Genomic DNA, 57,671 nt, shown 5'->3' on the forward strand with positions numbered 1-57,671 from the left:
AGCGATTTCTCCTTACAAAAATTAACTAAGCCTAGTTTGCGTAAAAATAGCTATGTTATGCATAAGTATATTTCTTAGTTGGGTTATCTATATAGTTCTTCAAAATTTAAATGTTTATTTTTATGAAATTCTATGTTATTATTTGGGTATCCATAGTGTTTATCATCCGTGTATGTTTTTCTTTAGCGATTAAATCATAACACAGAGCAGTTCACTGTGGATTTTTTGCTAGTTAAATTTGATTTTGCAACAAGTCTAAAAATATAAATTTATAATGAGAAATTTATCTTAAGGAGTAACTTTTATGAAAATGATGCTTTTTACACTAGAAATAATAGATGAACAAAATAATAACTATAAAATTAAAGTCAGTAATGGCACAGACAGCTCCTTTGTAGAATTTAATCCTTTGAAGAAAGAACTGAATTTTATAGATAATAACAATTTAAGTGATTTTTTTAAAGGTCAGGAATATCAGTTTAGAAAAATGTTACATAATAAACGTATAGATACTTACTATGTAGGGTTTAAAGTAAAAGTAGTCATAAGAGAAGATAAGGATGTAGCTGCTTTTAATGATAGAAGTAAAATTTTGGTTTTAGATAAACGGAATAATAGTTATGATAGTTATGCAATAGAAGAAAATAGTGCAGAAGAAAGAATTTATAAGATTTATACAGATGCCAGTTATTTTGAAAAGAAAAATCATGGTGGATTTGCATTTATAATAGAAGACTTAACAGGAAATTATAATTTATATACAGAAAAAGTGAAAGACATAGGAAGCAGCCAAGCTGAACTTGAAGCAGCTATAAAAGCTCTTGAATTATTAAAAGACGTTGAAAAAATAAGAATAATAACTGATAGCCAATATGTTAGAAAAGGACTTACGGAATGGTTACCTATCTGGAAATTGAATGATTTTAAAACTATTAATGGAGAACCAGCTAAGAATATAGATAAATGGCTTAGTTTTGAGAAGGCTTGCAGTGAAAAATATATTGAATTTCAATGGGTAAAGGCACATTCTAATCATTTTGAAAATTCTCTCTGTGATATGTATGCTAAAGATATAGCTACTAAAAATTCGAACAATTGTTAATAATTATAAAGAACTAAAAACGCTTTGGAGTTGGGGATTTCTTATGCATATTCTTTTTTAAGCGTATGTGAGAAAATATGGCGAGGAAATATATTTTCATTTTTATTCTCTTTTAAAACGTGTTCTTCTGAATCAGCCTTTTCCATAATTTATAATCCCAAGGGGCACAATGCCCACAGATTTCATTCCAATATAATTTCCTAAAGAATAAAAAATTTGCAGACAAACATAATCTTAGTATATAATTGTGCATGTTAGAATTTTATATAGTGATTATATTATTTAAGAGGAGATTTAGTCGTGCAAGGTAGATGTTATTATTGTAATAAAGAATTAACTGAAAGAACAATTAAAAGACATACGAAGAGTTGTTCAGAAATGAAAAAAATTATTGAAGAAAAAATGAAATATACCAAAGGGGTAAGAGATCAATTTATAATATCCATGAAAGATAAATATAATCCCGGTTTATATTGTATTTATGTTTCAATAGATGCAAATTTGCAACTGCAGCATTTAGATAAATTTATAAGGGATATATGGGTGGAGTGTTGTGGACATTTAAGTGCATTTTATATTGATAAAGAAGTATATCATGATAATAGTGATGAGCAATACGAGATGAATTTTCATTTAAAAGATGTATTAAATATTAATAAAAAGTTCGAATATGAATATGATTTTGGTTCGACTACTTATTTGACTTTAGAAGTTGTAGATGTGATAAAAGTTCCAAGTGAATTTAGTCAAGTAGAAATTATTGCTAGAAATAATCCAGAAGAAGATAAGTCTAATAATAACTCTCCTAGAGATGGTGTTTGTGGATATGTAGGAACTAAAGATGCAGAAGCTGAATATTTGCCTGGTAATAACAAGAAATACAAGCTTAATAATAAAAAACCAATACATAACAATGATGCTTTTGCGGCTTTTGACTATTCTGAACAATCAATAGAGAATGGCTTATTAAAAAATTATAATAAATTTACAAATAGTTTTATACATACGTTTTTTAAGGAAACATATTCATTTGATTTAGAAGAATTGATTACGCCATATCCTAAAAAAGAAATTTGTAGTTTAGCAGAGAATATCGGTTTGAAATTATCATCTAATTTGAATAAAAATGAGGTAATTGAAAGATATATTAGCGAATACGAGAATTCTATTAGAAATAAAATAAATGTATTTAATGATGATATGTATAAAATCTTATTAAAATACATTAAAAATAGTGGAATAATTTCTGTTTCTGATAATGAAGCAGAGAATTATGCAGATAAACATGCTTTCTTTATGAATGAAGGGATGATTTTTCCATGCTTAAAAGATAGAAAGCCAATTTTATTGATGCCTGAAATAATGCAAAACATTGTTAAACAAAGTGATACGTTGGAGTTTAGAAAGTTAATGAAGAAAAATAGCGAAATCACGAATATCTTTAGAGGTATGATTAAGCTATATGGTGTTCTTTATTTTGAGGATGTTAAAATTCTAATGAAAAGATATGAGAATATAGAGGATTCGATGTTGTTATCTATATTAGAAGAAGGATCTTTTTATTATAATAATGAATATTATGGTGTAATTGACGATGATGGAAAAATTATATTTGTAAATGTAGAAATAGAAGATTATGAAGAAGTATTAAATGATATAGATAATGATTTGGATTATTCTATGAATAGCAAAGAGAATCTAATATCTATGTCTAATGAAGATTATTTGGAAAAAAGCAATATTGGCAGGAAATTTTCAAAAGAATTTTCGGAAATGTTTTTAGTTGATAAAGATGATACTGCTGGAACCATGAATATGTTGGCCTTGGACATACAATACAGAAGTTCTGAAGAAATATTTGAAGACATAATAAATGGAATAGATGTAAAAATTGACAAGGAAGATGAAGCCAGAGTATTTAATATTGTTAATAAATTTATTAAGAATATACCATTATGGAAATATAGAGGCGCAACTATAAATGAAAAAGAAGGAAATAACAAAACAATTGAAAGCAAAAAAGAGATTGGAAGAAATGATCCATGCCCATGTCAAAGTGGAAAGAAATATAAGAAGTGTTGTGGAAAGAATGGAAATGTAATTCAACTATTTTAGCAAATTTTAGGTATACCAATAAATGATGGATGCAATTTTGTATACTTTTGCTTTTAGATAAATATATTAATACTATTTTAAATAGAGTATTAGTAATAAGGGTTTATTAAAGATAGACCCTTATTTTTTATTTTACGGAGAGTAAATAGTAAATTAAAAAAATCTAAAAATTCAACATTAAAGTGTTATTTGACTATGATATAATATTGTTGTGGATATATAAGGTATTAATAATGAGTTTTTGTAAAATGAATAAAATCATGGAAAGAGAGGTGTTGTATATTATGGATGATATTAAAAAGGGATTAAATAAATTCTATATTGGAGAAACGGAAGAAAATGCTTTAGCAGAAGTAATATTGAGTGATATTAGTGAGGATGTAATAAAAATTGAGCATACTTTTGTGGGGGAAAAGTTGAAGGGCAAAGGGGCAGGCAAACTTTTAATAAGGAAAGTTGTAGATTTTGCGATAGAAGAAAATAAGAAGGTAATACCAGTATGCGTTTTTGCAAAAAAGGAATTTGATAAAAATAAAGAGTATGAGAGTGTATTATATAGAAATGTTTAATTGGAGCTAAAGATGTAGTATATGCAGAATGTTCTTAAGAAAAAAATAAAATGATAAAGGATATTCTTTTGGATCGAGTCCAATTCTTTATAGCGGAAAGAGATAAAAAGTATATGTACATTATGCATAAAAAATGTAGAAATAAAGGTTATGAAAGTTAGAAAGAATAGAAGGAAAAAAGGATATAGATGTTGAAATATATATAATAAGGTAATAAACCTAATAAAAATTTATTAAAATATTAGTGAGGAGAGAATTTATGAAAAAATTTGTTTGTACAGTGTGTGGTTATATTCATGAAGGAGAAGTAGCGCCAGAAAAATGTCCAGTGTGTGGTGTAGGATCAGACAAGTTCATAGAACAAAGTGGAGATTTAGCTTTTGCTGATGAACATATAATCGGAGTTGCTAAAGGCGTTGATAAAGAAGTAATCGATGGATTACAAGCAAACTTTATTGGAGAATGTACAGAAGTTGGAATGTACTTAGCTATGTCAAGACAAGCTGATAGAGAAGGATATCCAGAAGTTGCAGAAGCTTATAAGAGAATAGCATTCGAAGAAGCAGAACATGCTTCTAAATTCGCTGAATTACTTGGTGAAGTAGTAGTAGCAGATACAAAAGCTAACCTACAAGCTAGAGTTGATGCAGAACATGGTGCATGTCAAGGTAAAAAAGATTTAGCAACACTTGCTAAGAAATTAAACTTAGATGCAATACATGATACAGTTCATGAAATGTGCAAAGATGAAGCTAGACATGGAAAAGCGTTTAAAGGATTATTAGATAGATATTTTGGATAAGCCGACCATATATACTTTGGTGGATAACAAAGCTCCTACAAACCTTTGCAAATAAAGGGTTGTGGGAGCTTTTTATGTACCAACTCTATGTACGCAGCACACGGATTGAGGAACGAAGGTATATGCAATATAGGTTAATATTTTTGTAGGTTTTGATAAATCTCAATGGAAACTTGTTGGAAACTTTCTTAAAATAAGGGGAAAAAGGTTACTAAAGGGAAAATTCCTATGGAAAGGACTTAAAAACCAGCAATAGCAATGGGTACAGCGATATATATACAATATAAGGACACCACTTCAGGTGTCCTTATTTGCTAAAGCGGTTATGCATAATATTATGCATGGAGGTTTAAATTGTTTACTTCGAACCTCCATACGCAATATTTATGCACAGTTCTTGAACCTTATCATTCAGTATAAAGCATTGCCATCTTTGCCGATGTTTCAGCAATATACTGCCGTATATGTAAGGGACTGATACATTCACATTTGTCACCCAAAGACAATATGGACTTGTAACCATTTAGATTGTCCATAATCATAAATTTTCCAGTATAATAGCCATCTTTAAAGGCTTCGATTATGCCATCTCCCCACAAGCTTACAATTTCTCTTTTAGAGGTTTCAGGAAAACGAACAGTCACTTCAACTAACTGCACTGTTTTCATTATGTCTTTATCAAAGGAGGAAAAGTCGATATATCGCGGCTCAAACTTCTTGCCTGTGATTGTTAAGTTTTCCATGCGGTAGAACCGAAAGGTACGCAATTCATTTCTCAACAGGCAAAAACCCTGCAAATACCAACTACTCTCCTTGTACAACAGTCGATAGGGTTCTACCTCTCTTGTAGTCAAATTGCCGTCCATGTTTGCATAATCTAATCGAATAAGCTGTCTGGTTTCGATTGCTTCCTTCAACATGACGTAATAGCGATATTGATGGGTATCCTGTTTCCGTGAGGACAAATCAATCGTTATCTGTTTCGTCTGCGCTTCTATCTCCGAAAGCTGTTCTTTTGGAATTAACCCTTTTATTTTTGTCAACGTATTTTTCATTGACGAACAGAAAAAGGCTGAATTTGCACCTCCCAGTGCAATAATCAAAGCTGATAAATCAGAGGCTGTAAATAACCGCTTATCTAGCCTATAATTTTCCATAATACTTATACCACCAGTTGGTCCCGGCGTAGTGAAAACAGGAATACCTGCTTCACAGAGTGAGTCAACATCTCGATGAATCGTTCTAGTAGACACCTCAAAAATATCAGCCAGTTTAGATGCGGTCATTGTTTTATGCTCTAACAGCAGCATTGTTATTGAGAGCAAACGGTTTGTCTTCATTTTCTTCATCTCCATTAAAATAGTTTGTGATTATTATAAATTGTTGACATATAGATGTCAACGTTTTATGTTATACTACAAATATAACATAATGAAAAGGAGATTTAGAAAATGAATGAGGCATTAGATTTTATTAAATGCAATCCCATAGGGGAATTTGCAACTATTGGGCGTGATGGGAAACCAAAGGTTAGGCCATTTGGCTTTTACCTCGAAAAAGATGGAAACTTATGGTTTGTTACATCAGCTGATAAAGAAGTTTATCAAGAATTACTTGCTAATCAATATATCGAGTTTTGCACAAGAAGCCCACAAATGGCGTGGCTGCGTCTTAGAGGTGCAGTTGTTTTTACAGATGACATGGATATTAAAACCGAGATATTTAACATCGCTAAAACTTCTAAACAGCAATATGGCACTCCAGACAATCCTAACTTTAAGCCATTTTGCCTAAAACAAGCATCAGCAACCCTCTACAAGTTTGGAGCAAAGCCACAGGAATTTACTTTTAATATGTAACCTAAAACTAGTATTAACAACGTGCGGTAGATTATAAGCATTTAACAGTGCGTACAACATTTGATTTAGATAGATAGAAAATTAAATTACTTACACATAACTTGGTCGTTCACATTTTACCTCTGAACGGCCAAGCTTTGTATTCGCATATGTTTAATACGATAACACTCTGTGACTTGATATATTCGACAGTATAAAATGTACCGCCCTGTGCTTTGTATAGGTACAAGAGCCACATGAGGAAATAGAGTAATATAGATGTGTAAAACACAGTGTATTACTAAAATGCAGCCGTAAACCATTTTAAATAGCCATAGGTTCGTGATGAAGCTAGACATGGTAAAGCATTTAAAGGATTATTAGATAGATATTTTGCATAGAGAAAATATCTAAAGCTGCTAACCAAACACTCATAAAGGTAGATTAGGTAGAAATACTTAATCTACCTTTTTTATTTTTTCGTCAAAACCGTGCATGTATAGAAAGAATGCATTAATATATATGTTGCAATTAACAATGCACATATCACAATTAACAATTACGGCTAAAATTCTTGCAATATTTTTGGAATTATGATGAAGAATTATTTTTGCAGCATATATATGTTAAATTAATTTTAAGCTAAGAATATTATAGAATGTAGTTCAGAGTATTTAAAAGCTTGTAGATTATTAAATATATTAAAATATTTAAAATCAGTCAATTAAAAGCTTATATTAAAAAAATATGATATAATTACTTTATATCTTTAGTTGTTATTATTTTACAGTTAAATACAATTTTTGTTACGATAAAAACGTGCTTAAAGGTATGTAGTAGGAATTTATTAAGAATAAAAACCAATCATAATAGTTTGTTTATGAAACAAATGTTTTAAAGCGTAAAAAATCTTCAGCTTCAAAATCGCCTGCGATTTTGTTCCATTTTATACTGGAGGTGGTATTATTAAGACTGCGTTATTTATATTATTATTTTTATGTTGTATTTTTTATTTATTTTTAGGAATATACGGTTATAGAATGGATAAAAAATCAAAAACAAACCAGATATTTTTATATATATGTATCTGCTTCGGCCTTTGGTCAGGTGGATATGCAATGATGTTAACATCTGATAATATCAATACAGCATTTTTTTGGAGAAATTCTTCGGTTCTAGGGTATTGTTTTTTTAATGGACTTTGGCTATACTTTGCATATTTACTAAATAATACGGATGATTTTGAATATATTTCAATAATAAAATTTCTAGCATATGTTCCAACTACTATATTATTTATTGGAAATATTATAGTAGAACCATATTCAGCAATGACTAAGGAGTATTATGGCTGGATTGATGTGGCTCCAGAGTTGTTCCCCCAAATTCTATATATAATATGGGCGATAGTAGTAGATATTGCAGGTGTTATAGTATTGTATTTAAGAGGAAAATATTCTAAAAAGAATAGAGTGAAAAAACAAACTAAAGTTATTTTAATAACTTGTACATTAAGTATCATTATAGGCATAATTACAGATTTTGTTTTTCCTTTACTAGGGGTAACTATTTTTCCGTCAGCAGTATTAACAGGAACTATAGCTTTGGGTGGTATTTACTATGCAATAAACAGACACAGAATGATGGCAACGCCCCCGAGGTATATATCAGAATATATCTTTAACACTGTAAATGAACCGATTTTTATTTTAAATGAGGAATTCGTTATTCAAAATTGTAACATGGCAGCGTTAAATGTAACTAATTATAAAATTGAAGAATTAGAAGGAAAACTATTTAGTGAATTACTAGATAATGTTGATTTTGACTTAAATAGCATAATCAAAAATGCTTATAAAAAAAATATAGAGGTTAACCTGGACCATAAATATGGAGATAATATTACATGCGAATTGTCAGGTACAACTATATATGATGAATATAATGATATATTGGGTATATTAATATTGTTGCATGATATTTCAGAAAGAAAGAAAATATCTGAAATAGAAAAAAGCTATACTTTAAAATTAGAAGAAGCCAATATGGTTCTTAAAAATGAAATTCACGACAGAATAAGAGCCGAGAAGAAAATTAGACATTTTGTCTATTATGATCCTCTTACAGAACTTCCTAATAGAAAAATGATGCTGGAAAATCTTAATATGCTTTTAGAAATTAAAAATAATAGTTTCGCAATACTTTTCATAGATTTAGATGGATTTAAAAGTATAAATGATAATTACGGACATCAAGTTGGTGATAAAGTTCTCAAAAATGTCGCACATACATTACAAGGTATAATAAGTAATAATGATATAATAAGTAGAATTGGTGGAGATGAATTTGTAATTATACCAACTAATATAAAATCTATCACTTATGTCCAAGAAATTTCTGATAGGATTCAAAAAGCATTAAAAACCCCTTTTATTTATAATGAGGAAGCTTTAAGTGTTGGAGCCAGTATTGGCATAAGTATATTTCCTGAACATGGTAAGGATGCAGATACTTTGATTAGAAAAGCAGATGTAGCCATGTATGAAGTTAAGAAAAAAGGTGGTTATGATTATGCCTTATATTCATCAAAAATAAATGATGAATTTCTTGATAAAATCGATATCAAAGAGAAATTAAATAAAGCCATGAAAAATAATGAATTTATAATTTACTATCAACCAATTATAAGTTTGAGGTCAATGAAAGTTTTATATTCAGAAGCTCTTATCAGATGGAAGCAAGGTGATAAAATTATTCCTCCTGCAGAGTTTATTCCAATTGCAAAAAGTGTAGGTGAAATAATACCAATTGATAATTGGGTGCTAGAAAATGCCTGCAAGCAATGTGAAATGTGGCATGAGCTGGGAGGCAGTGATTTTAGTATTTCAGTTAATGTTTCTTATTCACAATTAAAGCAATCTGAGTTCGTATCAATGGTTCAAAATATATTGAATCATTACTCGCTTCCAGCAAGGTGCTTAAATATGGAGATAACTGAAGATGAGGCTATGGAGGATTCCGGTACAATTATAGAGATACTAGAAAAATTAAGAAAAATAGGCGTTAGAGTATCTTTAGATGATTTTGGTACAGGCTATTCATCTCTTAGCTATGTCAATAGACTACCTATTGATATGATAAAAATTGATAAGTCACTTATAGCTAATTTAGAAAAAGACTATAAAAGTGTAATGATTGTTAGATCAATAATAAATTTAGGACACAGCCTGAGTCTCAAGATTATTGCAGAAGGAATTGAAACACAGGAACAATTTAGAATTTTAAATGAACTTAACTGTGATTATATTCAAGGTTACCTAATAGGAAAACCAATGGAAGCATTAGAATTTGAGCATAGATTTATTAAAAAGGAAAATGAAATTATGAAATCATAAAAATTAGATGTGTTTTACTGAAATATGATATAGAAATAAGAGCTATCCGCATACTAAAAACGGATAGCTTCTTATTTGTATATGATGTATATTTGAGTTGTAAATTTCAAGTTATGGAATATTTATTAAGGAGATTTTTAAATGGAGACAACTATTTATTATTTTACTGGTACAGGAAATTCGCTGAAGATAGCTAAAGATTTAGGTGAAAATATCACCAATTGTCGATTGATACGTATATGCAAACGTAATATGAATATAAATGAAGTGACTTCTGAAAGAATAGGATTTGTTTTTCCTGTTTACTATAGAGGGCTTCCTAAAATGGTTGCAAACTTTATAAAAAACTTAGATGTTAATTCAGGTAAATACTTTTTTGCAGTAGCTAATTTTGGGAGCTATGCAGCACTAACCTTTGAGCAAATTGATATTATGTTAAGAAGTAAAGGAAAATCGCTTTCTGCAAATTTTAGTGTTGAAATGCCCGGAAATATGTGGTTTATGTATTATCCTCATCCGAAAGAAGATTTCATTAATCGAATGAATAATCAATCAAAGATAACAAGTCATATTGCAAGAATGATTAATAATAACTATGAAAATAATATTCCTATCATAAAAAACAGAGATAAAGAAGAAAAGATGTATGAAGATTTTAGCCCAAATAATATTGACAAAAGTTTCTGGGTTAGCGAGAAATGTATAGGCTGTGGCATTTGTTCTAAGGTATGTCCTGCTGAAAATATAGAAATTATAGAAACAAAACCTTCATGGAAACACCGATGTGAGCAATGTTTAGCGTGTATTCACTTATGTCCACAGACAGCAATTGAATTTAAGAAAGATTCAATAAATAAAGAAAGATATAAAAATATATTTATTGAAACGAAGGATCTCTTTTAAAATCTAGTTTCTTAAGCCTAAATTACAAAGGATACACTAGTTGTTTCGCTTGAACTTAGATAATTGGTACTAAAAATAATATTAATGCATACCATATAAGTAAATCTAAATGAAGAAACTCATATATATAATTGGAATTAATGATCTTCTAGACTATGCTTAATCATAAATTGAATATAGCATTACTAGTTGTTTTATTTTTTGTTTTCAGGAGGAATAATATGGATATTGATAAAATATTTTATAAAACATTATTTAAGAATTTGTTTAGTGATCCTGTAGAAATAAAATTTTGGGATGGAACTACTGAAAAATATTCAGAAGGAGAACCAGTTTTTAAAATCATTTTTAATGAACCAATTTCTAAAGCCGATATTATTAAAAATCCATCATTAGCCTTTGGAGAGGGGTACATGACTAAGAAAATAGAAATAGAAGGAAGTATTCAAAAAGCTATAGAATCTATATATAATAATCAGGATAGCTTTTTAAATAATAGTAACATGTATGCGAAATTGTTAAGAAAAGCTTCAAACAATATCAAACATAGTAAAGAGAACATTGAATTTCACTATGATATAGGTAATGATTTTTATAAATTATGGTTAGACGATACAATGACATATTCCTGCGCATATTTCAAGACCCCTAATGATTCATTAACACAGGCGCAAAAAAATAAGGTGGCACATATCCTTAATAAACTGGATTTAAAAGAAGGCGAGACTTTACTTGATATAGGATGTGGATGGGGTGAATTAATTATTTCTGCAGCTAAAGAATATAATGTGAAAGCTACTGGAATAACTTTAAGTTCTGAGCAATTTGCAAAAGTTAAAGAAAAAATAGATAATGAGAATTTGAAGAATCTTGTTGATGTCCAGCTTGTTGATTATAGAGGGTTAAAAGATAAAAAGTTCGATAAGATAGTTAGTGTAGGTATGCTGGAACATGTAGGAAAAGATCATATTACTGAATATTTTACGACTATAGATGGCTTATTAAATGATAAGGGATTATCTTTACTTCATTGCATAACATCAGTAACTGAAGGTGGAAATAATACTTGGATAGATAAATATATTTTCCCAGGTGGATATGTTCCATCTGTTTCAGAATTGATCTGCTCCATGTCAGATAAACATTTCAATGTAATTGATGTAGAAAATCTTAGATTGCATTATGAAAAAACGCTAGAACATTGGGCAAGTAATTTTGAAAATGCTTTGCCTGAAATAAGAAAAACGAAGGATGAAACATTTATAAGAATGTGGAGATTATATTTAAATGCCTGTGCAGCATCCTTTAACAGTGGAAATATTCATATACACCAATTTTTATTTGGAAAAGGAGTAAATAATAATTTACATTGGACTAGGGATTATATGTATAAATAATATTATCTAAAAGTTTTTGGCTATATTTTGTAATGAATTTTTTATTAGTATGATTCATTATAAGATATGGCTATATATATGTTTAAATTTACAATGCACATTTCACAGTTCACAATTACGGCTAAATTCTTACAATATTTTTAGAATTATGATGAAGAATTATTTCTGTGTAGAATTCTTTTATTTCTAAATGATTAATTTGGAATAAATTTTATATTTATATGCAACCTAATCAAGAGTAGATATATAATTTTGAGTATTTATATCTAATGGGAGGCATTATAATGAAAATATTAAATAAAAGAATTGCGACGATATTGTTTACTTTAACTATTTTTTCATTGATATCTATAACTCAAGTTAAAACAATAGCAAGTTTGGACTCTAGTACTAGTAGAGTGTCTAATATAGCAGTAATATTTTTCGTAACTGATGATCCATTTACAACAAAAGTTATTGAAAACTTAAAAAATATAGAAAATGAGAATCAAGATAAAGTAAAATTTACTTTTTTAAATCCGAAAAATAATATAGCAATACAAGATGAAATATTGGATGCTGCTTTACAAATAAAATATGATTTGTTTATACTATATTTACCAGACAAAAGAGAAAGCGTTGTAGAAGATGCTATTAACAAGATTAAGCAAAAAAATAAGCCTTTAATCCTAATGAATATTATACCTGAAGTGGCATCAAGAGCTTCTAAATTATATGAGAAAGTTGTTTTTGTGACTCCTGATTCAAAGAAAGCTGGCATTGCTCAAGGTAAAATTCTTGCTGATCTTTGGAATAGGAATAAAAGCAGTTTAGATAAAAATGGTGATAATATATTGCAGTATGTTTTGTTGCAAGGTCCATCTGATGATCCGCAGACCATTGATAGAAGTAAATATGTAATATCAACACTAAATGATTCTGGAATAAAGACACAAGAACTTGCTAGAGTAAGTGCCAATTGGTTTAAAGATTTAGCTAAAAGTTCCATTGATAATTTGTTCCTTAAATATAATGGAAGAATTGAAGCAATAATTTCAAACAATGATGCTATGGCAATAGGAGCTATTGAGGCATTACAAAAATATGGATATAATAAAGATAATAAGTCAAAAAATGTAGCAATTGTGGGAATTGATGGCTTACAAGAAGCAAAAGATTTAATTGATAAAGGAATCATGACTGGAACTGTTATTCAAGATCCAAGGATTGAAGCTGAAGTTTTATATAATGTTGGAATGAATTTAATTAAAAATTTAAGCCCGACAGAAAATACAGATTATAAAGTTGTTGAGGGAGAAATCATAATACCATTTCCGTATGATACATATATAGGTAACATTAACAAATCATAAATAGTAAAACTTTTTAAAATGATATTTACATTAAAGTAATATTTTAAAAGCTGGTACTTTTGCTCAAAAAATACCAGCTTTTTAATATTGTTATAAGTTATTGATTATTATTTGACAACCACACCTACACCATTTGGAATAACTACAACATCAGCATCTTTACCTTTTATGTCATATGCAATGTTTAATGCTTCGTCAAAAGTATAAGCATGTTTCATATGCATGCTCTTAATCATATTTGGATCACACATATCTGTAACAACGATTACAGTGTAATTACATAGAATTCGTGTTAAAATTTGAATCTCCCATTGATCAGGAATTGTTTCATTTCTAGGAACTTTTAATATTTTTTCAAGAAGTTCTTCAGGAGATTTTGAATTTGCTATAGTTTCGTAAAAAGATTCACCACCATGTCCATCGTTACAAGCGGCTATCATAATAATTACTCCATCTTTTCTACATGTAGCTTCTGCAGCTGTCATACCCTTTACAGCTTGGTATATATTTTGATCTAGTGGATATCCACCATTGCTTGAAATTGCAATATCAGCTTGTATGCTTTTTACGCTCGAAAGATCCATAACAAATTTGCAACCTTCTTCGTGAGCAAGTTTACTGTCACCAGCAAAAGCATTTATAATGTTTTTATCTTCATCTATAACTACATTTAATATGAATGCAAGATTTGCTTTTTCAGCAGCATAAATCATATCTTTGTGTATTGGATTATCTTTTATAATTCCAGTCCTTGCATGATTGCTGTTAATAAATTCGGAACAGTGATTTGCCATTATGGTTTTTGCTGAAGCTATTCCAGGTAATACACTTTTTCTTCCTCCCGAAAATCCAGCAAAAAAATGTGGTTCTATAAAACCTTCTGCTATTAGTAATTCAGTTTCCATAGCTAATTTGTTTAGGAATAACTCACCACCAGAAGGTAGTGTTCCTACATTTATTAAACTACTTTCATCTGTTGAAACATGGTTTATAATCTCCTCATTATCAACTATGGTTTGTCCAAATTTGTTTATCATTTCTTCTTTAGTTGTTGGTCTATGAAAACCTGTAGCTATAAGAATCTTTATGTTTATGTTAGGATTAACTTTTCTTATTCTTTGCAGTAAAATTGGCATAGTAATTTTACTTGGAACAGGACGAGTATGGTCACTAGTTATAATAACCATGTTATTTTTACCAATTACTAATTCCTCTAAAGATTTACTACCAATGCAATTATCAAGAGCTTTATTTACTATATCATTTTGTGAAATATTAGCTCTATAAGTATTTGCCTTGGAAACTAAAATACCCTTTAGATTTTTATCATTAATGTTTATTTTTAAAGATTTTGTTGAGTATGGAATCTCAATTGAAGCCATAATATAACCTCCCTAAATAAAAATAATTATATTTATACTAAAATTATAGCACACATAACAAGAATTGGTAAGGCCAATTTAAATGTTTTCATAAATTGTATCAAAGTTCATTATAAAAATTTTTTAAAAGGAATTTATATATAAATGTATCTGATTCGCTGACAAATGTTAAAATATATACAAGATAATCAGCTTATTAATTATACGTTGTATAGAGAAATTCAATTTATAAGTTTATAAGAAACTAGAAGCAGAAAATAGGAGGTAAGTTATGATAATATTTGAATCATGTGTAGGGAATTATAATGAGGCAATTTTAGCTGTTAAAAAAGGAGCAAATAGAATAGAACTTTGTGATAATTTAATGGAGGGTGGAACCACTCCAAGTTACGGAACAATAAGAAAAATTGTTGAGGATCTAGATATACCAGTCATGGTTATTATAAGACCGCGTGGTGGAGATTTTACTTACACAAAAGAAGAACTAGAAATAATGAAATATGATGTGAAGATGTGCAAAGAACTTGGAGTTCACGGTGTGGTAATTGGTGCTGTAAAAGATTCTAAGGTAGATAAAGAAATAATAGAGGAGTTAGTTAATTTGGCAAAGCCTATGACAATAACTTTTCATATGGCATTTGACGAAGTTGAGGATAAAAAGATAGCTGTAGATGAAATAATTAAATTAGGAATAGATAGAATACTTACTAAGGGCGGATGCGAAAATGCTATGGCAGGAAAAGAATGTTTAAAAGAATTGGTTAAATATGCTGACGGTAGAATTTCCATAATGCCAGGAAAAGGTGTTAATAAGGAGAATAGAGATTTTCTTTTAGAATATACAGGTGCAGTTGAAATACATGGTACTAACGTAGTTTAAAATTATAAGTAACTATGCAAAAAGCCGAGTTTTTTAAACAATACTATATTTAAGTCAGAGCATTTTGGTAAATTCAATGCATTATGGCAAAATAAATAAATCTAAACATATGGCAAAAATAGTAAAATGATTTATAATATAATTGTTACTAACGATTATTCATGGATTTTTAAATAATATATATGTTGCAATTTACAATGTACAATTCACAATTACGGCTAAAATTCTTCCAATATTTTTGAATTATGATGAAGAATTATTTTTGTAACATATATATAATTAAACCAATACTGGGGGGAGAATTTTGCTGGAAAATAAAATACTGGAGTTAATTGAAAATGAGGACAAAAGAAAACCATTAACCGACAGTGATATTGCTAAATTAGTAAATACAACTAGAGAATATATAACTCAATTTAGGACAGAAAAAAATATAAGTAATTCTCGCCAAAGAAAAGAAGCAATCCTATATAGCGATATAAAAAAATTAATTATTGAGGATAAAGATATTTCAGATAGGCAGTTATGCAAAAGGCTATCTATTCTTGGATATGATATTTCCAGATATTCAGTAGCACAGATCAAGAAAAATATAATTTCAGAAGTTTTTCCACAGAATGTAGCGGAGGAAGCAAATTTAAATAAGAATCAACAGAAACATTCAGTGGAAATTAAATCAGCAGCTGATCAGGATGTGATCGAAATTAATAATAGCTCAAATATGGACAACACCAATAAAGGTGATAAAGCAAATAATTATTATTTAAGAAATATTATAGGATATCATGGCTCGCTAAAAAATTCAATTAGTCAAGCAGAAGCAGCAGTATTATATCCACCTCATGGTCTCCATACTCTTTTACTTGGAGCATCTGGTGTTGGAAAAAGCTTTTTTGCAGAAGCTATGTATAATTTTGCAATTAATTCCTCACATTTTGATAAGAATGCACCTTTTGTACTATTTAACTGTGCTGATTATGTAGATAATCCACAATTACTTCTTTCTCAATTGTTTGGTTACAGTAAAGGTGCCTTCACAGGTGCCAATACAGATAAAGTTGGTTTAGTGGAGAAAGCAAATAATGGGATACTATTCTTAGATGAAGTGCATAGATTGCCAAGCGAAGGGCAAGAAATATTGTTTTATCTGTTAGATAAGGGAAAGTACAGAAGGCTTGGTGAAACTGAAAATAGCAGGACAGCAAATGTAATGATAATTGCAGCAACAACAGAAGATCCAAAATCATCTTTGTTATTAACATTTAGAAGAAGAATTCCAATGATAATTGAACTACCGTCTATTAACAACAGGCCCATTAATGAAAAATATGTGTTGATTAAAAGCTTTTTTTCACAGGAATCAGCGAGAGTCGGAAAAGAAATTACAGTACGTTATGAGGTCATCAGATCTTTATTATTATACAATTGTCCAGGAAACATAGGCCAGCTACGAAGTGATATACAAGTTGCATGTGCAAGAGGCTTTTGTAATTCATTAAGTAATAATTCAAATGAAGTTGTTATTGACATAAAAGATTTACCTAAGCATGTACCTCTAGAAATATTAAGCGTTGAGGATAGAGAACTAGTTTCAGAAGATATTTTTAATGAAGATTTGGTTGTTAATCCTAATGATGTTGTAACTCAGAAATCTAAAGATGATAGATATATGTTACCGGATGGAATATATAGCAATATAGAGGAAAAGTATTATAAACTTGAAAAGCAGGGTCTAAGTAAAGATGAAATTAATAAAATATTGTGGAGTAAGGTGGAATTCAATTTAAGTAAATTTGCTAAAAATATAGAATCAAATATGTTTTTTCCAAAGGAAGAACTTAAAAATATAATAGATGAAAAAATATTAAATGTGGTTGAAAAGGTAACCAATATTGCAAAAGAATATATAGAAAATATCCAAGAAAATTTTTATTATTGTGTAGCAATGCATTTGAATTCAACTTACGAACGACTAAAACAAGGCAGGATAATAAGGAATCCTGAATCCGATTATATAAAAAAGGAATATTATAATGAATACAGAATTGCAAAAATATTAACTAAAGAGATAAATAAAGGATTAGATATTCAACTTCCAGAAGATGAAATAGGCTTTATTGCCATGTATTTAAAAACGTTTTCTGAGGTAGATAAAAATGTAAGCAGAGTGGCTGTTATTGTATTAAGCCATGGTCATGTTGCTTGTGGAATGGTTGATGTAGCCAACAAACTATTAGGTACAAACCTTGCAGTTGGAATTGAAATGTCACTAGATGAAAATCCTCAAGTTTTGCTCGAAAGAGCTATAGGAGTGGTTAAAAAAGTTAATGAAGGTAAGGGGTGCTTGATACTGGTTGATATGGGATCCTTGGTTACATTTGGGGAAATAATAACAAAAGAAACAGGGATTCCAACTCGAGTTATAGGCAGGGTAGATACTGTAATGGTACTGGAAGCAGTTAGAAGATCATTAATGGAAAATAGTAATTTATACGAGATTTCTAAAGCTCTTGATGGAGATAAAACCTACGTTGGAAAAGTTAAAGGAGCAAATAAATATACTAAAACTATAATTACAATATGTATAACAGGTGAAGGAACTGCATTAAAAATAAAGAAATATCTTGAAGATGTAGTACTAGGGAATACAAATGAGAATTTAAGAATTATATCAGTTGGAATTATAAATAAAAATAATGCTCAAGATGAAATAATTAAAATTAGTAGAGATCATGATATAGCTGCAATAGTCGGAACTATCGATCCAGAAATAGAAAGCATTCCATTTATATCTTTCCAGGATATTTTAAAAGAATCAGGTAAGTTAAGATTGAAAGAATTTCTCGGAATAAATAAGAAACAGTTTAATCCTTTAATAAATGTTATTGATGAGGAATTAATTAAAGTTAATACTAATATTTTTACAAAAAGTGATTTAATAGATGAGATGTGTAATCTTCTTATATCAAAAGGAAAAGTTAATGAGAATTTTACAATGAGTGTATATAAGAGAGAAATGCTTGGAGGAACTTTGTTTGAAGGGGTATTTGGAATACCTCATGGCCTATCAGAATTCGTTGAAAAATCATCTATAGCTATTTTCAAACTTAATAATCCTATTTCGTGGGACTATAATTGTATGGTAGAAGTTGTAATTATGTTAGCACTTAAAGAAAATGATGGGAAAATAGTTAGACAATTGTTTGATTCATTATCGAAGACAGAAGTAGCTAATAAATTAAGAAAATCAAATTCTCCGAAAGAGATTTCAGAAATATTATTAAAAATCTAACAACTACTTGGAGTTACAAGGTAAAAAGTAAAAATTTTATCTTGTAACTTTATTTTTTAAAATATATATTACCTTTTCAGCATAGTTTTGGCACGGCGATTGCTTTGTAAATATTGTGAAGATGTAATAAAAGATAAAAAAGTATAAAAATTACATTAAGCAAAGAAGAAGTATAACTACTAGAAATATTAAAGAAATTTTATGCAAAAAAAAGGAGGAAGTTAAATGACTTGAAGTATTGAGAAGCTTTTAAGAGGAGATTTGCAGTAAATAACCGTGAAGCTAAATTAAAAGTGGTTTTAAAATATATATTATTACCTTTTCAACATAGTTTTGGCATGATAATTGCTTTGTAAATATTATGAAGATGTAATCATGGATGAAAACGTATAGAATACTTACAAAAAAGGAGGAAGTTAAATGACTAGAAGTATTAAAGAATTTTTAAGAAGAGATTTAGTAGTAAATAATCTTGAAGCTAAATCAGCAGAGGATGTCTTTAAGAAGATGTCTCCAATATTATTAGAAGCAGGATTTGTAGAAGATTCCTTTTTTAATGGGTTAGTAAATAGAGAAAGTAAATTTCCTACAGGTTTATTACTTGGAAAATATAATGTTGCAATACCTCATACAGATGTTATACATGTTAAAAAGCCAGCAATAGCAATAGCAACACTAAAAAATCCCGTGAAATTTAATAGTATGGATGGAAATGGAAGTGTGGATGTTAATATAGTATTTACTATGGCTTTAAATGAACCTCACAGTCAGATAGTAATGTTACAGCAATTAATGTTTTTAATCCAAAATGAAAGCATTCTCGAAAATATGCTCCAAGCAAAAGATAGCGACGAGGTGTATGATATCGTTTCAAGTTTTAATTGTAATTGCGAATAAGTAATGAGCAATTATTTAAATTATAGAATTATATTTTAGGGAGGTAAAAAAATGGACAAACAAAAATTAATATTAGTAGCTTGTGGTACAGGAATAGCAACTTCAACAGTTGTATGTAAAAAGGTGGAAGACTTGATTAAAACAAATGGCATTAATGCGAGAATTATACAATGTAAGATTTCAGAGGTGGCTGGTTATGAAGATCAAGCAGATCTTTTAGTAACAACTACAATTTCATCACGAAATTATAAATTTCCAGTAATTAATGCTATGAACTATCTAACTAACATTAATCCAGGAAAAGTTGACCAAGGAATTATAGATGCTTTGAAATAAAAAAAGATAGGCCACTTTAAAGGTGGACCTATATAAAAAAAGTTAATTAGACTACTACTTATTATAACACATAAAATTATGTATTTGAAGCTCAGAACAACACATGTTAATTAATAGTATTTTTTATTCTCTAGTAAATTATATCCATGGACAATCTGTGGACGAGGTACTCCTTGAGGGTATAACTTATAAGAAAGGCTAATTCAGAAGGTTGACTTTTAAAAGAGAATAAAAAAGAAAATATATTTGCCTGCATAAAATGTTCTTATATGCAGATGCGTAAAAAAATCTCCGGCTCCACAGTCGCCTGCGATTTTGTTCTTCAAGAACTAAATCGTATATGTAAATTTATAATATGAAAAGCTTAATTGGGAATTTATAAAAGTGAATAAAATTTGATAATATAGGGGGAAAGAAAATGTTATTAAATGTAGTGCAATACATTTTGAACTTAGGACCAACTGTTATGCTGCCATTAACTATTACTATTATTGGAATTATATTTGGACAAGGATTTAAAAAAGCATTTAGATCAGGTATTACAATTGGTATCGGCTTTGTTGGTATAAATTTGGTTGTTGGATTGCTTACAACAAACCTTGGTGGCGCAGCACAGCAAATGGTTACTAGATATGGATTACAGTTAAGTATAATAGATGTAGGCTGGCCAGCAGCTGCTGCAATAAGCTGGGCATCTCCTATAGCCGCAATAATGATTCCAATAGCTATGCTAGTAAATTTAATAATGCTAGCTACAAAGACAACAAATGTAGTTGATATTGATATATGGAATTATTGGCACTTCACCGCAGCTGGTGCTAGTGTATACGTATTAACTAATGGTAACTGGTTACTTGCTATTTTAGCTGGTATTTTATATGAAGTTGCTGTTATCAAGATTGCAGATAGGACAGCTCCAATGGTTCAAGAATTCTTTGGACTTGAGGGCGTATCATTACCAACCGGTTCAACTGCGGCTTGTGGTCTTATAGGAATTCCTATTGTTAGTATAGTGAAAAGAATTCCAGGTATAAAAAATTTAAAAGCAGACCCAGAAACAATTCAAAAAAGATTTGGCGTTTTTGGAGAACCTATGATGATGGGACTTGTTCTTGGTATCGTACTTGGAATTCTTGCAGGCTATGGTGTAGATAAAATTTTACAAATAGGTATTTCAATGGCAGGTGTTATGTTCTTAATGCCTAGAATGGTTAGAATACTTATGGAAGGTTTAATTCCTGTTTCAGAATCAGTAAGAGAATTCTTGCAAAAGAAAGATTTTGGGAAAGATAGAAATCTTACAATTGGTTTAGATGCAGCAGTAGCGGTTGGACATCCAGCAGTTATTGCAACAGCACTTGTATTAGTTCCTATTACATTATTCTTAGCAGTAATACTACCAGGAAATCAAGTTTTACCTTTTGGAGATTTAGCTACAATATGTTTTTATGTTGCATTTATAGTTGGTGCAGCAAAAGGCAATATAGTTCATTCAGTTATATCAGGTACAATTGTTATGGCATTAGGATTACTAATGGCAACAAATATTGCTGGATTCCATACTCAAATGGCTCAAATGGCTCAATTTACAATGCCAGCAGGAACATCAACTATTTCAAGCTTAGATATTGGTGGTAATTTCTTAAACTGGATAGTAATTAAGATATTCCAATTATTCACAGGAAGTCTATAAGATTAAATAACCTAATTTGTTAAAGAGTGCTTATCTGTACTCTTTAACACCATTGGCTATTTACAAGGAAAGGATGATGGTTATAGTGGAAGTAATAAATTTAAAAGTAGAAGAACTTATTGGAATGGATTTTAAGTGTGAATGTGGAAAAAGGCATAGTGTAGAAATTAATTCTGTAAAAATAGGAAGCCAGATAATAGAACAACTTCCAGAGTTTCTTAAAGCATTTAAAAATAAGAAAATATTAATTGTACAGGATGTCAACACATATGCTGTAGCTGGAAAAAGAGTTGAAGAAACATTAAATAGTGATTTTTTATTAAAGAAATATGTGTTTCCACAGGAACACTTATTGCCTGATGTATATGCTCTTGGAAGAGTTTTAATAGAAATAGAAGATGATACAGAACTTATACTTGGCGTAGGTTCAGGCGTTATAAATGACATATGTAGGTATGTAGCTTACAGAGCAAATGTGCCTTATGCTATAGTATGTACTGCCCCATCCATGGATGGTTATGCATCTGTGGTATCGCCATTAATCACAGATGGATTCAAAGAATCTCATAAAGCAGCCTATGCTTATGGAATATACGCAGATATTGACATTATGAAGAATGCTCCAATGTATTTACTTTGTTCAGGGCTTGGGGACGTATTAGGTAAATATACTGCTCTTGCAGACTGGTCAATTGCAAACCTCTTAACAGGAGAATATTATTGTAAGACTATTGCAGGTATGGTTCAATCTACAGTAGATAAGTGCGTTGCTGCTGCACCAAGGATTCCAGAAAGGAATCATGAAGTAGTAAAAAATATAACAGATGCACTAGTATTATCTGGAATAACTATAGGAATGTCAGGTTCTTCAAGACCTGCATCAGGTTCTGAGCATCATATTGCTCATGGCTGGGAAATAATGTTTCATACAAGAAATAGTGAAGAAAAATGGGTACATGGAAACTTTGTTGGAGTAGGTACGGTTGTAATGTCTATATTATTTGAAGAATTAAAGGATATAGACATAGAAAGTGTCATGGCTAAGAAAAGCTTCAGATACTACGATATGAATAAATGGAGACAAAATATTGAAAGCGTATTTGGTAAAGTGGCAGGTAATGTAATTAACTATAAAAAGGATGCAATTGAATTGGATCCTGATAAGAGACAAGAAAATGCTGAAAAGATATCAGCAAACTGGAAGGAAATTCTTGATATTGGACATACTATAGTGCCAAGTTCTGAGAACGTAAAGAAAATACTACAGGACGCTGGATGTGTATGGCATCCTGAAGAGCTTGGAATAGATAAGAATTTATTTATTAAGACTTTTATTGCAGCAAAGGATATAAGAACAAGATATGGTGTTGTGCATTTAATTGATGATCTTGGACTAACAGATGAAATTGCTAATTTAATTGCTGATAAATTATATAAATCCAATAACATATAGGACAATTATGTGTTTTAATGTGGAGGTAAAAATGAATGAGTTAAAAGATATTAAATGTTTTTTATTAGATATGGACGGGACTTTCTATCTTGGAAATACAATTATTGATGGAGCTCTAGACTTTCTAGACATTTTAAAAAGTCAACAAAAGAAATTTATATTCTTAACAAATAACTCTTCGAAAAACAAGTCAACGTATAAGCAGAAGCTTTCAGCACTTGGCTGTTATGTTGATGAAGAACAAGTTTACACATCTGGTGAAGCAACCATATGGTATATGAAGAAAAACTGTTTAGGTAACAAAATATATCTCATGGGTACAGAGCCGCTCATGAAAGAATTTGAAAAGGCAGGCTTTATATTAGTTAAAGATAAAAATGACAAGCCGGATTATGTAGTTCTCGGGTTTGATACTACACTAACTTATGAAAAAATATGGACAGCTTGTGATTATCTAAGAGATGGAGTGCCATTTATAGCCACTCACCCAGATTTCAATTGTCCAATTGAAAATAGCAACTATATGCCGGATACTGGTTCTATGATAAGAATGTTTGAGGCATCTACAGGTATTTCTCCTGTGGTAATAGGTAAGCCATATGGATATATAGTTGAGGCTGTTATTGAAAAGTATGGCCTTAAAAAAGAGCAAGTGGCAATTGTAGGAGACAGACTTTACACTGACATTAAGACTGGAGTTAATGCAGGAATAACTAGTATTCTTGTATTTAGTGGCGAGACATCAGAAGCCATGTATAAAGAATCTGACATAAATGCAGATTATGTATTCTCATCAATTAAATATATTGGTGAAGAGTTGAAGCAGTTTTATGAAAGCTTTGTTTAAGACCTAGATTATTATAAGAATTTTAACTGATCATTATATGTTTAGAAGAATTTATTTATTAGCTGTATGTTAAAAAAAGGTATTAAGAATTCATGGAAAATAATTAAATTTTATGAGTTTTGAGAAATTAAAAGAAGTTAATATTCAAAATTAGGAGGCAATGTTATGAGCATTATAACAATTATTGGAGCAGGTCAAATGGCATCTGCACTAACTTTCCCAGCAACAGAAAATAATAATAAGATAAGACTTGTGGGTACACCTTTAGATAGAGAAATCATAAATAAGGCAAAGGCTACAGGTTTTCATTCGACATTAAAACGTCAATTACCTGAAACAGGAATTGAATACTATCAAATTGAAGATGTAAATGAAGCAATAGATGGAGCTGAGCTCATTATTTGCGGTGTCAGCAGCTTTGGTGTTGACTGGTTTGCAGACAATATATTACCTATTATACCTCAAGAGATTCCTATTCTTTCAATAACAAAGGGAATGATTACTGAAGAGGATGGCAAAATGATAAATTATCCTCACTACTTTTTAAGTAAACTTCCTTCTAATAAAAAGCTCTCTATTAGCGCTGTTGGCGGCCCATGTACTAGTTATGAACTTGCCGATAAAGATAATTCAGAAGTTGTATTTTGCGGAGATGACATAAATTTACTTAGAAAGTTTAAGAGTTTATTTGAAACATCATACTACCATATTAGCTTATCTACAGATATTGTAGGTGTTGAATGTGCAGTAGCTCTAAAGAACGCTTATGCTTTGGGAGTATCACTAGCTATTGGATTAGCCATTGGAGCTGATGGGTCTGGAAAAGAGCATTATAATTCTCAGGCTGCACTTTTTGGACAAAGCATAAAGGAAGCCAAACGTATTCTCGAAATAGTCGGAGGAGGAGAAGAAAACATTATATATTTTGGCGGTGACTTATATGTAACTGTCTTCGGTGGACGTACTCGTAGAATAGGAACATTATTAGGCCAAGGATTTTCATTTGAGGAAGCTATGGAACAATTAAAAGGAGTTACATTAGAATCAGTAGTTATTGCTACCCGTGCTGCAAAATACGTGCGTTGTCTAGCAGAAAGAGGAGTAGTTAAACTTAGTGATTTTCCAATGATAACTCATATTGATGAGATTATAAATTTAGGCGGCAAGGTTAATATTCCATGGAAAGCCTTTGAATCTGAAAAAATATTATGATTTATTATTAGATGCGAATTTAAAAGTGTAAAGTTTAATAGCTTTATTAAACTTTTAAGATTAAATTATTATAATTAGAAAACGAATATGTATATTGCAAAAATGATTCTTCATCATAATTCTAAAAATATTGCAAGAATTTTAGCCGTAATTGTGACTTGTGAAATGTGCATTGTGAATTGCAACATATGTAGTATAGATTATTGATATTATAGTTTGAGTACAGCACTAGATTTAAATTTAATGCTGTACTTTTTATAATTTTGATAGATAAAAGACAGTCTGAAATATTCCGAAATAAAAATATTAAATGAAAATAAAATTACTATACTTTCTATTTTGGTAAAATTATTATTCCGATTAGAAGAAGTTAGTGTTATAATTGTATAAGAAAATTGTGTAAAAAAGTGAATTAATATACATGTATGTATATTAATTTCTTTTATTTATTATATATTTGTTGTAATTCGTAGAATTTTATTTCTTTATAATCAAAATACTATTTAATTAAAGATAAGTTTCTATTTTAATAATACTAATACATATTTAATATTACTAGTATATAAAGTTTTTTAAAATTAATAAATAGGTAAAAAACTTGTTTTAGTTATTATATCTTGTCTAGTTATTTTTTTATGAAAAGACATTTATTTATATATTTCATAAAAAATATTCTTAATGGAACTTAAATACTTATTTCTAAAAATATCATATCTAGTTATGATATTTTTACGAAGATATGAATTATTAGAACTTATGAATATCTTTAAATTTGTAGATAGTGAGATGGTATTTGAAATAATTAGGATTACTGATTTTCTTTTTAGGGAGGTATCAATCTATGTTTCAACGCGAATGCGAACAAGAAGCAAGTTATATTATAGAGTCAAAAAAGAAATGTATCGAATTAGGGTTAGATTCTAATAAGCCTAAAATGCCTGAAAACGTTCTGTCTGAATTAGAATTAGGTCAGAAAAAAGATATGTATGATGAAATTCTAGAAGTCGTTAAATTTTTTAGTAATAAAATGATAAAATTACTAGAAGGAACACCTGTGTTGATAACAATTACGGATGAAGATGGGTATTTGCTAGATGTTCTTGGGGATAAATCTCTTAGGGAAACAATGTCTCAATTTGGAGTAAAAACAGGTATACAATTTCGAGAAGATGAAATGGGTACAAATGTAGTTAATTTAACGCTTAAGCAAAATCACCCAATACAATTAATAGGTAGCAATCACTATCATAAATGTTTTCAAGACAGTGCATGTTATGGAGTTCCATTCCATTATTCAGATGACGGTAATTTACTGGGAAGTATATGTATCATGACTGCTGTTATACTTCATAATCCATTTTTTTTAATGACATTAACAACTGTAGTGGATGCAATAGAGCGTGAACTATTACTAAGAAGACAAAATCGAAAGATAAGTGAGCAAAAAGAATTGTTGTATGAATCAGAAAAAAGGCAAAGAGAGCTTCTTGAAAAAGATTTGGCCATGAAGGATGATTTTATAACTTTAATTACACATGAATTTAAAACGCCAATAAATGTTATTTATTCAGCAATACAATTGATCGAGCATGCTTACATTAATGAAATTCCTGAATCTGTGAATAAACTTATCAAAAGTATAAAACGTAATACATTTAGACAATTAAGACTTGTAAATAATTTGCTAGATATTACAAAATTAAAATCAGATCAGTTCAAATTAAACTTTAAATATGTAGATATTGTATTTCTAACAAAATTAATTACAGAATCAATAAAAATTTATGCGGATCAAAAGAGAATTAGCCTTTGTTTTAAAACTAATGTTGAAAATAAAAATATTTCAATAGATGATGAAAAATATGAACGTGTTATTTTAAATTTATTATCAAACGCTATAAAATTCACACCTGAAGGCGGTTCAATAACTGTTGATCTGAAAGAAAATAAGAAAAAGAAAACAGTAGATATATCTGTGATAGATACGGGCGTTGGAATACCAAAGGAAAAACATAAGGTGATATTCCATAGATTTGGACAAGTCGAAAATAATCTTTCAAGGTTAGCAGAAGGCAGCGGTATTGGACTAGCTATTGTAAAAATGTTAGTTATCATATTAGAAGGGAAAATAGAAGTAGATAGTGCGGTTGGGGTTGGAAGTAAATTTACTATAACATTACCTATTAAAGAAGAGATAATTAACGAAGAGAGTAAGATATTCCAGGGATATGACAATAGGCTAACAAATGCTATTAATGTTGAATTTTCTGATATATATTTCTAATAATATTATTTAGACAGCATTTCATTTTTGATCATGAATATAAAAATTAGAAAAGGTATAAACTAAAAAATGAGGTGAGAAAAAATGACAAACTATAAATTTATTACAAATAATAATGAAAATGATTCATCAAATACGACAAATACATCTATGCCAGCAAAAAATAGGAAAAGACATAAACCTGTAAGAGGAATTCCTAGAACTGAAGTATAATAAACGGCGATTATAAGTTTCTAGAATTTAAAAAGTGTAGCACTAAAAAATATATTTTGGTGTTACACTTTTTAATTTTGTGTAATTATAATCTAATCACTTTAAAATGAGAATATTTTTTATATTAAAACACATGATAAAATTGACTATTATACTTTGAGAAAAAATATGGAGGATCGTAATGAGTGTTTTAAAAAAAATAATAATATTTATAATTTTAGCTTTATTAATAATTACATCACTAGATACTTCAACAAAGAATGTATATGCTATCCCCAATTTAAGCAAAAACACGCCAGTTAAAATAGCTGTATTTTTTGATAATTCCAGTGCCATGTATATTTCTCTTCTTAAGCAAAATTTGGAACGTATTGAAAAAGAAAATGAAGGCAAAGTCAAGTTTACGTTTTTCGATGCTAATGACAATCAGAGTAAACAAAATGAAAGCATTGAAAAAGCTCTTTCACAAGATTTTAATCTTTTTATTATAAGTATAATATCCTCTAATTTAAATGATGTAGAAAGTACTTTGCGCAAAGTAATGGAAAAAAACATTCCTATAATTTTAAATCCTGATCCAGTACAAGATATAATAAATTTTGTTAGGCCATATAAACGTTTTGTTGTTGTCGGTGCAGATTTTGAACAATCAGGTACAATGGAAGGAAATATTCTTGTTAATGAATGGAAATCTAATAAGATAGCAATAGATAAAAATCATGATGATGTGTTGCAATATATAATGCTAAAAGGTAGAATTGGAAGTCCGTTAACATCATTGAGAACAAAATATTCCATTTTAGCAATTAATGATGCCGGAATAAAAACAGAAGAACTTGCATCTCCATCTTGTGAATGGGTGGAAGATTGTGCTAGAGGTGCTGTAGAATCGTTATTTCTTAAATATGGTGATAAAATTGAAGCAATAGTTTCAACTAACGATGCTATGGCAATAGGGGCAGTTGAAGCTTTGCAAAAATATGGATATAACAAAGGAGGTAAGTCGAAGACAATCCCAGTTGTAGGTATTGACGGGATGCCTGCCGCTAAAGATTTTATAAAAAAGGGTTTTATGTCAGGAACTGTTGTAGTAGAACCAAGCGATCTCGCTGAAGCTCTTTATTCTATTGGCATGAATTTAGCTTATGGAAGGCAACCTCTTGAAAATACAAAATATAAATTTGAAGAAAATGGACCAATAGTTCATTTAAAGTATAAAGAATTTGTAGAATAATTATAATATAATATAACTTGAATCTCTATAGTAAAAGCAATATAAAATTTGTCTATGTTTCTAACTTTATCTTCTAAACTATATATATTCAGTGATATTAAAAAAAGCCATTAGGTTTTTTTGAACTTATAGCACATATAAGATTCTTTATTTAATCTAACGAATATTACCTATTAAAAAATCTACCAGTTGATTTAAAATATTCAAAGGAGTATATAATTAACAACTTTTCTGTTCATGGCATCTAAAATTGTATGAAAGAATATGAATTTTTAAATTTATAAAATATTTTTGCATGAAAAATATACTTATATAATTAGCTGCAATACTGCATTGTAAATTTGATTTAAAAATTAAATTTAAATTTATATTATTATATAGAAGAATTTAATGAATAATTATCATATTCTAATATATAATAAACAATCTAGATAAGAAAAAGGGGTGCAGCTAAATTGACAAAAATATATGATGTTGTGTTAAATGCTCCATTTGGTAGTCAGCAAGGTAGAATTACTTTTATAATAAATGGTGAATCTTTGACAGGTGTAATTGATGGAACGGGATTTAAAAGCAAATTCAATAACGGAAGAATTCATGGAAACAATTTTGAATTTTCTGGAGAAATAAAAATTCTATTGGCTAAGTTAAAATATTCTGCTAAAGGTATTTTAAATGGTAATCTATTGTCAGCATCTGTTGATACAAAATATGGAACATTCTCTGTAACAGGAAGTCTTATATCGCAATCTTAACATCAATTTAAACAAGATAAATATAAGAAATAATAAAAATATTTGAAATACGAAATGATAAAAAATAAGTTTTGATAATATAAATATCTATTAGACAGTAAATTTATTGAGTTAGATTTACTGTCTTTATTAATTATTAGGATAATTAGTATAAGTTAAATTTATATTGCAAAAGTAGTATTCGGAAATTATTTGTAAAGTGAAAAGTATTATTGGTTCAATTATTTAAAAGAGTATAATAATTGGACATAAGCAGATAATAAAAAGGGTTATAATTATGTAAATATGATAGAAATTAAGAAAAATACTTTTGGTTATGTATCGTTTTTACTTATATATAGATAAACAACTTAAGAATTAGGCTTATTATATGAACATTTTTACAAAATTGCTAAGACTTCAAGTTTGTATCTTCACTAGAAATCATGAATATATTTGTAACCACAAGGGTCATAATATGGAGAAAACATTTGAAAATGAGCTGTTAAAGGTTCTTAAGCAGAGAACCCAAATCTTTGATTTGGTGAGAATCGCTTACTCAGCAAAAGAATGTGAGTCGAGTTTCTGCTAATGGTTGTTCCATTTTAGCTTGTGAAGTGAGAGTCCAAAATTTTATTTTGGGTTCTCGAACTTCCTCAGCGAATGTAATGAGTCGAGCTTCCCTAGGAAAGTGGGAGCATGCTAAAGTGGATACAACCTGCTGCTTAGAAGCTTCAGCAATATTTTCATAGCTTTTTGGAACAAAATATTTATGATTTCGGTAAGTTACCACATAAATTTAGTTTTAGAGTTGGATATCTATAAAAAAACAAAAGAAGAAAGGAGAGATATAATGCAAGATATGAAAATAAAATCAGAAGCAGGATGGAAATTAGATAATACTTATGCTGATTTGCCTAAAACACTTTTTAGCAAGCAAAAGCCAACACCAGTAACGGCTCCTGAATTAGTTATTCTTAATCAGCCGCTTGCAGAATCATTAGGCCTGAAGACAGAATTTCTTCAAGATAATGATAATGTCGCAATATTTGCTGGAAATAAAATAGAAGAAGGTAGTTTGCCTATTGCCCAAGCTTATGCAGGACATCAATTTGGCTATTTTAATATGTTGGGTGATGGAAGAGCTATATTACTTGGTGAACAAATTACGCCTAGTGGTGAAAGATTTGATATTCAGCTAAAAGGTTCTGGTAGAACACCTTACTCTAGAGGCGGTGATGGGAGAGCAGCACTTGGACCAATGTTGCGCGAATACATTATTAGTGAAGCAATGCACGGCCTTGGAATACCTACAACTCGGAGTCTGGCAGTAGTAACAACTGGGGAATCTGTAATTCGAGAAAACGTGCTATCAGGTGCAATTCTAACTCGGGTAGCTTCAAGCCATATTAGAGTTGCCACCTTTCAATATGCTGCAGAGTGGGGAACTATAGAGGAACTTAAGGCTCTAGCTGATTATACTATTAAACGTCATTTTTCTGATGGAGAAAATTTAGAGAATCCTTATATTTTCTTGCTTCAAGAAGTTATTAAGCTGCAAGCTTCATTAATATCAAAATGGCAGTTAGTCGGTTTTATTCATGGAGTTATGAATACTGACAACATGGCTATTAGTGGAGAAACTATAGATTACGGACCTTGTGCTTTTATGGATACATATGATCCAGAAACAGTATTTAGTTCTATTGATAGGGAGGGAAGATATGCATATAAAAATCAGCCTCCTATAGCTAAATGGAATCTAGTTAGATTCGCTGAAACTTTATTGCCATTACTCCACAATAATCATGAAAAATCAGTAGAAATTGCACAAAATGAGCTTTCAAAGTTTGCAGGTTTATATCACGATAACTGGCTTAGAGGAATGAGATCCAAACTTGGAATATTCAACAAAGAGTCTCAAGATGAAGATCTTATAGAAAATCTCCTAAGTATTATGCATAAATATAAAGCAGATTATACGAGTACATTTAGTGCGTTAACTTTAGATAAAAGTTATGATATGGAGTTATTTAATACTAAAGAATTCAAGCAATGGTATGAATTATGGAATGCAAGGTTAAATAGGCAGCAGGAATCTAAAGAGTCTTCTATTAAGTTAATGAAAAATTCAAATCCTTCTGTGATACCACGTAATTATAGAGTTGAGGAAGCATTAGAAGCCGCTGAAAAAGGTGATTACACAATTATGGAAAAACTATTATATGTGCTATCTAATCCTTATGCTTATGCTGAGAATCAATCTGCATATGAAAAATTGCCCCCAAAATCTTTTAGCTCGTATCGAACTTTTTGTGGAACATAATTTTAAAGAGTATTAATAAATTCTTAATAAAAACATCTAAAAAAGGGCGAGACATAATATAGCCCTTTTTTTATTGTGTAAAATATACATAAATTATTAGATTTAGATACTTTATATAATAAAAAATATTAAAATTATTATGTAAAACAAAAACTAATTTTAATAAAAAAACATATAAAAAATTTAAAAAGTAATAAAAAAGACATAAAATTAATACGTTTACACTTAACAACTAATGAAATTTATGGTATAATAAAAAACGTATTCTGGAAATTGAAAAGGAGAGATTTGATGTCAAAAAGTTATCAATGGATAAAAGTTGCAAAAAAATCAATCGTTTTTTTTGTGGCTTTGAGTATTTATTTAGGTATTGGAACTGCTTTTTCAGCTAATTTAGCTAAGGCGGCTGCGACACAAAATAAAGATATAATCTGCTCAACAACAGCGTACACAGCGGGGACGGGAAGTGTGACAGCAAGTGGAAAAATAGCAAAGAGAAATGCAAGTGGGATAAGTACAGTAGCGGTCGATCCAAGCGTAATTCCTTTTGGAACATATTTATATATAGAAGGTTACGGATATGCAATAGCTGCGGACAGTGGAAGTGCCATAAAAGGAAATTCGATTGATGTTTATTTTGATAGCGATAGTGAATGTGATAATTGGGGTAGAAAAACTGTTAAGGTTACGGTATTTGGAAAATCCGATAATTAAAGAAGAATGAAAATGTTTAACTAATCTAAATAAGTGTTAAAATAATTGATAAGAATAATTTTTAATAATTAAATCCGGAAAGCAATTAATTGAGATGGACTTAGACAAGCTTATTTAGAAATCTAGTGATACTTAATTTTATAAAGTAAATATTCAATCATTATAATGCATAAAAGAAGTGTTTCTATATTAGAAACGCTTCTTTTATTTTAAAAAAGGGAAAATAAATCTAAATCAATTAATAAAATAGTAACAAAATAATTATTTTATTAGTATTTTATTAATAAAATAACTTGTAAAAAGATAAAATGTATAGATAATTTGATATTAATTAACTATTTAATAATATAAACTAATAAGATTGACAAACTAGGAAATAGTTGTTAGTATAAAAGTATTCCTACAAGAATTGTATGAATTAAAAAAGAATTAAAAGGTGATAAATAAATGAATATTGACTGGAATTTCGTAGTGACTAATTTGCCTTTGTATGAGAAAGCTGCATGGCTCACATTAAAGTTAGCTATTGTAGGAATACTTTTATCATTGGTAATAGGATTACTATGCGGAATAATACTATACTTTAAAGTAAGAGTTTTGGATAAAATCGTACAAGCTTATATTGAGCTTTCGAGAAATACTCCACTACTTGTACAGATATTTTTTCTGTATTTTGGTTTGCCTAAATTAGGATTTAAAATGGGTGAAGCTACTTGTGCTATAATTGGGTTAGCATTTCTTGGTGGTAGTTATATGGCTGAAGCTTTTAGAAGCGGAGTTGAAGCTGTAAGCAAAACACAAATTGAATCTGGCATAAGCATTGGTCTTTCAAAGGGCCAACTTATTAGATATGTCATAATTCCACAAGCTTTTTCAGTAAGCATGCCTTCAATAAGTGCAAATTGCATATTTTTATTGAAAGAAACTTCTGTGCTTGGAGCTATATCAATAATGGATCTCACAAATTTAACAAAAGATTTAATAGGAATGTACTATAGAACTTTTGAATCATTATCATTGCTAGTTTTGATTTATCTTATTATGATTCTACCTTTATCATTTCTAATGTCTTGGATAGAAAGGAAGGTTCGATATGCAGAATTCGGCAATTAGTGTTATTTTTCAAGCAAACAATATTAAGCGTTTATTTGAAGGCCTGTTTGTAACGGCAGAAATTGCTTTTATATCTATTATTATAGGATCTATATTAGGGATACTTATAGGATTGAGTAGGACTACAAAATCGAAGGCGATACTTTTTATTAACAGAGTTTACCTAGAAGCTTTTAGAATAATACCAACGTTGGTTTGGCTATTTGTATTCTACTTTGGGGTTACTACAGCATTAAATATAAACCTTAGTGGAGAAGTTGTTTCTGTTATTGTATTCAGTCTTTGGGGAGCAGCAGAAATGGGAGATATAGTAAGAGGATCTCTTCAATCATTACCAAAACATCAGATTGAATCAGGGAAGGCTTTAGGTTTAAATTATTATCAAATATATAGATATGTACTTATGCCTCAAGCTATAAGAAGAATGATACCTGGAACAATCAATTTAGCAACTAGAATGATTAAAACTACTTCGCTTGTAGTTTTAATAGGTGTTATAGATGTAGTTAAGATGGGTCAGCAGATTATTGAAAGTTCAAGATTTCAATTTCCTACTGCTTCTTTCTGGATTTATGGTTTTATATTCTTCTTGTACTTTATAATATGTTATCCACTATCAAAAATATCGAAAAGACTAGAATCAAAGTGGAATAATTAGGAGGAACATACATGGATAAGAATAATAATCCTGTCTTGCTTGAAATACAGGATGTTCACAAAAAATACGATGAAAAAGAAATATTAAAAGGTATTGACTTAAGTCTTCATAAAGGAGAAGTATTAGTTATTTTAGGGCCTTCAGGCTGTGGAAAAAGTACTTTTTTGAGATGTCTCAATGGACTAGAAAAAATTCAAGGTGGAGATATTAAATTTAAGGAACAAAGTTTTACAGATAAAAATGCCGATTGGCAAAAGATTCACGAGAAAATAGGAATGGTTTTTCAAAACTATGAATTATTTCCTCATATGACGGTTATTGAAAACATACTTTTAGGTCCTTTAAAGGTTCAGAAAAGAGAGAAATCTGAGGCACTTGCTCAAGCAGAACAACTCTTAAATAAGGTTGGATTACTTGACAGGAAAGATTCATATCCACGTCAACTTTCAGGGGGACAAAAGCAAAGAATAGCTATAGTTAGAGCATTATGTATGAATCCTGAGATAATACTTTTTGATGAAGTAACAGCATCTCTTGATCCAGAAATGGTAAGGGAAGTACTAGATGTTATATTAGGCTTAGCTAAGCAAGGCATGACTATGGTAATTGTCACACATGAAATGGGATTTGCCCAATCAGTGGCAGATAGGATAATCTTTATGGATGAGGGCAAAATATGTGAAGAATCGGGTCCAAAAGAATTCTTTACAAATCCAAAGACAGAACGTGCTAAGCACTTTCTAAATATATTTCAATTTTAATTATTAATAGGGGGATGACAAAATATGAAAAGCATAAAAAAAATAGTAGCAGCTTTACTTTTAAGTACTGTAGTAGTTGGAAGTTTTGTTGGCTGTGGTAATTCAGCAGAAACTAATAAAGGTGATTCCAATAAAGCAGCGTCTAGCTCTTTAGAAGACATAAAAAAACGTGGAACTATAAAGATTGGTGTATTTAGTGATAAAGCTCCATTTGGATATGTTGACTCAGAAGGAAAAAACCAAGGATTTGATGTATATGTTGCAAAGAGATTTGCTAAAGATTTACTTGGAGATGAGTCAAAAGTTGAATTTGTTTTAGTTGATGCAGCAAGTAGAGTTTCTTATTTAGAATCTAAAAAAGTTGATATAATTATGGCTAACTTTACTGTTACTGATGAGAGAAAAGAAAAAGTTGATTTTGCAAATCCTTATATGAAAGTATCACTTGGTGTAGTTTCACCAGATGGCGCTAAAATTACTTCAGAAGATCAACTTAAAGGTAAAAAGGTTATTGTAGCTAAGGGAACAACTGCTGAAACTTATATGACTAAAAATCATCCAGACGTTGAGCTAGTAAAATATGAACAATATTCAGAAATATTCCAAGCGCTAAAAGATAAACGTGGTGACGCTATATTAAGTGATAACACAGAAGTTATTGCATGGGCTAAAGATAACCCTGGATTCTCTGTGGGTATACCATCACTTGGAAGTACAGATACCATTGCTCCAGCTGTTACTAAAGGTAATACAGAGCTTAAAGATTGGATTAATACTGAACTTGAAAACTTAGGTAAAGAGAACTTTGTGCACAAAGCTTATGATGAAACATTAAAATCAGTATATGGTGCTGAATTTGAAGATAGCCTTGTAGTTGAAGGTGGAAAAATACAATAAAAATTTTTAAAGGATGTGGATGCAATGCAATCTTCATCCTTTATTTTATATACTCAGATTATACGCTGTAATTTAATGTTTGAGAAGTATTATGCTCAGCCAAGTATTTTGAAATACTTAATTAAAGTTTTTTAAGAAAGTTATGGCTTGTAAAGAGAATAGAAAAGAAAATATATTCGCCTGCGATTTTGTTCTCGTTTTGAGGATTGGAATGTACGAAGTTTGTATTCATGGGCATTAAATCGATTAATATCGATATTTTTTATGTAGTCAAATGTGTAAGATTATGCTAATATTTAAATATGAATACCTATTTGGGTAAGTTTTTGATTTATAAGTCTAATTAGTAAAAATCCAAATAGATTTTAATATGTGTTTGCTTTCTATAGAAGTTTTTTATGAGCAAGCAATAGTTAATTATTTCATTCGGAGGTGCATATGAGAGTTGTTAGTGTTTCCAGCCTAAAGGGAGACGAAATACTAGGGAAACAGATTTTTGATGAATCAGGTAGAGTTTTACTTAGCGTTGGAGTAAAGCTGAAGCCTTATTATATCGAAAAAATTAAGGAACTTGGTATTTATTCGGTATATATTGATGATGATATATCAAAAAATCTTAATATTGAAGAAAGTATTTCTGATAAGACACGGCAAATGAGTAAGCTTGCAGTAAAAAAAATGATAGATGGATATTGCCGTGAAGGAAAAACTGATAATAACAGCGTTATGAATTCTGTTAACTCAGTCATTGAGGATATATTATCCAATAAGAATGTTTTAATAAATGTTGCAGAAATAAGTGCTAGCGACACTAATATATATTCTCATTCTGTAAATGTATGCGTATTAGCTACAATAATAGGGACTCACATGGGATACAGTATGTCAAGATTAAAAGACATAGCTGCAGGTGCACTTTTACATGATATTGGTAAAATAAGAATTATGAATGATAAAAAAATTTCGTCTGAATTTAAAGATGAAAATGAATACAATAAATATTTGGAATTAATGCATCCTAAGATTGGATACGATTTTCTAGGAGATCAACATGTTTGGAACGCATATGTTAAAGTGGCTGTTTTAATGCATCATGAGAGAAATGATGGAAGTGGATATCCTTTGCATCTAAAAGGAGATGAAATAAATCAATTAGCAAAAATTGTATCAATTTGTGATACGTTTGATAATATGATATCCGGTAGAGGAGCAAATGAACGAAAAACTGTGTATGAAGCAATCGAATATCTAATAGGTATGAGCAATATTTATTTTGATGAAGAAATAGTGAGGAAATTTACTATGAATATAGCAGCTTTTCCTACAGGAAGTGGGGTTATTCTAAATTCAAATGAAAAAGGATTAGTTGTAAAGCAAAACAACTCAATGCCAATGCGCCCAGTAATAAAGGTGTTATATAACGAAACAGGAAGTTTGCTATCTGAACCTTATGAAGTCGATTTACTTAAAGAGTTAACGCTTTTTATTACAAAGACTTGTGAAATTTAATTTTAGGAGGATAACATGAATAGTCAGAACAATGATGAGGTAAATATTTATTCTAATGATTTCCTAAAATTAATGAATAGTATTCACGTAAGATTTTTAGAGGTAAATTCCATGAATTATAATGACTTATTAAGAAAATCATTAGAGGAAGTTGGAGCGTTTTTTGATTTAGATAGAATTTATATATATCATTTTTCTAAAGATCCTGCTTTTATGGAAATAGAATGTCAATGGAATAAAAAGTTTGTAAAACCCAAAAGGGAAGTTATAGAGGAAGAAGTTGTTTACGCTCGTCCATGGTTAATTCGTCAAATTAAAAATAAAGATTTTGTTGCAATAAATAATATAACTGAATTTCCGGTTGATGCAGCATTTGAATTAGAAGCTTTTAATATAGAAGGAATAAAATCGTCTCTTATATTTCCACTGAAAGACAAAAGTAAAGTAATAGGTTTTATAGGATTTGAAACCTTATTGAAACCTATAATATGGCAACCGGATCAGATAAAAATATTAAATAATATTTCAAAGTTTTTAGAGTTTATAAAAGCTAGGATTACAAAATTAAAAGAATACGAATCGCTTCTTAATGGTCAGACTATTTTACTCGATAATGCTGCCTCTCAGATCTGGGCACTAACCAATGTTACTTCCTATGCTACTGTTAATGAGGCTCATGCAGAATTCTTTGGAAAGAAAAAAGATGATTTAGAATATAAAGATCTATATGATATATTTGATATTGATACTGCCAATAAGTTATCTGAAAATAATTGGGAACTATTTAGGAATGATGAGCCATCAGAGAAAGAGCTTAATATCAAGAATTGGAAAGGCGAGGACAGGCTTCTTCAAGTTAAAAGCAAACCTATTAAAGATGAATCAGGTAATATTAAATATCTTATTTGTACAGCACAGGATATTACGGAACAGAGGATCGCAGAAGCTGAATTATATAAAGCTAAAGTTGAAGCTGAATCGGCCAATATAGCAAAGAGTCAGTTTCTTGCAAATATGTCACATGAAATAAGAACCCCGATGAATGGAATATTTGGATTTTTAGAATTATTAGAATCTGGAAATCTCTCTTTAGAACATAAAGAATTTGTACGTGAAGCAAAATCTGCTTCAGATATTTTGCTGAATATTATTAATGATATATTGGATTTTTCAAAGATCGAGGCTAAAAAGTTAATATTAGAGAACATAAATTTTAATTTAAGAACTGTTATAGAAGATGCTGTTTCACTTTTTGTTCCCAAATCTTTAGAAAAAGGAATTCAGCTTTATACCATAATTGATCCAACTATTCCAGATGAGGTTGTAGGTGATCCATCAAGACTTAAGCAAATATTAAATAACCTTTTAAGCAATGGTATTAAATTTACTGATACAGGCGAAATTTCAGTTAAGGTTGATTATTTTGAGGAAGAAAATGATGTAGCTCTTCTTGAATTTGAAATAAAGGATACTGGAATTGGAATTAGCAGTAAAGATATTCAAAAGCTTTTTAAAGCTTTTAATCAAGCAGATGCATCTACAACAAGAAAATATGGTGGAACTGGACTGGGGCTTTCTATCTGTCGAGAATTGGTTAAGATGATGGATGGTGAAATAACTGTTAGCAGTGTATTGGATAAAGGATCTACTTTTAAATTTTGTGTAAGATTAAAAATATCTAAAAGGGCTTCTGAACATAATTCTATGTTCGAAAAGGTTAATGACGTGAATATTTTGATTGTTGACAATAATGAAAATAGTAGGAATATTACAAGTTCTTATCTCAAAGGAACTGGCTTACATATAATTGAGGTTAATGGCGCTGGTGAAGCAATTGCGACAATTATTTCCAATGATAATACAAAAAATAAGATAAGCATTGTAATTATTGATTGCGAAATACCAGGAATGAATTGTTATGAACTTGCACGAACATTAAAAAATATACCTATAGCAAAAGATATCAAATTAATACTTTTAATGTCTCGGTATAAGGGAGAGTTTGAGGTAGCAATGGATCATGGTTTTTCATCTTATTTGACCAAGCCACTGAAAAGAGATGATTTACTTAACTGTATTGCTGTAAATTTAGGCTTGAGAAAAGAAGATGAAGAAGCTTTTGAAGACTTAAATAAAAATATAGCTAAAAATATTTATAATTTATCAGAAATTAGAATTTTATTGGCCGAGGATAATGAAGTTAACAGAAAAATTTTTATAAGCATGCTTAAGTCTCGTGGTATTACTTGCGATGTGGCAGTAGATGGTAAAGAAGCATTAAGAAAAGTATCAGAGGAAGAGTATGATATTGTATTTATGGATTGTCAGATGCCGGTAATGGATGGATATGAAGCCACTGCTGAAATAAGAAAGATTGAAAAAAATAGAAAACATACAAAAATTGTTGCAGTAACTGCTAATGCTATGCAAGGTGATTCGGAAAAATGTATTAAATCTGGAATGGATAGTTATATTACTAAACCTATCAATTTTAATATTGTATTTAAAATAATTGAGGAAAGTGTTAAAAATAAAAATCATAATACAATAGATTATTCTAGAATAATAGATAACTATGTTAATGAATTTTCTAAAGATACAGGACTTGATATAGAAGATGCATTAGAAATATTTGAAGACTACATAAAATGTTTGCCTGATTTGTTGGATGGAATTAATGATGCAATTAATACTAACGACTTTAATAAGCTAGCGAAGTTTGCTCATGAATTAAAAGGTTCCTCTGGAACACTAAAAATAAATTCCATCCACGAGTTAGCTACAAAACTCGATAAAGAAGCTTTAGAAGAAAAATTAGATGAATGTAATAAGATTTTTGGACAAATAAAAGATTTGTTTTATAAAATATAATTTAAAAATAGAAGTTAAATTATAAAAATTACGGATATAAAGGAGTTTTTTAGTATGAAAAAGATTTTGATAGTCGATGATTCATCGTATATGCGAATGTTTATACGAAAAATCATTCAAAAAAGGGGAACTTATATGATGTTAGAGGCATCAGGTAAAGATGACGCAGTAGAAACATATAAGATTGAAAGCCCTGATATTGTAATTTTAGATTTAAATATGTCTGAAGTTAGAAATGATGGCATTGATGTTTTGAGTCAAATAATGAGTATTGATCCTGAAGCAGTGGTGATTATTATATCAGCAGTAGGATATGATGACGTCAAAGATGAATGCTTAGCCTTAGGGGCTAAGAGTTACATAAAAAAACCATTTGATACTGAAACTTTAATAAAGACACTAGAAGAATATAAATAGAATTCTAATAAAAAATGAAATATTGTTGTAGATACTGAATAAAATATATATTAGTAGATAAAATGAGATTAAAGAATGCAGTTATTAATGGAAAATGTATTCTTTAATTTTTTGTTAATAAGGAATAAATTTAGGTGTTTATAAACAACCTAACATTATATAATCAAATAATTTTAATAAGTAGAGTAGAAATCTTATTTGTAATAAGTGGAATATGCGTTGCAATAATAAGTTTCCGTATGCTAACATTATAGGATATGTATTCAATTAATATTAGTATATGAAAAATAAATTGCAATATATTATTATAAATAACACTTATTCAAAATAGATATATGCTATAAAATGACAATCAATATATGCTATTTTTTTTAAATTAGAGAAACAATTTATTTGAAATTTATTGGAGGAGGATTTTATGTTAGATATTATAATTTACATAATAGTAGGTGTTGCAGCAGGTATTTTGAGTGGTTTGTTTGGAATTGGTGGTGGAATAATTATAATTCCTGCGTTGATGTATTTAAAAGGATTTTCACAGCTTACAGCTCAGGGAACATCTCTTGTTGCAATGCTTCCACCCGTTGGTTTACTTGCATTTATGGAATATTATAAGAAAGGTAATACAAATATAACTGCGGGTATAGTTATTTGTGTTACTATGCTAATTAGTGCAAAGTTTGGAGGTCAACTTGCAAATATTCTTCCGGCAAGCATAATGAAAAAAGCTTTTGGAATATTTATTATTTTGGTTGGAATAAAAACTTTCATAGGTAAGTGATAAAATTTAATTAGCCAGTAAAAATAAAAAATGTAATCACTAATTTATTATAAGTTAGTGATTATATTTTTTGTTTTAGGAATCTAATTTCTATATATTGATTTACAAAATACTCTAAAAGTAGTATTATATAACCAAACATAAGTTCGGCACATATATTTACGTTTGAAAGGGTTAAAGGATTATGGCAATATTTGATGATATTCAATGTATATATTCATTTAAGGATAAAAATAATAAATCAAGGGATGAAAAGCGCAAGTGTATGGTTATTTTAGATAAAGGTTACATCAAACTTGAAATTATCGGAATACATGACCAATTTTTTATGGAAGAAAAAATTTTAAGACAAGCTTTTGAAAGCAAAAATCGCATTGAAACTAAAGGTATTTATAAAGATGGTGAAAATTCATTGGTGTTAAGAATTGATATTAATATAAATGTTCTGTCTCTAATAACTAGCTTTTATATTGTGAATTTAGATAATGCTATTGGAATTAGCAATTTTAACTTAAGTAAAATATTAACTATTTCTTAAACATCTTTATATGTTAGGATATTGATATTTTTTTGAAATATATAAGAGATGATAAATTTTTTATTCTTTTAAAATACCAAACCGAGTTAATTAATCTGTTCAGAAATTATACCATCTAGGAGTATCTTGTTCACAGATTTTACTGAATTATAATTTCATAAACAATAAAAAAGCCCCAATAGGGGGTACTTTAATTAAACAAAGTGAGTGAAAATACGATGGATGTGCTAAAAATTTTAATATTTAATTCAATATTTTTTTAAATACATACCATTATATATTCACTCAGGGCTATAGATCGAATCAAATCTATTAAATTTATGCTTTTCAACAATTTAATTACCAGCTAACTAAAGAGCTATTCTTCTAGTGTCTTGATTGTCTATTGCAGAAACAAGAGTTATTTTTTCGTGTGCAACCATAATATCAGTACTTTCAACATTAGGGTTTTTTACTGTTACTACAAGATTTTTTGGACCACCTACTGAATCTATAGCTTTATTTATAAGCTTAATAGTATAAGAAAATAATTCTTTTATATTTTCATTTGATGAAAATACGACTGCCTGTCCAGCTTTAAGCATTAAAATGCTATTTTTAATTATTGTTTCGATAGGATTAGATGCTTGAACAATAACTCCATTTACAGTATTAGAATTATCACAGTTAATTGTAGCCAATCTAGCCTCAAGATATTTATCATTTAAACATTTATCTAATGCATTAGTATTATTATAAAGAATATTACTGTATGAGTCATCACCATTCTCTTTACAAGTCATTAAACTAAGTTCTTCTAAGTGGAGTTCTAGTTCCTTAATGACTGAATCTACTATTTCATTCTTTTTTAATTCACTGCATTGCTTATATTCTTCACATGCAACATGAGCTAATTTAATAGCATCTTCCATGGTATCAAAAACTCCAAATTCTCCTTGTCTGTCAATTATAATTGCATATTGAATTGGTTTTTTTACTATCATAGTATTTATCCCCCTCATATTTATAAATTTAATTTTTCACTATGATTTCTGCTAATATAGAAGCAGAAGAAGTTAAATAATTAACGTTAATAATTTAACAATAATATTTAAAAAAATATAGACATTTATATTACTATCTTATTAAATATTATAACAATATGTTACTGATTATTCAAGTGGTTGTTGTGAATTTTCTGAATTTTACTTAAAATTGTTAAAAAACTAGCTAATTACAAATTCTATTTGAAGAATATGTATATAAAATGATGATAAAAAACAATAATTTAACAATCTTTAAAAAATATATAAAGATAATAAAGTTTATTTTTCTTATGATTAATTATTTATATAACATAAGTAATTAATATTTCTACTAATAATATTTGACAAAAACATCAAACAATATACAATTATCTTATTAGAATATAGGGGGAATTATAAATGAAAAAAATAGTTAGTAGATTAATATTTGGTTTTGTATTATTTTCAATAATTGGATATAGCGGCATTCCAGAGAAGGTGAAAAATGAATATATTAATAGTAATAAGTATGCCGGAATACATATGAAAGAAATAAAAGAGAGATCAGTTCTAAATAATTCAGGAGAAGAAATAGGAAAAAGAGGAGAGGTTACATATAATCCTGATAAGATAACAGATGAAGCTTTAATAAATTTTTATAACGATAAGATCAAGAACACTGGGTATAACTATTATACTCTAATAAATGAAAAAGATAAAACGCAAGGTATTGTGTCAATTGCATGCGTAAATGTATTAACATATTCAGAAATAGATGACAATGGATATATAGTAAAAGCAAATAAAAATTTTGAAGTTAAATAGAAGTTTGAAAATTATAACTTTTAATTTCATTTATAAGTTAATTAAAAGAAGGCATTAAAATAATTGTAGAGACTATTTTAGTGCCTTCCTTTAATATTTATTTTAAGCTGAAATTTATAAATTTCAACCTTCTATCTGAAGTTTCTTTTTAGTTTAATTGTTATTTCTTAATAAATCATTTTTTCTTTTAAATATAAAATAGTACGGAACTTCATAAGCTAGCATGAATATCCATCCTATAAGGCTGGCATAGGCCATGCTTATCATTCCTATATGAGAAACTAATATAAAAACAAATATTACTCTAAATGATATTTGTATAAGTGTAGAAATTAATGTGATTTTCATATTTCCCATACCTCTGAAAAAGCCTTGAATACCATTTGTAAAGGCGGGAAATATATAGAAAAATGCCATAAGACTTAAATAACTTACACCCAAGTCAACCATGTTATTATCACTAGAAGAGACAAATAATTTCATTATAGGTGTCTTCAAACTTAATATAACTAAGCAAATTATTATCCAATAGCAAAATTCTATGAACAAGCCAACTCTAAATCCGGCTTTAATACGACCTTTATCATTTGCGCCACGATTTTGGGCAATAAAAGTCATCATTCCATTAGATATACTTTGCTCTGGAGTGAATGCAAAATCATCAACTCTGTTTACGGCATTAAAGGCTGCTATTGTAGCTACCCCTAATGGATTAATAGCACCTTGAATTAATAGCTTACCGATTGGCTGACAAGATTGCTGTAAAGCTGTTATTGATCCGTGCTGGAGTGTTTGTTTTAAAAGAGCTCTATCTAATTTTATATCTTGTTTAGATAATCTTAACAATGGTACTTTTTTATATATGTAAATTATACAAAATAGAGCAGAGCAAGCTTCAGCGATAGTTGTAGCTAGTCCAGCTCCAAGTACTCCCATATTAAACCCTCCTATAAAAATAAAATCAAGACATCCATTTAAAATAGATGCTATAGCTAGGAATCTTATTGGAGTTTTTGAATCTCCAACACTTCTCATTGCTGCAGATACTGCGTTATATAAATATGTAAAAGGCATCGCAGCAAATATTATTCTTAGATAGAGTGTTGCAGGCTCGAGAATTTCATTTGGAACTCCAAGGAGGTTTAATATATCCTTGGAAAAGATTAAACCTAGTATCACAATTACTAGAGAAAAAAAACATCCAAATATTAAAGTTGTCGAGATTTCCTTCTTTAATTCTTCATATTTCCCAGCCCCAAAAAATTCGCTCATAAGAACTGAGGCTCCGATACATATACCTGTTATTCCTAAAATTACAATATTCATTACAGGATTAGCTGTTCCAACAGCTGCTAAAGCATCTGTTCCAGAAAATCTTCCTACTATGATCGAATCTACAGCATTATAAGTAAGTTGTAGTAGGTTTCCAAGTATTAATGGTATGGAAAAGCTTATGAGATGCTTAGGTATATTCCCTTTAGTCATATCTTTAGTCATAATTTTCACTTCCTTAATATTTCTTCATTAGGTTATTATACTAAAGGTATGATTACGTCTTCAACAAACTAATCATAGAAAATGTTTCATTTTGAAATCATTTTAACTTTCTCCATAATGTACTATGACTAATTTTTAATCTTTTTTCAACTTTAACTTGATTCATTCCTTCTTGCTCAATTACATACTTTATAATGCGAGTTTCTATTTCTTTTAGACTTCCATTTAAATCAATAGGAACTAGAGAAGCATTTTTGTGATTTTCAATTTCAACTTTTAATGCTGCTTTAACTTCATCAACATTAATATAAGAATTGTTACATTTAAGTGCCAATTGATTTACTACTCTCGTAAATTGCCTCACATTTTCCGGCCAAGTGTAGTCAGATAGTAATTTTATACCATCTTCTTTTATTCCGACAACCTGACTTGCACACCTTAAGTCTAGCTTTGCAAGATACATACTTACCATATTGCTGATTTCATTACTGTAATTTTTTAAAGGTTTTAATTCAATTCTAACTTCATCCATTATTGAGCGGAGTTGCCTAAGTAATTTTCCGCTACTAACACAGATTTCTACAGGAAGTTCGCAAGAGGCAATTATTTTAATAGTATTGTTTTTATCTAATTTTTTCAAAATATTAGCTATTTTTTTTTGTCCCTCTTTACATAGTGTATCAATATCCTCCAAAAATAATGTGCCACCTTCATCCTTAAAGTTATCGATTATAAGTCCATATAGTGAGTCGTAGTTGTAATGTTCTGGGATAGAGTGGCAGCTTATGCACATTAAGCTTTTTCTTTTTTGAGGACCATAATAAGTACATAGGTATCCGACATCATTTTTACACATCCCATCCTCACCAGTAATAATTGTTGGAAGTGGTGTATTACTTAGATATGATATTTGAGATAAAATTGTTTGTGGGAATACTGTATGTACAAAACTTGGTGATATTTCGTCTGAATCCAATATTTTTATAAAATCGTTGATATTATTTTTTTCTCTTTTTTTGTAATGTGAATACTCAATTGCTTCATATTTTAAATCTTTCTTATTAGAAAGAGCATTGCATAAACGAACTGCTTCATCAATGGCACTTTTTACAGCCTCAATTCCACTTGTAATAAGTATGCTATTAATTCCAAACTCTTGCGCTGTTTCATATACCAGATTATCGCCAATAATGAGTTCATAGTTTTCTTGTTTTAGTTCTTTAATTAAGTCTCGAATATCTTTATGTTCTAAATAACACTTTGATTCGATTGAATAACCTAAAAGTTCGCTTAGTTGTTTAAATGATTTGAATATATTTGGATAAGATAAAAATATTTTTTTTCCATTATATCCTTGAGATAATTTTAAAATTCTAAGTATATCAAAGGCATTAATATAAATTTCAACAATAGGAGTTTGAGTAATTGTTCTGCAAATTTCAGCAGTACCGCCTCTTGTTATGATTACATCATATTTTTCATTTATATTTACTTGTTTCAGGATCTTGGGTCCTTGTTCATAATTACCTTGATATACATCAATTTGAAAATCTTTATATTCAGATGAAACTGACATTGCAATTTCTTTTAAGCCAAAGTAGGGCGCTAAAAAAAGTATTTTCGTTTTCATAATTGCATTTTCTCCATTAATTTATTTATTATACTATTATATCAAATATGTAAATTAATTAATTATATATAAAATATATTCATACTGAAGAAGGTGATCATTTATAAATTCAATGTTTATCCTTATAATTAAGCGAAGCCAGTACTTTTTATAGCACTGGCTTCGTTTAATTACCTAATCGTTTGTTTTAGTATAAGAATATTAAATATTATCGTACAGGACAAACTCCATTTGCACACTCTTTATCAATTATTTCATGTTCGTCATCATCATCAAGTTCAGCCAATAATTCATAATCTATAGGTTTGATATTTTTTATACGTTCCTCATAATCTTCTTTTGTCGTAGATTCATAAGGTAAAAGAGGATAAGTTTCGTCCATTAGAGGAAGGAAAGTTATACCAACTACGTAGTCAAAATTCTCGTAGAGCCAATTTGCAACATCATCCCACTCATCATCCCTTACATGTACGGTAATTGAAGTATTGTGATCAGTCCAATTTATCATTGATAATTTATAAAGTTCAAGCTGTTCTATAGCTCCAACATCATATTTTGTTTTTCCGTCAGGAGCTTTAATTGGGAATTCTATAACTTTTGTTGTGCAATTTTCATCATTTTGCCCATTCTCATTATAAATTGGATAGCACTTTAGCTTTTCTATCATTTTATATAGAGGGTCAGATGTAGAGATTCTAACTCTTCTAATATAATAATTAGAATGTGAATAATGTATTCCTGAACTTACACATGGAAGTGTCGATAGAGATCCTTCAGGCTTAATTGTGGTCATAAGCTCAGGAATGGAAATTCCAAGTTCTGAGCAGTATTTAATACCTTCACCTCTAACTGCATCTCTTAAACGCTTTAGCAATAAACTTAAATTTTTATAAGTCATGTTTGTTCTATTTACCATATCCATCATTCCTGTTAATGATATTCCAACGATTCTATCATTTTGCATAACTTTATTCCAATCTGGAAGCTCGACATCTACTAGGGTCATTCTAATAGCTACTCTAGTAGATAGCTTTATTATCTTTTCTAATTCATCAATATCTAAATTATTATCTTCATTTACGAATGAGGCTAAATTGTTTGTTGATAGGTTGCAGCATTGATGTGAATTAAGCAAAATTTCTCCACATGGATTACAACCTTTAAATGTGCTTTTTCTTTTCATCGCTTCACTTCCATTAATAAAACCAGGTTCACCATTTATTTTTATAGATTCTAGGATTTCCTTTATTTTATTAAGTGATGGTTTTTCTTTATATAAAATAGAATTATTACTCATTTTCCTATGAGATACTTCTGAATTTTCAATCCAATTTCCATCTACTATTTTGTATAATTTACTTTTTGCATTTATAACATCTTCATCATTTTCATCACAAATAATCATCATTGCACTACGCCTAACTCCACCAGAAACTACATTTTCGCTTATTATAGTAGCTATGTCAAGCACATCTATGGAGCTTAAGCTTCCATTACTAAGATTACTGCAAACCTTATTTATTTTTTCAAACATTCTCTTTAATGATTTATGACCAGATGCTCTGCCTCCAAACCTTTTTAATCTTTCACCCTCAGGCCTTACATAGCTGTAGTCAAATATAATTTTCTTAATATTAATATATTTAGGACTTGTAATTAAATTAAAGTAAGTTTCTAGAGCATTACACCAACCTTCTTTGCTATCTCCAATCTTAATTTTAGCGACTGATGGATTTCCCTCGTCTAAAATAAGTTTTGTGTTTTCCATATATTCTTTTGGCATGAACTTATGAATTCCTTCATTATATTCGCTATCTAGATGTATTCTCCTTATATTAGGCATTTTGGATATTAGAGATTTATCGATTCTAACACCGACCCCAGATCCAATCATGAGAAGATAAAATATGTCTACAAAATCATGAAATTTCTCAATCATTGTAAATGCACAGTTATAATTTGAAAGGGGATATTCTTTTACTATGTCAGTTCCTCCCATATAAAGAGTTCTGCCAGATGTAAATGTCTTTAAATTAAATAAATTATCAAATAATAGTTCAGCTTCTTTTACTTCATCTTGTAGATTTATACTTAACCCATGTTTCTTTTTAAACTGCATACCAAGTTCAATATTATACTCTGTTGTTCTAAGAACTGTTTCAAACCAAGTTTCTCTTCTTTTTTTATTGTTTAAATATCTAGAATAAGTTCTTAAATAAACAAATTCGCCAATATTGCTTAGGGGCGTATGCTTAATTTCTCTGTATTTCCTTAAAAATGATTCTGATAATAGTTCACTCATATATATTCCTCCAGTTTTACTTAATAAGCTAATAATTTCTTACTAATCCTTATATTCTTTTGAATTATAATATTTTCAAATTTTGCGATAATATTATTTTAAATCATTTTATAACAAAATACAATATGTTGTATTAATTAAAAAAACAGATACCATATATAGGGTTGTCCTGTTTATTGTAATGATTGATTCTACCTAGTAATATGAAAATTTAATTAAGAAGATTTAAGAAAATTTTATGGAAGGTAAATGTAATTTTGCAAAGGGATTATATGAGTAATTGTATAAAACGTGACAATAATCACAGTTTTATATAATGAATCGTGGTACTGTATTTTGGTAATATAAAATTTTGAAGCGGTTTTATAATGCAATTAGATAGAAGTCATAAGCAATTACTTGCAGATATCTCTGTAGGTTTTTTATTGCGTTTAGAAGTTTCATAATGCAAATTATTACTTTTAGCTAAGAATTAGCACGTAAACTGTTTACATAGAAAGGATAGATGAAAATACAATGAATAATAAATGTGATCTTGAATTATTAAAATTAGAAGGTTTTATGCAGCAACAAAATAAAGAATATTTTTCACTTAGAATATTGACAGATGCAGGAAACTTAAGTTCTAGTGAAATGATTTGCCTAGCACAAATAGCTGAGTTATATGGAAATGGATATATGGGATTCACAACAAGGCAGTGTGTTGAAATACCTTGGATTAGAGAGGATTTAATTCCTGAGGTTAAGAAAAAAATAATAAATGCGGGAATTAAGACTGGCGGGACAGGTACAAGAGTTGTGGCTGTAGCTGCTTGCAAGGGCTCACTTTGCAGATTTGGATTATTAGATTTACAAGAAATAGCTAAAAAGCTCGATAGAAAATTTTTAGGAATAGACCTTCCAGGTAAATTTAAAATCGGAGTAACTTCATGTCCAAATAATTGTGTAAAAGCTCCAATCAGTGATTTAGGTTTCTTGGCTCAAAATGAACCCAAGGTAGAGATGGATATGTGCAAGGGATGTAATATTTGTAAAAATAATTGTAAAGTTGATGCAATAGAAATGGTGCACAAAAAAGCAGTAATAGATTATGATAAATGCATTTCCTGCGGTCAATGCATTAAAGCCTGTCCTTTTAAAGCTATGAAGGTAGAGAAGGAGGGAGTTGCAGTATATTTAGGTGGTAAGTTTGGAAGAAAGTTGAGAATGGGAAATCGTCTTAAAAAACTTTACCAACCTGATGAATTGGAAGTTATTACAGAAATGGTTATTGAGTATTACAAAAATAATGCTAAGAAAGGCGAAAGGTTAGGAAGTACAATAAGTAGGCTAGGGTTTAATCATATAAAGGAAGTCTTGGATATATAGAAATTCTACAGAAATAAACAAGTCTGTATTATAAATAATAAATTCTTTAATAATATATCAACATAATTTCCTTCAATTCATTCTCGTTTGGTTTCGTTTTAATAATTAATCATTGAAATAAAATTAAGTAAATTGACAATTGCGAATAAACAAACTAAAATGATATTAAACGATAATAAAATGTATTAAAGAGAATAAATTGTTATGGGGGAGATGTAATTATGAAAAAAGCAGTTTTTTTTGATATAGATGGAACTTTAATGGACTGTTTAAACGGAATAACAGATATTAGACCTAGAGTAAAAAAGGCGATCCGTTTACTTCAAGCAAATGGAGATTATGTATTTATTGCAACAGGCAGACCATATGCCTTTTTAAATGAATCTTTGTATAACTTTGGATTTGATGGCTTTGTTCTTACTAATGGAGCATATGTAAAAGTTAAAGAAAAATGTATATATAAAGAATGCCTTAAAAAGGATTTTGTAAGAGAATTAATGTGTAATTTTGAGCAGCGTAATATTCAATATATTTTGCAAGGGGAAACGTATTCTTATATTAAAGACGAGTATAAAAAATTGCATTCTTTCTATGATTCTTTTGGTATACCTAAAAAGTATCTGCAATCTGAATATGATTCAGAGAAGATAGAGACATACAAAATCGAGATGTTATGTGATGATAAAAATGGAATTGATTATTGTTTGAGTTTGGCAAATGAGGATTATGATTATATTCATAATATAGAGGAAAAATCTTTTGAACTATATTCAAAATCAAATACAAAGGCAACGGGGATATTAAAAGTACTAGACTTTTTAGATATTCCAGTAGAAAATAGCTATGCATTTGGAGATGGTAAGAACGATATAGAAATGTTATCTACAGTAGGATGTGGAATTGCTATGGGAAATGCTGAGGATTATGTAAAAAAACATGCCAAGAAAGTAACCGACACAGTGCAAAATGATGGAGTAGCTTTAGAGATAGAGCGATTTATTTGCTAAGATAAACTTGCATTTTACTTACTAAAATGCAAGTTTATTTTGTTAAATAATACTATTTATATATAGCAATATAAAAAATCATATAACTCACTTAACACACCTAAGAATACTAAAATTAAATTTTTTCAAATATTATTTACTGCCTATATTACCAGGAAATATGCAAGAATACAACGTATATAACCTTTTCATATGCAATTATGAAAATTATATCTATATGTAACAAAAATTACTTTTGTGTTTAATGTATTCTTATCCTATAATGGGGCAATACCATATCGGTGGGTAAAGTAACCTAGAATATTATTAGGTCGCAAATAAAACACAAGGAGTGGTAATTTGATTAAATTAAAAACACATGTTATAAAGGCTTGTATATTCTTAGGAATATGTTTAGTGGGATTTGAAACAAATTTTTTAGATCTACAAACTAAAAATATTCAAATAAATAGAATTGTTACAGGTAGCTATAAAGAAAATTCTAGTTTTCTGAACGAAAGTGCTAATACTGATAAATATATAGAACCAGCAAAAGAATATGCTGAAGCTTCATCTAATTCAGTAAATACATCAACGGTAAAAAATCAAAATCAGATGGGTAAGCCTATTAAAGCTGAATTAACTGCATATAGTGATGATCCTAGATGCTCAGGAAAATGGAAATCACAAACAGCTATGCAGACACAAACAAGAATAGGTGTTATTGCGGCTCCATCTAATATACCGCTTGGAAGTAAGATGTATATTCCAGAATTACAGGGTTATAAGTCTGATGGCATGTTTGATGTTGAAGATAGAGGTGGAGCAATTAAAGTAAAAAAGGATGGTACTTATGTAATAGATGTTTGGGTCCCGTCCTATGAAGAAGCTAAACAATTTGGTAGAAAAACAACTACTATATACCTATTAGAATAAGTATAAATTTGAAACTGCTTTAATGTCAGTATTTTTATTTAAAGAAAATATCCTAAGGGAAGTAATATCTTTCAAATTAAGTATTTAGAAAATATATGTAACACTACTAGTGTTTAATTGGATGAAGCCCTTAGGAATTTTTAGGAAAGAAATTAAAATAATGATACTATCTATAATTGTTGCAGTAAGTTTATTAAAAATAAATTTAGTGCCTTTTTGTTATTTGAGAAAATAACTTAGACATTAATAATCCAACTGATCGAATAACTAATGTGGATTTAAGGATTTGTGTAAACGAATTTCAATTCGTTATTTTGACGCTTACATATTAATATCACTAACTCATATTAAAAAATTGACATTACGAGATAAAAATATACAATAGTATAATAGGTGAGGTGAAAGTTAAAATGAAAAAAACTCTAAAATCACTATGTTTATTACTACCTATATTTTTATCTTTGTTTTTAATCTCGTGTGGAAAAAACAATAATTCAACCAAAAATTCCGTCACAGATGAAAACCTAAAGATACATTATATTGACGTTGGACAAGGTGATTCAGAATTAATACAAGTTAATGGTAAAAATATTCTAATTGATGCAGGCACAAGCGATAAAAGATCTTTAGAGTATCTTAAATCAATTGGAATTACTAGACTGGATTATGTGATAGCAACACATCCTCATGAAGATCATATAGGTAGTATGGATGATGTTATTATTAATTATGATATTGGAGATTTTTATGCTCCAAAAGTTACTACAACAACTAAAACATATGAAAATATGATTAATGCTTTAAAATCTAAGAGCCTAAAAATTAATGTTCCAAAAGTAGGAGAAAAGATTAATATAGGAAATTTAGTATTAACATTTTTAGCACCGAACAGTAGCAAGTATGATGATTTAAATAATTATTCTATTGTTATTAAGCTAGAGTATGGCAAGACAAGCTTTGTATTTATGGGGGACGCCGAAGGCGTTTCAGAAAATGAGATATTAGCAAAACAACTTGATATTCAAGCTGATGTTTTAAAGGTTGGACATCATGGAAGTCATTCATCTACAACTCAAGCTTTTATCGATAAAGTTAATCCTAAATATGCAGTAATAAGTTGCGAAAAAGGTAATGACTATGGGCATCCTCATAAGGAAACTATAGACAAGCTTAATAATAAAAATATTAAAGTATTCAGAACAGATATGCAAGGAACTATAATAGCAACTTCTAATGGTGAGAATATAACATTTAATGTAGAGCCAGTAGATAAAAAAATTAATGTACCTGGAAATGAACTAAATAAAGCATCTAGTAAATAATGTTTGCACAATCGGATATAACACAATAGTAAATTAAATAGATGGTAGTGGGTTTTATATTAAAATACATTGCTGTCTATTTTTTTGTTTTTATCTAAGAAATTATAATCAATCAAACATTACATTTAAACCTAGTTGCTTACCGATAAAGACACTAATGAATTTTAAACATATATTCTATAGTAAAGAAGATACTTTAAGTTCTAAAGAAAAAGAAATTCTTGGGATTTTGATAGAAATGTCAATGAATAGTGAAATCGAAATCATATAATACTAATAGGATTAAGATAATATTATAGACTTTCTTAAATTATTTAATATTATAGTATTGTTTTATTAATTTTGATAATTTTAAACGAAAATCCTGCTAAATTATGTAGAAAAATAATGAATAAGACTTCAGTAAATGGTATAATTGAATATATGTGTATAAAATATCTGATTATTGAGGTGAATTATGAAAACCTATAATGTTAAATATAGGGACTTTAAAACTTTACAGTTATATGTAAATAGCAACGACATAATAAAATATAATAATATATTAGTACAAGTATTTTCAGGAATATGCAATAAAGAATTTATAGAAGAAGTAATACGAAATTTAAAATTATTAATTCCTCAATGTAAAATAGTGGGAGCTACATCTTCAGGTGAAATTCTAAATGGAGATATATTTGAACAAGAGTGTATAATTTCTATAAGTACTTTTGAAAAAACAATAATTAAATCTGTTTTAATTAAAGATAATATACCTGATTTTAATAAAGGTGTAGAAATAGCTAATCAATTAATTTGCCCAAATACCAAAGTAATAATATCTTTTGGAGATTCAAGTATTCTCGGAGAGGAACTTTTACGTGGGATAAACTCGATAAATGATAATGTTTTAGTCGCAGGGGGGATTGCTGGAAAGAGTGATTCTGAGTATCAAACATACGTTTTTACGGAAGAAGGAGTAGAAAAAAACGCAGTAGTTGGAGCAGCTTTAAAAAGTAAATCTTTAAATGTGAATAACGGAAGTAGTTTTAATTGTATACCTATAGGCAAAGAACACGAAATAACATCAGTCGAAGATAATATAGTAAAAAAGATAGGAACCATATCAGCAAAAGAATTTTATAACAAGTATTTAGGTACTGATAATTATGGACAAGTTCTCCGCATGGGAGATAAGTTTCCTTTAATGGTAAAAAGAAGAAATAGATACTTTAGCGCACGCGTATTAAAATTTATAAATGCAGAAGAAGCGCTTTTATCTACAAGGCTAGATATTGGTGAAAAAATAAGAATTGGCTTTGGAGACTTAAGAGAAATTTTACAAGGTGCGAAAGAAATGTATAATGAGCTGGCAAAATGCCCATGTGAGAGTTTGTTAATATATTCTTGTGATTCAAGAAAAAATATATTTAAAAAAGTTAATGCTAAGGAGATAATGCCCTTTAAAAATTTATCAGTAAGCGGTTTTTATACTTTTGGGGAATTTAATAATGTAAATAATAAAAATATGTTTTATACAGAAACAATGACTGTATTAGTACTTTCAGAAGATATTAATGCAAGAATTAAAATGATATCAGAAATCGATGCTGAATATTCTTATTTTACTGAGGAAGATTCAGCGTTATATAATCTTATAAAGAATACTGGAGAAGAATTAAATCAACTAAATATAAAACTAGAAGAAAAAATAAAAGAAAAAACAGATGAGTTAGAAAAACAATATTATACGGACAAGTTGACTGGTTTAGAAAATAGAAATAAATTAATTAATGATTTATGCATAAAAAAGTACACCAAGCTTGTAATTGTTGATATAAGATCTTTCAATGATATAAATGACTTCTATGGAAATACAATAGGAGATAAAGTACTAAAAGATATTTCTAAGTTAATTAGTTGGTATTGTAGTCAAAATAAATTGAGTTCTTACAGGGTAAATTCAGATATATTTGCAATAGCAAGTAGTGAAATATCAAAAGAAGAATTCACTACAAGAATACAATCTTTGCAAAATGAAATAAATAATAAGTGTTTCGTTTATGAAGAAGGTAAAATTTTCTTAACAATTGTAATGGGCGTTGCAATGGAAGAAGAATTATTATTTGAGAAAGCAGAAATGGCGTTAAATTATGCAAAAAAGAATAAAGAATTATTTCAAATATATAGGGAAGAACTTAACATATATGAGGGAATTAAGGAAAATATAATATGGACTAAAAAAATTAAAGATGCTATAGCTGAAAATAGAATAGTTCCATTTTTTCAACCAATAGTTAATAATAATCTAAAAACAATTGAAAAATGTGAAGCTTTAATTCGAATGATTGATGAAAACGGGAAAGCTATATCTCCCTATTTTTTCTTGGATATAGCTAAAAAAGCTGGATTATATAAAGAATTAACAATAATAATGTTAGAAAAAACCTTTGAAGTTTTAAATAAAACTAATTATGAAATATCTATAAATCTTCTTCTTCAGGATATAATGAACAGCAAAATTAGAACATTAATAATAAAAAAACTAAATCAGGCTCAAAATCCTGAAAAGGTCGTATTTGAAATAGTTGAATCAGAAGGTATTGAAAATTTTAATGAAGTTACTGAATTTATAAAAGAAATAAAAAAATATGGTTCAAAAATTGCGATTGATGATTTTGGAACTGGTTACTCAAATTTTAATTACCTTATGAAACTAAATGTGGATTATATAAAGATTGATGGGTCAATTATTAAAAATGTTCATAAAGATAAATCGGCAGAGCTTGTTACAAAAACTATAGTATCATTTGCAAAAGAGTTAGGAATAGAAACTATTGCAGAGTTTGTGTCTGAGGAAGAAATATACAATAAGTTAAAAGCTTTGAATGTGGATTATTCTCAAGGATATTATTTTTCGGAACCAAAAGATAATATAGGATGATTTAAAAATCATCCTATATATACAATGCATTAACGTAATAACAATTAATAAAACTTTTTACAATAAGACGAATAATGTTTAATGATATTTAAACTCTATTTGTCTTTTTTAATTTAGAAAAATAATATATTAAGCATGTAATCAAAGCACATGTGCCCTTTATCATAAGATCTGTTGCTGTATCTTCAAGACTTCCATTTGTCATGTCAGTTTTAAAAAAATAATCCGCCAAAAATTCATATATCTCCCAAATGGTACCTATTGCGATTGTGAAACAAAAGGCAAACATTAATGTGAATTTTGAAAACCTATTTTGAGTTATATTTTTAGTTTTGGCCATAATTCCCTGTAATAGATGCACTC

At 29.0% G+C, this 57,671-nt stretch carries 45 protein-coding genes (1 of these 45 running past the window's edge); 38 read left to right on the plus strand and 7 right to left on the minus strand.

Annotated elements, in window-relative coordinates:
• The first annotated feature begins 304 nt into the window (after positions 1 to 304).
• The 4 genes from T483_RS0111925 (at position 305) to T483_RS0111945 (ending at position 4,588) form a co-directional block, all read left to right on the plus strand.
• On the plus strand, positions 305 to 1,102 hold the full coding sequence (locus T483_RS0111925) for a ribonuclease H family protein (protein ID WP_026887059.1): 798 nt from the start codon (positions 305 to 307) through the stop codon (positions 1,100 to 1,102).
• Positions 1,103 to 1,402: 300 nt separating this feature from the next.
• The gene (locus T483_RS0111935; protein ID WP_026887060.1) at positions 1,403 to 3,217 is read left to right on the plus strand and encodes an SEC-C metal-binding domain-containing protein; all 1,815 of its coding nucleotides are present in this window, start codon (positions 1,403 to 1,405) and stop codon (positions 3,215 to 3,217) included.
• 284 nt (positions 3,218 to 3,501) lie between these two features.
• On the plus strand, positions 3,502 to 3,786 hold the full coding sequence (locus T483_RS0111940) for a GNAT family N-acetyltransferase (RefSeq protein WP_026887061.1): 285 nt from the start codon (positions 3,502 to 3,504) through the stop codon (positions 3,784 to 3,786).
• 259 nt (positions 3,787 to 4,045) lie between these two features.
• On the plus strand, positions 4,046 to 4,588 hold the full coding sequence (locus tag T483_RS0111945; protein ID WP_026887062.1) for an NADH peroxidase: 543 nt from the start codon (positions 4,046 to 4,048) through the stop codon (positions 4,586 to 4,588).
• Positions 4,589 to 4,995: 407 nt separating this feature from the next.
• Here the strand turns inward: T483_RS0111945 and T483_RS29060 are convergent, their stop codons facing one another.
• Entirely contained in the window at positions 4,996 to 5,928 is a 933-nt protein-coding gene (locus tag T483_RS29060) for a helix-turn-helix transcriptional regulator (protein ID WP_051560363.1), read from the minus strand.
• A gap of 111 nt (positions 5,929 to 6,039) precedes the next feature.
• Here T483_RS29060 and T483_RS0111955 point away from each other — a divergent pair, with 111 nt between their 5' ends.
• From T483_RS0111955 to T483_RS0111975, 5 genes are all read left to right on the plus strand, one after another.
• On the plus strand, positions 6,040 to 6,447 hold the full coding sequence (locus T483_RS0111955; RefSeq protein WP_026887063.1) for a pyridoxamine 5'-phosphate oxidase family protein: 408 nt from the start codon (positions 6,040 to 6,042) through the stop codon (positions 6,445 to 6,447).
• 962 nt (positions 6,448 to 7,409) lie between these two features.
• Positions 7,410 to 9,821, plus strand: a complete 2,412-nt coding sequence (locus tag T483_RS0111960; RefSeq protein ID WP_035790127.1) for an EAL domain-containing protein — start codon at positions 7,410 to 7,412, stop codon at positions 9,819 to 9,821.
• A gap of 141 nt (positions 9,822 to 9,962) precedes the next feature.
• Entirely contained in the window at positions 9,963 to 10,724 is a 762-nt protein-coding gene (locus tag T483_RS0111965; protein ID WP_026887065.1) for an EFR1 family ferrodoxin, read from the plus strand.
• A 221-nt stretch (positions 10,725 to 10,945) separates the two neighbouring features.
• Positions 10,946 to 12,121: an SAM-dependent methyltransferase gene (locus T483_RS0111970; protein WP_026887066.1), complete on the plus strand. Its 1,176-nt coding sequence runs from the start codon at positions 10,946 to 10,948 to the stop codon at positions 12,119 to 12,121.
• A 284-nt stretch (positions 12,122 to 12,405) separates the two neighbouring features.
• The gene (locus T483_RS0111975; protein ID WP_026887067.1) at positions 12,406 to 13,473 is read left to right on the plus strand and encodes a galactose ABC transporter substrate-binding protein; all 1,068 of its coding nucleotides are present in this window, start codon (positions 12,406 to 12,408) and stop codon (positions 13,471 to 13,473) included.
• A 107-nt stretch (positions 13,474 to 13,580) separates the two neighbouring features.
• On the opposite strand, the gene larA is transcribed toward T483_RS0111975, so the two are convergent.
• Positions 13,581 to 14,855: a nickel-dependent lactate racemase gene (gene larA / locus T483_RS0111980; RefSeq protein ID WP_026887068.1), complete on the minus strand. Its 1,275-nt coding sequence runs from the start codon at positions 14,853 to 14,855 to the stop codon at positions 13,581 to 13,583.
• 271 nt (positions 14,856 to 15,126) lie between these two features.
• On the opposite strand from larA, the gene T483_RS0111985 reads away from it, so the two are divergent.
• From T483_RS0111985 to T483_RS0112095, 23 genes are all read left to right on the plus strand, one after another.
• Positions 15,127 to 15,735, plus strand: a complete 609-nt coding sequence (locus T483_RS0111985; RefSeq protein WP_026887069.1) for a copper homeostasis protein CutC — start codon at positions 15,127 to 15,129, stop codon at positions 15,733 to 15,735.
• A 304-nt stretch (positions 15,736 to 16,039) separates the two neighbouring features.
• Positions 16,040 to 19,027 (plus strand): sigma 54-interacting transcriptional regulator, encoded by a 2,988-nt coding sequence (locus T483_RS0111990; RefSeq protein ID WP_026887070.1) that lies wholly within the window; start codon positions 16,040 to 16,042, stop codon positions 19,025 to 19,027.
• A gap of 420 nt (positions 19,028 to 19,447) precedes the next feature.
• A complete protein-coding gene (locus tag T483_RS0111995) occupies positions 19,448 to 19,924 on the plus strand; it encodes a PTS sugar transporter subunit IIA (RefSeq protein WP_026887071.1) in 477 nt (158 codons plus the stop codon).
• A gap of 51 nt (positions 19,925 to 19,975) precedes the next feature.
• Positions 19,976 to 20,260: a PTS sugar transporter subunit IIB gene (locus T483_RS0112000; RefSeq protein ID WP_012058711.1), complete on the plus strand. Its 285-nt coding sequence runs from the start codon at positions 19,976 to 19,978 to the stop codon at positions 20,258 to 20,260.
• Positions 20,261 to 20,678: 418 nt separating this feature from the next.
• Complete coding sequence (locus T483_RS0112005) at positions 20,679 to 21,953, plus strand: PTS galactitol transporter subunit IIC (protein ID WP_026887072.1); 1,275 nt, start codon at positions 20,679 to 20,681, stop codon at positions 21,951 to 21,953.
• Between the two features lie 76 nt (positions 21,954 to 22,029).
• Positions 22,030 to 23,406, plus strand: a complete 1,377-nt coding sequence (locus T483_RS0112010; protein ID WP_242841856.1) for a sn-glycerol-1-phosphate dehydrogenase — start codon at positions 22,030 to 22,032, stop codon at positions 23,404 to 23,406.
• A 31-nt stretch (positions 23,407 to 23,437) separates the two neighbouring features.
• A complete protein-coding gene (locus T483_RS0112015) occupies positions 23,438 to 24,253 on the plus strand; it encodes an HAD-IIA family hydrolase (protein ID WP_026887074.1) in 816 nt (271 codons plus the stop codon).
• A gap of 165 nt (positions 24,254 to 24,418) precedes the next feature.
• Positions 24,419 to 25,465 carry a glycerol-3-phosphate dehydrogenase gene (locus T483_RS0112020; RefSeq protein ID WP_026887075.1) on the plus strand — a complete coding sequence of 349 codons (1,047 nt, stop codon included), beginning with the start codon at positions 24,419 to 24,421 and terminating at the stop codon, positions 25,463 to 25,465.
• 841 nt (positions 25,466 to 26,306) lie between these two features.
• Positions 26,307 to 27,749, plus strand: a complete 1,443-nt coding sequence (locus T483_RS0112025) for an ATP-binding protein (RefSeq protein WP_026887076.1) — start codon at positions 26,307 to 26,309, stop codon at positions 27,747 to 27,749.
• Between the two features lie 84 nt (positions 27,750 to 27,833).
• On the plus strand, positions 27,834 to 27,962 hold the full coding sequence (locus T483_RS32465; protein ID WP_278247431.1) for a hypothetical protein: 129 nt from the start codon (positions 27,834 to 27,836) through the stop codon (positions 27,960 to 27,962).
• 181 nt (positions 27,963 to 28,143) lie between these two features.
• On the plus strand, positions 28,144 to 29,196 hold the full coding sequence (locus T483_RS0112035; protein WP_026887077.1) for a galactose ABC transporter substrate-binding protein: 1,053 nt from the start codon (positions 28,144 to 28,146) through the stop codon (positions 29,194 to 29,196).
• Between the two features lie 455 nt (positions 29,197 to 29,651).
• A complete protein-coding gene (locus tag T483_RS0112040) occupies positions 29,652 to 29,951 on the plus strand; it encodes a hypothetical protein (RefSeq protein ID WP_026887078.1) in 300 nt (99 codons plus the stop codon).
• Between the two features lie 832 nt (positions 29,952 to 30,783).
• A complete protein-coding gene (locus T483_RS0112045) occupies positions 30,784 to 32,256 on the plus strand; it encodes a protein adenylyltransferase SelO (RefSeq protein WP_026887079.1) in 1,473 nt (490 codons plus the stop codon).
• Between the two features lie 291 nt (positions 32,257 to 32,547).
• On the plus strand, positions 32,548 to 32,970 hold the full coding sequence (locus T483_RS0112050) for a 3D domain-containing protein (RefSeq protein ID WP_026887080.1): 423 nt from the start codon (positions 32,548 to 32,550) through the stop codon (positions 32,968 to 32,970).
• 447 nt (positions 32,971 to 33,417) lie between these two features.
• Complete coding sequence (locus T483_RS0112055; RefSeq protein WP_012058721.1) at positions 33,418 to 34,083, plus strand: amino acid ABC transporter permease; 666 nt, start codon at positions 33,418 to 33,420, stop codon at positions 34,081 to 34,083.
• Complete coding sequence (locus T483_RS0112060) at positions 34,064 to 34,741, plus strand: amino acid ABC transporter permease (RefSeq protein WP_026887081.1); 678 nt, start codon at positions 34,064 to 34,066, stop codon at positions 34,739 to 34,741. Before T483_RS0112055 ends, T483_RS0112060 begins: the two co-directional genes overlap by 20 nt.
• 11 nt (positions 34,742 to 34,752) lie before the next feature.
• Positions 34,753 to 35,502, plus strand: a complete 750-nt coding sequence (locus tag T483_RS0112065; protein ID WP_017211656.1) for an amino acid ABC transporter ATP-binding protein — start codon at positions 34,753 to 34,755, stop codon at positions 35,500 to 35,502.
• 24 nt (positions 35,503 to 35,526) lie between these two features.
• A complete protein-coding gene (locus T483_RS0112070; protein WP_026887082.1) occupies positions 35,527 to 36,399 on the plus strand; it encodes a cysteine ABC transporter substrate-binding protein in 873 nt (290 codons plus the stop codon).
• 438 nt (positions 36,400 to 36,837) lie between these two features.
• Positions 36,838 to 37,908: an HD-GYP domain-containing protein gene (locus T483_RS0112075; RefSeq protein ID WP_026887083.1), complete on the plus strand. Its 1,071-nt coding sequence runs from the start codon at positions 36,838 to 36,840 to the stop codon at positions 37,906 to 37,908.
• A gap of 15 nt (positions 37,909 to 37,923) precedes the next feature.
• Positions 37,924 to 40,779, plus strand: coding sequence for a response regulator (locus tag T483_RS0112080; protein WP_026887084.1), 2,856 nt, complete (start codon positions 37,924 to 37,926; stop codon positions 40,777 to 40,779).
• Between the two features lie 54 nt (positions 40,780 to 40,833).
• The gene (locus tag T483_RS0112085) at positions 40,834 to 41,196 is read left to right on the plus strand and encodes a response regulator (protein WP_026887085.1); all 363 of its coding nucleotides are present in this window, start codon (positions 40,834 to 40,836) and stop codon (positions 41,194 to 41,196) included.
• A 418-nt stretch (positions 41,197 to 41,614) separates the two neighbouring features.
• Positions 41,615 to 41,977, plus strand: a complete 363-nt coding sequence (locus T483_RS0112090; protein WP_026887086.1) for a TSUP family transporter — start codon at positions 41,615 to 41,617, stop codon at positions 41,975 to 41,977.
• A 184-nt stretch (positions 41,978 to 42,161) separates the two neighbouring features.
• The gene (locus T483_RS0112095) at positions 42,162 to 42,515 is read left to right on the plus strand and encodes a hypothetical protein (RefSeq protein WP_026887087.1); all 354 of its coding nucleotides are present in this window, start codon (positions 42,162 to 42,164) and stop codon (positions 42,513 to 42,515) included.
• 350 nt (positions 42,516 to 42,865) lie between these two features.
• On the opposite strand, the gene T483_RS0112100 is transcribed toward T483_RS0112095, so the two are convergent.
• The gene (locus T483_RS0112100) at positions 42,866 to 43,498 is read right to left on the minus strand and encodes an aldehyde dehydrogenase (RefSeq protein ID WP_026887088.1); all 633 of its coding nucleotides are present in this window, start codon (positions 43,496 to 43,498) and stop codon (positions 42,866 to 42,868) included.
• A gap of 441 nt (positions 43,499 to 43,939) precedes the next feature.
• Here T483_RS0112100 and T483_RS0112105 point away from each other — a divergent pair, with 441 nt between their 5' ends.
• On the plus strand, positions 43,940 to 44,344 hold the full coding sequence (locus T483_RS0112105) for a hypothetical protein (protein WP_026887089.1): 405 nt from the start codon (positions 43,940 to 43,942) through the stop codon (positions 44,342 to 44,344).
• A 153-nt stretch (positions 44,345 to 44,497) separates the two neighbouring features.
• Here the strand turns inward: T483_RS0112105 and T483_RS0112110 are convergent, their stop codons facing one another.
• The 3 genes from T483_RS0112110 to nrdJ all read right to left on the minus strand — a co-directional run bounded on the left by T483_RS0112110 (position 44,498) and on the right by nrdJ (position 49,773).
• Positions 44,498 to 45,841 carry an MATE family efflux transporter gene (locus T483_RS0112110; protein ID WP_026887090.1) on the minus strand — a complete coding sequence of 448 codons (1,344 nt, stop codon included), beginning with the start codon at positions 45,839 to 45,841 and terminating at the stop codon, positions 44,498 to 44,500.
• A gap of 97 nt (positions 45,842 to 45,938) precedes the next feature.
• Positions 45,939 to 47,471 (minus strand): sigma-54-dependent transcriptional regulator, encoded by a 1,533-nt coding sequence (locus T483_RS0112115; RefSeq protein ID WP_026887091.1) that lies wholly within the window; start codon positions 47,469 to 47,471, stop codon positions 45,939 to 45,941.
• Positions 47,472 to 47,679: 208 nt separating this feature from the next.
• Complete coding sequence (nrdJ, locus tag T483_RS0112120) at positions 47,680 to 49,773, minus strand: ribonucleoside-triphosphate reductase, adenosylcobalamin-dependent (protein WP_026887092.1); 2,094 nt, start codon at positions 49,771 to 49,773, stop codon at positions 47,680 to 47,682.
• A 516-nt stretch (positions 49,774 to 50,289) separates the two neighbouring features.
• Here nrdJ and T483_RS0112125 point away from each other — a divergent pair.
• From T483_RS0112125 to T483_RS0112145, 5 genes are all read left to right on the plus strand, one after another.
• Complete coding sequence (locus tag T483_RS0112125; RefSeq protein WP_035790131.1) at positions 50,290 to 51,141, plus strand: 4Fe-4S binding protein; 852 nt, start codon at positions 50,290 to 50,292, stop codon at positions 51,139 to 51,141.
• Positions 51,142 to 51,362: 221 nt separating this feature from the next.
• Positions 51,363 to 52,148, plus strand: coding sequence for a Cof-type HAD-IIB family hydrolase (locus T483_RS0112130; RefSeq protein ID WP_026887094.1), 786 nt, complete (start codon positions 51,363 to 51,365; stop codon positions 52,146 to 52,148).
• 339 nt (positions 52,149 to 52,487) lie between these two features.
• Positions 52,488 to 53,063, plus strand: coding sequence for a 3D domain-containing protein (locus T483_RS0112135; RefSeq protein ID WP_026887095.1), 576 nt, complete (start codon positions 52,488 to 52,490; stop codon positions 53,061 to 53,063).
• Between the two features lie 410 nt (positions 53,064 to 53,473).
• The gene (locus T483_RS0112140; protein ID WP_026887096.1) at positions 53,474 to 54,385 is read left to right on the plus strand and encodes a ComEC/Rec2 family competence protein; all 912 of its coding nucleotides are present in this window, start codon (positions 53,474 to 53,476) and stop codon (positions 54,383 to 54,385) included.
• A gap of 457 nt (positions 54,386 to 54,842) precedes the next feature.
• Positions 54,843 to 57,308, plus strand: coding sequence for a bifunctional diguanylate cyclase/phosphodiesterase (locus T483_RS0112145; protein ID WP_026887097.1), 2,466 nt, complete (start codon positions 54,843 to 54,845; stop codon positions 57,306 to 57,308).
• An 88-nt stretch (positions 57,309 to 57,396) separates the two neighbouring features.
• On the opposite strand, the gene T483_RS0112150 is transcribed toward T483_RS0112145, so the two are convergent.
• Positions 57,397 to 57,671 carry the 3' end of a hypothetical protein gene (locus tag T483_RS0112150; protein WP_026887098.1) on the minus strand. Its footprint extends 328 nt past the window's final position, so the window shows 275 of its 603 coding nt (coding positions 329-603); its start codon lies beyond the right edge, outside the window — the gene reads right to left on this strand; its stop codon occupies positions 57,397 to 57,399.

The organism is Clostridium beijerinckii HUN142, assembly GCF_000621745.1.
GTDB classification, from domain to species: Bacteria; Bacillota; Clostridia; order Clostridiales; family Clostridiaceae; genus Clostridium; species Clostridium beijerinckii_A.

Excerpts from the sequence above, each read along its gene's own strand:
- T483_RS0111925 (WP_026887059.1), top strand. The coding sequence starts at position 305 with ATGAAAATGATGCTTTTTACACTAGAAATAATAGATGAACAAAATAAT.
- T483_RS0111940 (WP_026887061.1), top strand. The coding sequence starts at position 3,502 with ATGGATGATATTAAAAAGGGATTAAATAAATTCTATATTGGAGAAACG.
- T483_RS0111945 (WP_026887062.1), top strand. The coding sequence starts at position 4,046 with ATGAAAAAATTTGTTTGTACAGTGTGTGGTTATATTCATGAAGGAGAA.
- T483_RS29060 (WP_051560363.1), bottom strand. The coding sequence starts at position 5,928 with ATGAAGACAAACCGTTTGCTCTCAATAACAATGCTGCTGTTAGAGCAT.
- T483_RS0111955 (WP_026887063.1), top strand. The coding sequence starts at position 6,040 with ATGAATGAGGCATTAGATTTTATTAAATGCAATCCCATAGGGGAATTT.
- T483_RS0111965 (WP_026887065.1), top strand. The coding sequence starts at position 9,963 with ATGGAGACAACTATTTATTATTTTACTGGTACAGGAAATTCGCTGAAG.
- T483_RS0111970 (WP_026887066.1), top strand. The coding sequence starts at position 10,946 with ATGGATATTGATAAAATATTTTATAAAACATTATTTAAGAATTTGTTT.
- T483_RS0111975 (WP_026887067.1), top strand. The coding sequence starts at position 12,406 with ATGAAAATATTAAATAAAAGAATTGCGACGATATTGTTTACTTTAACT.
- larA (WP_026887068.1), bottom strand. The coding sequence starts at position 14,855 with ATGGCTTCAATTGAGATTCCATACTCAACAAAATCTTTAAAAATAAAC.
- T483_RS0111985 (WP_026887069.1), top strand. The coding sequence starts at position 15,127 with ATGATAATATTTGAATCATGTGTAGGGAATTATAATGAGGCAATTTTA.
- T483_RS0111995 (WP_026887071.1), top strand. The coding sequence starts at position 19,448 with ATGACTAGAAGTATTAAAGAATTTTTAAGAAGAGATTTAGTAGTAAAT.
- T483_RS0112000 (WP_012058711.1), top strand. The coding sequence starts at position 19,976 with ATGGACAAACAAAAATTAATATTAGTAGCTTGTGGTACAGGAATAGCA.
- T483_RS0112005 (WP_026887072.1), top strand. The coding sequence starts at position 20,679 with ATGTTATTAAATGTAGTGCAATACATTTTGAACTTAGGACCAACTGTT.
- T483_RS0112010 (WP_242841856.1), top strand. The coding sequence starts at position 22,030 with ATGGTTATAGTGGAAGTAATAAATTTAAAAGTAGAAGAACTTATTGGA.
- T483_RS0112015 (WP_026887074.1), top strand. The coding sequence starts at position 23,438 with ATGAATGAGTTAAAAGATATTAAATGTTTTTTATTAGATATGGACGGG.
- T483_RS0112020 (WP_026887075.1), top strand. The coding sequence starts at position 24,419 with ATGAGCATTATAACAATTATTGGAGCAGGTCAAATGGCATCTGCACTA.
- T483_RS0112025 (WP_026887076.1), top strand. The coding sequence starts at position 26,307 with ATGTTTCAACGCGAATGCGAACAAGAAGCAAGTTATATTATAGAGTCA.
- T483_RS32465 (WP_278247431.1), top strand. The coding sequence starts at position 27,834 with ATGACAAACTATAAATTTATTACAAATAATAATGAAAATGATTCATCA.
- T483_RS0112035 (WP_026887077.1), top strand. The coding sequence starts at position 28,144 with ATGAGTGTTTTAAAAAAAATAATAATATTTATAATTTTAGCTTTATTA.
- T483_RS0112045 (WP_026887079.1), top strand. The coding sequence starts at position 30,784 with ATGCAAGATATGAAAATAAAATCAGAAGCAGGATGGAAATTAGATAAT.
- T483_RS0112050 (WP_026887080.1), top strand. The coding sequence starts at position 32,548 with ATGTCAAAAAGTTATCAATGGATAAAAGTTGCAAAAAAATCAATCGTT.
- T483_RS0112055 (WP_012058721.1), top strand. The coding sequence starts at position 33,418 with ATGAATATTGACTGGAATTTCGTAGTGACTAATTTGCCTTTGTATGAG.
- T483_RS0112060 (WP_026887081.1), top strand. The coding sequence starts at position 34,064 with ATGCAGAATTCGGCAATTAGTGTTATTTTTCAAGCAAACAATATTAAG.
- T483_RS0112065 (WP_017211656.1), top strand. The coding sequence starts at position 34,753 with ATGGATAAGAATAATAATCCTGTCTTGCTTGAAATACAGGATGTTCAC.
- T483_RS0112070 (WP_026887082.1), top strand. The coding sequence starts at position 35,527 with ATGAAAAGCATAAAAAAAATAGTAGCAGCTTTACTTTTAAGTACTGTA.
- T483_RS0112075 (WP_026887083.1), top strand. The coding sequence starts at position 36,838 with ATGAGAGTTGTTAGTGTTTCCAGCCTAAAGGGAGACGAAATACTAGGG.
- T483_RS0112080 (WP_026887084.1), top strand. The coding sequence starts at position 37,924 with ATGAATAGTCAGAACAATGATGAGGTAAATATTTATTCTAATGATTTC.
- T483_RS0112085 (WP_026887085.1), top strand. The coding sequence starts at position 40,834 with ATGAAAAAGATTTTGATAGTCGATGATTCATCGTATATGCGAATGTTT.
- T483_RS0112090 (WP_026887086.1), top strand. The coding sequence starts at position 41,615 with ATGTTAGATATTATAATTTACATAATAGTAGGTGTTGCAGCAGGTATT.
- T483_RS0112095 (WP_026887087.1), top strand. The coding sequence starts at position 42,162 with ATGGCAATATTTGATGATATTCAATGTATATATTCATTTAAGGATAAA.
- T483_RS0112100 (WP_026887088.1), bottom strand. The coding sequence starts at position 43,498 with ATGATAGTAAAAAAACCAATTCAATATGCAATTATAATTGACAGACAA.
- T483_RS0112105 (WP_026887089.1), top strand. The coding sequence starts at position 43,940 with ATGAAAAAAATAGTTAGTAGATTAATATTTGGTTTTGTATTATTTTCA.
- T483_RS0112110 (WP_026887090.1), bottom strand. The coding sequence starts at position 45,841 with ATGACTAAAGATATGACTAAAGGGAATATACCTAAGCATCTCATAAGC.
- T483_RS0112115 (WP_026887091.1), bottom strand. The coding sequence starts at position 47,471 with ATGAAAACGAAAATACTTTTTTTAGCGCCCTACTTTGGCTTAAAAGAA.
- nrdJ (WP_026887092.1), bottom strand. The coding sequence starts at position 49,773 with ATGAGTGAACTATTATCAGAATCATTTTTAAGGAAATACAGAGAAATT.
- T483_RS0112125 (WP_035790131.1), top strand. The coding sequence starts at position 50,290 with ATGAATAATAAATGTGATCTTGAATTATTAAAATTAGAAGGTTTTATG.
- T483_RS0112130 (WP_026887094.1), top strand. The coding sequence starts at position 51,363 with ATGAAAAAAGCAGTTTTTTTTGATATAGATGGAACTTTAATGGACTGT.
- T483_RS0112140 (WP_026887096.1), top strand. The coding sequence starts at position 53,474 with ATGAAAAAAACTCTAAAATCACTATGTTTATTACTACCTATATTTTTA.
- T483_RS0112145 (WP_026887097.1), top strand. The coding sequence starts at position 54,843 with ATGAAAACCTATAATGTTAAATATAGGGACTTTAAAACTTTACAGTTA.